This window comes from Methanomassiliicoccales archaeon (genome assembly GCA_026394395.1).
GTDB lineage: Archaea > Thermoplasmatota > Thermoplasmata > Methanomassiliicoccales > UBA472 > UBA472.
Genome location: JAPKYK010000003.1, coordinates 279,611 through 337,281, shown reverse-complemented (window position 1 = coordinate 337,281; position 57,671 = coordinate 279,611). Strand labels below are relative to the sequence as shown.

General features: G+C 57.9%; 54 protein-coding genes, 2 tRNA genes, 1 rRNA gene and 1 pseudogene (2 of these 58 running past the window's edge). 30 read left to right on the top strand and 28 right to left on the bottom strand.

Annotated features, from left to right (window positions below):
* The 7 genes from NT131_05445 to nifB form a co-directional block, all read right to left on the bottom strand.
* Positions 1–62, bottom strand: the start of a protein-coding gene (locus tag NT131_05445) for a 30S ribosomal protein S11 (protein ID MCX6651083.1). 322 nt of this gene lie to the left of the window's left edge; only the first 62 of its 384 coding nucleotides appear in the window; it begins with the start codon at positions 60–62; the stop codon falls past the left edge of the window.
* Positions 62–748 (bottom strand): 30S ribosomal protein S4, encoded by a 687-nt coding sequence (locus tag NT131_05440; GenBank protein ID MCX6651082.1) that lies wholly within the window; start codon positions 746–748, stop codon positions 62–64. Before NT131_05440 ends, NT131_05445 begins: the two co-directional genes overlap by 1 nt.
* A 2-nt stretch (positions 749–750) precedes the next feature.
* On the bottom strand, positions 751–1,260 hold the full coding sequence (locus NT131_05435; protein MCX6651081.1) for a 30S ribosomal protein S13: 510 nt from the start codon (positions 1,258–1,260) through the stop codon (positions 751–753).
* 222 nt (positions 1,261–1,482) lie between these two features.
* Entirely contained in the window at positions 1,483–4,164 is a 2,682-nt protein-coding gene (gene alaS, locus NT131_05430) for an alanine--tRNA ligase (protein MCX6651080.1), read from the bottom strand.
* A 76-nt stretch (positions 4,165–4,240) separates the two neighbouring features.
* Positions 4,241–4,717 (bottom strand): peptide-methionine (S)-S-oxide reductase MsrA, encoded by a 477-nt coding sequence (gene msrA / locus NT131_05425; GenBank protein MCX6651079.1) that lies wholly within the window; start codon positions 4,715–4,717, stop codon positions 4,241–4,243.
* Positions 4,718–4,766: 49 nt separating this feature from the next.
* Positions 4,767–6,344 carry an acetolactate synthase large subunit gene (locus tag NT131_05420; protein ID MCX6651078.1) on the bottom strand — a complete coding sequence of 526 codons (1,578 nt, stop codon included), beginning with the start codon at positions 6,342–6,344 and terminating at the stop codon, positions 4,767–4,769.
* 4 nt (positions 6,345–6,348) lie between these two features.
* Positions 6,349–7,641 carry a nitrogenase cofactor biosynthesis protein NifB gene (nifB, locus tag NT131_05415; GenBank protein MCX6651077.1) on the bottom strand — a complete coding sequence of 431 codons (1,293 nt, stop codon included), beginning with the start codon at positions 7,639–7,641 and terminating at the stop codon, positions 6,349–6,351.
* Between the two features lie 119 nt (positions 7,642–7,760).
* On the opposite strand from nifB, the gene NT131_05410 reads away from it, so the two are divergent.
* The gene (locus NT131_05410; protein MCX6651076.1) at positions 7,761–8,168 is read left to right on the top strand and encodes a DUF61 family protein; all 408 of its coding nucleotides are present in this window, start codon (positions 7,761–7,763) and stop codon (positions 8,166–8,168) included.
* A gap of 158 nt (positions 8,169–8,326) precedes the next feature.
* Here NT131_05410 and NT131_05405 read toward each other — a convergent pair.
* From NT131_05405 to NT131_05395, 3 genes are all read right to left on the bottom strand, one after another.
* Positions 8,327–11,231: ribosomal RNA gene (locus NT131_05405) — 23S ribosomal RNA — on the bottom strand.
* Between the two features lie 402 nt (positions 11,232–11,633).
* Positions 11,634–12,512, bottom strand: coding sequence for a succinate--CoA ligase subunit alpha (gene sucD, locus NT131_05400; protein MCX6651075.1), 879 nt, complete (start codon positions 12,510–12,512; stop codon positions 11,634–11,636).
* Entirely contained in the window at positions 12,509–13,636 is a 1,128-nt protein-coding gene (locus tag NT131_05395; protein ID MCX6651074.1) for a succinate--CoA ligase subunit beta, read from the bottom strand. The genes sucD and NT131_05395 overlap by 4 nt, the downstream gene beginning before the upstream one ends.
* A 119-nt stretch (positions 13,637–13,755) precedes the next feature.
* Between NT131_05395 and NT131_05390 the strand changes: the two genes are divergently transcribed.
* From NT131_05390 to NT131_05370, 5 genes are all read left to right on the top strand, one after another.
* Positions 13,756–14,397, top strand: coding sequence for an MBL fold metallo-hydrolase (locus NT131_05390; GenBank protein ID MCX6651073.1), 642 nt, complete (start codon positions 13,756–13,758; stop codon positions 14,395–14,397).
* Positions 14,398–15,039 carry an L-threonylcarbamoyladenylate synthase gene (locus tag NT131_05385; protein MCX6651072.1) on the top strand — a complete coding sequence of 214 codons (642 nt, stop codon included), beginning with the start codon at positions 14,398–14,400 and terminating at the stop codon, positions 15,037–15,039.
* The gene (gene map / locus NT131_05380) at positions 15,023–15,922 is read left to right on the top strand and encodes a type II methionyl aminopeptidase (GenBank protein ID MCX6651071.1); all 900 of its coding nucleotides are present in this window, start codon (positions 15,023–15,025) and stop codon (positions 15,920–15,922) included. The genes NT131_05385 and map overlap by 17 nt, the downstream gene beginning before the upstream one ends.
* 45 nt (positions 15,923–15,967) lie before the next feature.
* Positions 15,968–16,077, top strand: a tRNA-Leu gene (locus NT131_05375).
* 89 nt (positions 16,078–16,166) lie between these two features.
* Positions 16,167–16,982 (top strand): class I SAM-dependent methyltransferase, encoded by an 816-nt coding sequence (locus tag NT131_05370; GenBank protein MCX6651070.1) that lies wholly within the window; start codon positions 16,167–16,169, stop codon positions 16,980–16,982.
* Between the two features lie 41 nt (positions 16,983–17,023).
* Here NT131_05370 and NT131_05365 read toward each other — a convergent pair whose 3' ends face one another.
* The gene (locus NT131_05365) at positions 17,024–17,287 is read right to left on the bottom strand and encodes a hypothetical protein (protein MCX6651069.1); all 264 of its coding nucleotides are present in this window, start codon (positions 17,285–17,287) and stop codon (positions 17,024–17,026) included.
* Positions 17,288–17,671: 384 nt separating this feature from the next.
* On the opposite strand from NT131_05365, the gene NT131_05360 reads away from it, so the two are divergent.
* Both NT131_05360 and mvk read left to right on the top strand, forming a co-directional pair.
* Positions 17,672–18,613, top strand: a complete 942-nt coding sequence (locus tag NT131_05360) for a hypothetical protein (protein MCX6651068.1) — start codon at positions 17,672–17,674, stop codon at positions 18,611–18,613.
* 10 nt (positions 18,614–18,623) lie between these two features.
* Entirely contained in the window at positions 18,624–19,556 is a 933-nt protein-coding gene (gene mvk, locus NT131_05355) for a mevalonate kinase (GenBank protein MCX6651067.1), read from the top strand.
* 18 nt (positions 19,557–19,574) lie between these two features.
* Here the strand turns inward: mvk and NT131_05350 are convergent, their stop codons facing one another.
* From NT131_05350 to NT131_05340, 3 genes are read right to left on the bottom strand one after another with little or no spacing between them, the layout of a single operon-like run.
* Entirely contained in the window at positions 19,575–20,762 is a 1,188-nt protein-coding gene (locus NT131_05350; protein MCX6651066.1) for an NAD(P)/FAD-dependent oxidoreductase, read from the bottom strand.
* On the bottom strand, positions 20,759–20,932 hold the full coding sequence (locus NT131_05345; protein ID MCX6651065.1) for a 4Fe-4S binding protein: 174 nt from the start codon (positions 20,930–20,932) through the stop codon (positions 20,759–20,761). The genes NT131_05350 and NT131_05345 overlap by 4 nt, the downstream gene beginning before the upstream one ends.
* A gap of 15 nt (positions 20,933–20,947) precedes the next feature.
* Positions 20,948–22,468, bottom strand: coding sequence for a radical SAM protein (locus NT131_05340; protein ID MCX6651064.1), 1,521 nt, complete (start codon positions 22,466–22,468; stop codon positions 20,948–20,950).
* A gap of 107 nt (positions 22,469–22,575) precedes the next feature.
* Between NT131_05340 and NT131_05335 the strand changes: the two genes are divergently transcribed.
* The 3 genes from NT131_05335 to NT131_05325 all read left to right on the top strand — a co-directional run bounded on the left by NT131_05335 (position 22,576) and on the right by NT131_05325 (position 27,909).
* Complete coding sequence (locus NT131_05335) at positions 22,576–23,316, top strand: hypothetical protein (protein ID MCX6651063.1); 741 nt, start codon at positions 22,576–22,578, stop codon at positions 23,314–23,316.
* Positions 23,317–23,366: 50 nt separating this feature from the next.
* A complete protein-coding gene (locus tag NT131_05330; GenBank protein MCX6651062.1) occupies positions 23,367–27,536 on the top strand; it encodes a lamin tail domain-containing protein in 4,170 nt (1,389 codons plus the stop codon).
* A 109-nt stretch (positions 27,537–27,645) separates the two neighbouring features.
* The gene (locus NT131_05325; protein ID MCX6651061.1) at positions 27,646–27,909 is read left to right on the top strand and encodes a hypothetical protein; all 264 of its coding nucleotides are present in this window, start codon (positions 27,646–27,648) and stop codon (positions 27,907–27,909) included.
* A gap of 34 nt (positions 27,910–27,943) precedes the next feature.
* On the opposite strand, the gene serS is transcribed toward NT131_05325, so the two are convergent.
* The 5 genes from serS to NT131_05300 are packed head-to-tail and all read right to left on the bottom strand — an operon-like array spanning position 27,944 to position 30,444.
* Complete coding sequence (gene serS / locus NT131_05320) at positions 27,944–29,215, bottom strand: serine--tRNA ligase (protein MCX6651060.1); 1,272 nt, start codon at positions 29,213–29,215, stop codon at positions 27,944–27,946.
* Positions 29,212–29,508 (bottom strand): YhbY family RNA-binding protein, encoded by a 297-nt coding sequence (locus NT131_05315; protein ID MCX6651059.1) that lies wholly within the window; start codon positions 29,506–29,508, stop codon positions 29,212–29,214. Before NT131_05315 ends, serS begins: the two co-directional genes overlap by 4 nt.
* Complete coding sequence (locus NT131_05310; GenBank protein MCX6651058.1) at positions 29,490–29,834, bottom strand: ribonuclease P protein component 4; 345 nt, start codon at positions 29,832–29,834, stop codon at positions 29,490–29,492. Before NT131_05310 ends, NT131_05315 begins: the two co-directional genes overlap by 19 nt.
* Before the next feature lie 46 nt (positions 29,835–29,880).
* Complete coding sequence (locus NT131_05305) at positions 29,881–30,273, bottom strand: GNAT family N-acetyltransferase (GenBank protein MCX6651057.1); 393 nt, start codon at positions 30,271–30,273, stop codon at positions 29,881–29,883.
* A gap of 27 nt (positions 30,274–30,300) precedes the next feature.
* On the bottom strand, positions 30,301–30,444 hold the full coding sequence (locus tag NT131_05300) for a hypothetical protein (GenBank protein ID MCX6651056.1): 144 nt from the start codon (positions 30,442–30,444) through the stop codon (positions 30,301–30,303).
* 70 nt (positions 30,445–30,514) lie between these two features.
* Here NT131_05300 and NT131_05295 point away from each other — a divergent pair, with 70 nt between their 5' ends.
* The 10 genes and pseudogenes from NT131_05295 to NT131_05250 all read left to right on the top strand — a co-directional run bounded on the left by NT131_05295 (position 30,515) and on the right by NT131_05250 (position 39,535).
* Positions 30,515–31,030: a 50S ribosomal protein L16 gene (locus tag NT131_05295; GenBank protein MCX6651055.1), complete on the top strand. Its 516-nt coding sequence runs from the start codon at positions 30,515–30,517 to the stop codon at positions 31,028–31,030.
* 179 nt (positions 31,031–31,209) lie between these two features.
* A pseudogene (locus NT131_05290) lies at positions 31,210–32,069 on the top strand (diphthamide synthesis protein).
* Between the two features lie 244 nt (positions 32,070–32,313).
* On the top strand, positions 32,314–33,075 hold the full coding sequence (gene mtxX, locus NT131_05285) for a methanogenesis marker protein Mmp4/MtxX (protein ID MCX6651054.1): 762 nt from the start codon (positions 32,314–32,316) through the stop codon (positions 33,073–33,075).
* Positions 33,076–33,114: 39 nt separating this feature from the next.
* Positions 33,115–33,597 carry a 6-carboxytetrahydropterin synthase gene (locus tag NT131_05280; GenBank protein MCX6651053.1) on the top strand — a complete coding sequence of 161 codons (483 nt, stop codon included), beginning with the start codon at positions 33,115–33,117 and terminating at the stop codon, positions 33,595–33,597.
* Complete coding sequence (gene queC, locus NT131_05275; GenBank protein MCX6651052.1) at positions 33,594–34,265, top strand: 7-cyano-7-deazaguanine synthase QueC; 672 nt, start codon at positions 33,594–33,596, stop codon at positions 34,263–34,265. Before NT131_05280 ends, queC begins: the two co-directional genes overlap by 4 nt.
* A gap of 1 nt (position 34,266) precedes the next feature.
* Positions 34,267–34,896, top strand: a complete 630-nt coding sequence (locus tag NT131_05270) for a radical SAM protein (GenBank protein MCX6651051.1) — start codon at positions 34,267–34,269, stop codon at positions 34,894–34,896.
* Between the two features lie 158 nt (positions 34,897–35,054).
* Positions 35,055–36,659 carry a 2-isopropylmalate synthase gene (locus tag NT131_05265; protein ID MCX6651050.1) on the top strand — a complete coding sequence of 535 codons (1,605 nt, stop codon included), beginning with the start codon at positions 35,055–35,057 and terminating at the stop codon, positions 36,657–36,659.
* Between the two features lie 10 nt (positions 36,660–36,669).
* A complete protein-coding gene (locus NT131_05260) occupies positions 36,670–37,941 on the top strand; it encodes a 3-isopropylmalate dehydratase large subunit (GenBank protein MCX6651049.1) in 1,272 nt (423 codons plus the stop codon).
* Positions 37,938–38,432, top strand: coding sequence for a 3-isopropylmalate dehydratase small subunit (locus NT131_05255; GenBank protein MCX6651048.1), 495 nt, complete (start codon positions 37,938–37,940; stop codon positions 38,430–38,432). The genes NT131_05260 and NT131_05255 overlap by 4 nt, the downstream gene beginning before the upstream one ends.
* A complete protein-coding gene (locus NT131_05250) occupies positions 38,420–39,535 on the top strand; it encodes an isocitrate/isopropylmalate family dehydrogenase (protein MCX6651047.1) in 1,116 nt (371 codons plus the stop codon). Before NT131_05255 ends, NT131_05250 begins: the two co-directional genes overlap by 13 nt.
* Positions 39,536–39,667: 132 nt before the next feature.
* Here the strand turns inward: NT131_05250 and NT131_05245 are convergent, their stop codons facing one another.
* Positions 39,668–40,738 (bottom strand): glycosyltransferase family 4 protein, encoded by a 1,071-nt coding sequence (locus tag NT131_05245; GenBank protein MCX6651046.1) that lies wholly within the window; start codon positions 40,736–40,738, stop codon positions 39,668–39,670.
* A gap of 9 nt (positions 40,739–40,747) precedes the next feature.
* Positions 40,748–42,583 carry a threonine--tRNA ligase gene (locus NT131_05240; GenBank protein ID MCX6651045.1) on the bottom strand — a complete coding sequence of 612 codons (1,836 nt, stop codon included), beginning with the start codon at positions 42,581–42,583 and terminating at the stop codon, positions 40,748–40,750.
* Positions 42,584–42,732: 149 nt separating this feature from the next.
* Between NT131_05240 and NT131_05235 the strand changes: the two genes are divergently transcribed.
* Complete coding sequence (locus NT131_05235; GenBank protein ID MCX6651044.1) at positions 42,733–43,623, top strand: FKBP-type peptidyl-prolyl cis-trans isomerase; 891 nt, start codon at positions 42,733–42,735, stop codon at positions 43,621–43,623.
* 122 nt (positions 43,624–43,745) lie between these two features.
* Here NT131_05235 and NT131_05230 read toward each other — a convergent pair whose 3' ends face one another.
* The 3 genes from NT131_05230 to thiD are packed head-to-tail and all read right to left on the bottom strand — an operon-like array spanning position 43,746 to position 46,873.
* Entirely contained in the window at positions 43,746–44,360 is a 615-nt protein-coding gene (locus tag NT131_05230) for a hypothetical protein (protein ID MCX6651043.1), read from the bottom strand.
* Positions 44,361–44,382: 22 nt separating this feature from the next.
* Positions 44,383–45,540, bottom strand: a complete 1,158-nt coding sequence (locus NT131_05225; protein MCX6651042.1) for a glycosyltransferase — start codon at positions 45,538–45,540, stop codon at positions 44,383–44,385.
* A gap of 22 nt (positions 45,541–45,562) precedes the next feature.
* Positions 45,563–46,873 carry a bifunctional hydroxymethylpyrimidine kinase/phosphomethylpyrimidine kinase gene (gene thiD / locus NT131_05220; protein MCX6651041.1) on the bottom strand — a complete coding sequence of 437 codons (1,311 nt, stop codon included), beginning with the start codon at positions 46,871–46,873 and terminating at the stop codon, positions 45,563–45,565.
* A gap of 117 nt (positions 46,874–46,990) precedes the next feature.
* On the opposite strand from thiD, the gene NT131_05215 reads away from it, so the two are divergent.
* Positions 46,991–47,359 carry a hypothetical protein gene (locus NT131_05215; GenBank protein MCX6651040.1) on the top strand — a complete coding sequence of 123 codons (369 nt, stop codon included), beginning with the start codon at positions 46,991–46,993 and terminating at the stop codon, positions 47,357–47,359.
* A gap of 53 nt (positions 47,360–47,412) precedes the next feature.
* Here NT131_05215 and argH read toward each other — a convergent pair whose 3' ends face one another.
* The 3 genes from argH to NT131_05200 all read right to left on the bottom strand — a co-directional run bounded on the left by argH (position 47,413) and on the right by NT131_05200 (position 51,567).
* Positions 47,413–48,858 (bottom strand): argininosuccinate lyase, encoded by a 1,446-nt coding sequence (gene argH, locus NT131_05210; GenBank protein MCX6651039.1) that lies wholly within the window; start codon positions 48,856–48,858, stop codon positions 47,413–47,415.
* 5 nt (positions 48,859–48,863) lie between these two features.
* The gene (locus NT131_05205) at positions 48,864–50,087 is read right to left on the bottom strand and encodes an argininosuccinate synthase (protein MCX6651038.1); all 1,224 of its coding nucleotides are present in this window, start codon (positions 50,085–50,087) and stop codon (positions 48,864–48,866) included.
* A 76-nt stretch (positions 50,088–50,163) separates the two neighbouring features.
* Positions 50,164–51,567, bottom strand: a complete 1,404-nt coding sequence (locus tag NT131_05200) for an MFS transporter (GenBank protein MCX6651037.1) — start codon at positions 51,565–51,567, stop codon at positions 50,164–50,166.
* 235 nt (positions 51,568–51,802) lie between these two features.
* Between NT131_05200 and argC the strand changes: the two genes are divergently transcribed.
* From argC to NT131_05170, 6 genes are read left to right on the top strand one after another with little or no spacing between them, the layout of a single operon-like run.
* Positions 51,803–52,819 carry an N-acetyl-gamma-glutamyl-phosphate reductase gene (gene argC, locus NT131_05195; GenBank protein ID MCX6651036.1) on the top strand — a complete coding sequence of 339 codons (1,017 nt, stop codon included), beginning with the start codon at positions 51,803–51,805 and terminating at the stop codon, positions 52,817–52,819.
* A 2-nt stretch (positions 52,820–52,821) separates the two neighbouring features.
* Positions 52,822–54,048: a bifunctional ornithine acetyltransferase/N-acetylglutamate synthase gene (argJ, locus tag NT131_05190; protein ID MCX6651035.1), complete on the top strand. Its 1,227-nt coding sequence runs from the start codon at positions 52,822–52,824 to the stop codon at positions 54,046–54,048.
* 4 nt (positions 54,049–54,052) lie between these two features.
* Positions 54,053–54,904, top strand: a complete 852-nt coding sequence (argB, locus tag NT131_05185) for an acetylglutamate kinase (GenBank protein ID MCX6651034.1) — start codon at positions 54,053–54,055, stop codon at positions 54,902–54,904.
* Positions 54,905–54,913: 9 nt separating this feature from the next.
* Positions 54,914–56,089 (top strand): acetylornithine transaminase, encoded by a 1,176-nt coding sequence (locus NT131_05180; GenBank protein ID MCX6651033.1) that lies wholly within the window; start codon positions 54,914–54,916, stop codon positions 56,087–56,089.
* A 52-nt stretch (positions 56,090–56,141) separates the two neighbouring features.
* Positions 56,142–56,828, top strand: coding sequence for an ACT domain-containing protein (locus NT131_05175; protein MCX6651032.1), 687 nt, complete (start codon positions 56,142–56,144; stop codon positions 56,826–56,828).
* Between the two features lie 42 nt (positions 56,829–56,870).
* Positions 56,871–57,224, top strand: a complete 354-nt coding sequence (locus NT131_05170) for a cupin domain-containing protein (GenBank protein MCX6651031.1) — start codon at positions 56,871–56,873, stop codon at positions 57,222–57,224.
* A 15-nt stretch (positions 57,225–57,239) separates the two neighbouring features.
* Here NT131_05170 and NT131_05165 read toward each other — a convergent pair.
* Positions 57,240–57,315 (bottom strand) — tRNA-Thr (locus NT131_05165).
* 156 nt (positions 57,316–57,471) lie between these two features.
* On the opposite strand from NT131_05165, the gene NT131_05160 reads away from it, so the two are divergent.
* Positions 57,472–57,671: the beginning of a M42 family metallopeptidase gene (locus tag NT131_05160; protein ID MCX6651030.1), read on the top strand. The gene runs 919 nt beyond the window's last position; the window shows 200 of its 1,119 coding nt (coding positions 1–200); its start codon is at positions 57,472–57,474; its stop codon lies beyond the right edge, outside the window.

Below are 57,671 nucleotides of genomic sequence, written 5' to 3'. Positions count from 1 at the left end.
GTCAAAGTGATGATGATGTTGTTGTAGCTGGCGAATACGTTGGCGATACCCCACTTACCCATCAGTTCACCTCCTCGGTCGGCAGCTCGGCCGGGACGTCCTCAACGTCCTGGACGGCTTCCTTGACGTCCTTGGGCACGTGCTTAACGAACTTCGTCTGAGCCATGTCCTTCTTGAACTCGGCAGCCTCCTTCTTGTTCTCCCTCTCCTTGGCGGCCTCCTTCTGGGCTTGCTTAAGCGGGTGCATCTCGTCGGCTATGGGGGACCTCGGGTTCAGCATGATCTTGTCCTCGTCCTCGCGGGTGACGATGTAACCGGGAATGGTGATCTTCTGCTCATCGATGCAAACGTGTCCGTGAACGATGAACTGGCGGGCCTGGCCCACGGTGGAGGCCAGTCCCTTGGCGAAGACCATGGTCTGCAGCCGGCGTTCCAGCAAGGCCAGGTCGGAAAGGCCCAGGACATCGTCCAGCTTGGTCCCATCTGCCGGGAGCAGTCCGATCCTAGCGCACTTGTGCAGCAGGTTCTCGGCCTCCATCGTGGCCTGTTCCTCCCCGGTCCTCAGGCGGGCCTGGAGGTCACGGGACTGCTTGCGCAGGTTCCGCAGGATGGTCTTGGCCTTCCACAGCTCCTTCTTGTTCTTGAGGCCGTACTGCTTGACCAATATGGCCTCCTCCTTTATGCGCTCGCCCTGCCAGGGGTGGGAAGGAGTGTCGAAGCTCCTTCTCGGGAACTTAGGATCTCCCATCTTCAGTCCTCCTTCTTTTCAGGGGCGGCGGGGGCTTGCCTGACCTTGGAAACGCCCAGGGTCAATCCCTTCCTGCCGTTGGACCGGGTGCGCTGGCCGCGGACCTTGTGTCCGGACTCGTGGCGCACACCGCGGTAGCACCTGATCATCTTCAGACGGTTGATGTCGTCTTTGAGAACCATGTCCAGATCGGTACCGACGATGTGCTGGTCCTCTCCGGTCTCGTAGTCGTTCTGGCGGTTGATGGCCCAGGTGGGGGCGTAATCGGAATAGGTTGCGATAAGGTTGGCCAGCTCGTCAGTGGCGGCCTCGTCCAAGGAACCGATCTTAACTGAACGGTCTACCCCGGCCTTCCGGACCACGACCTCGGCCACTCTCTTTCCCACGCCTTTTATGCTCTGCAGGCCGACCACGGTGGGCTTTTTGCCGTCAATGTCCGTGTTTACTATACGGACAATGTACCGGAAGTCGTCCTTCTCTTCTGTACTGGTAGTCTTCTTCGCTTCAGCCAAAGTCAATCCCTCGCTGATGATCGCGAATCGAGTCTCGCCCTCGCGAAGTGCGCCACACGCCAAACCGCGTGTCTTGCAGTTCCCATCTCCGGATAGGGCTACCGGTCCGGGAACAGGTCCCTCTTAAGAGGGATCCCTTCAACAGTATCGATTCTGTCAAGCAAGCCAATCCTAAGCCTGTATATAAGTATTATCTCGGAAAAAGGGATGTTGGAAGGGGTTTCAGTCCTGCATGTCCCGCCGTACGAGGTCCAAGGCCTGCTCCAGGGCCTTCTGTAGAAGCTCCGGGTCCCCGCCGCCTCCCTGGGCGTAGTCGGGCTTTCCACCGCCGCCGCCCCCCATGATGGTCATTATGGTCTTCAGGGATTTGCGGCAATCCAGCCCGACATCGTTGGAACGGGCCACCAGCAGCTTGGCCTTCTCGCCCCGCACGCCGATGACCGCCACGGTCTTGGGCATGGAAGCAAGTTTCCTGGACATCTCCTCGGGGTCCTCGCCTGCCAGGGCCTCGTGCACCACCACGCGCACCTCCCCGACCTTTGGCGCGGAAGCCACCAGCTCGCGCACGCTCAGCTCGCTGATGACGGTCGAGAGCTGTTCCAGCCTCTTGCGCTGCTCCTTGAGCTCCTCCTCCAGCTTCTGGACCGCCCCGGGAAGCCTTTCTCCCGGTACGTTCAGGTGGTCTCCCAGCTCCTCGACCAGCCCCTTGTCCGCCTGCATGCCATTGATGGCGGCCATTCCCGCGGTGTACTCGATGCGCACCACTCCGTCCTGTATGCGCTTGGTGCGCGTGATGCGTACCAGACCCACCATTCCCGTGTGGGAGCAGTGCAACCCTCCGCAGGCCTCTGCGTCCAGGCCGAGCACTTCGACCACGCGGATGATCTTGCCAGGCACGGCCCCGCCCTGGTACAGGCGGTATCCGTGCAGCTTCTCCGCCTCGTCCCGCTGCTTGAACTGGATGTTGATGGGGAGGTCCTTCAGCACCACCCGGTTGACCTCCTTCTCCAGCAGGTCCCGCTGTTCGGTGGTGAGGTTCTCGAAGTGGGTGACATCCAGCCGGGCCTGGTCCACGGCCTTGTGCGCCCCGGCCTGCCACACGTGGTTGCCGAAGAGGTTCCTGGCGACGCCGTTGATCAGGTGCGCCGCGGTGTGATGGCGCATAAGCTGCTGTCTTCTTTCCAGGTCGATGCTCCCGTGGACCGTGGCCCCGATCTTGGGGTTGCCGCCCTCCACGAAGTGCACGATGGTGGTCTTGATCTTGATGACCTTGCAGACCCTCTTGCCGTTCAAGAGGCCCAGGTCCCACTCCTGCCCTCCTCCCTCGGGATAAAAGGCCGTCTGATCCAGGACGATGCCGCCGTCGATCTCCGCAATGACCTTGGCGTCGAACTCGGTGAGCTCCGCGTCCTCATAGTAGAGCATGCGCGTCTCCGGCATCCTCTCTGGCCGATCCTTCACCGCCGCGGCCGCCGTCTCCGGTTTCTCGTGGCGCGCGGCCACCTGCATATAGAAGTTGTCTGGAACGTCGATTTGCTCCGGGGCGTACTCCTTGGCTATCTCCGGGTTAAGTCCGTGGGAGTCGTAAAGCTCTATGAGCTTCTCCACCGACAGCTTATCGCCCTTCTTCAGGTCCTTGACCAGGCGTCCCACCAGCTGCTTTCCGCGTCCTAGCGTCTCGAAGTAGCGGTCCTCCTCCACCTGCACTAAGTTCAGAATGTCCTCCCGATTCTCCTTGAGCTCCAGGAAGATGTCCTGGAAGTGGTCGATCTGCCGGCTCACCGCCTCGGACAGCCTTATGTCCAGGTTCAAGGAGCGTATGGAGCGTAGCGCCCTCCGCACCAGCATGCGGGCGAAGTAGCCCTCGCGCACGTTGGACGGTACGACGCCGTCGTTGAGCATGAGCATCAGCGCCCGGGAATGGTCGCAGATGACGTAGATATCTTCAAGGGGAGCGACCGTTCGCATCAGCTCGTCATAACTGATGCCGATGCGTTCCGCCGTCGTTTCCCGGATGCGCCGCACATCGGCCGCGGTCTTCATGTTGGTGGCCCCGGCCACCTTGCTGTACTCGGTGAGCACGGTCTGGTCCGGCGTGACCGCCGCCAGCTCCTTGAGCCAATCCACCACAGGCCCGAACACCGCTTCGTATGCAGAGGAAACACCCTGGGACACCCAGGTCATGCGCTCCAGTCCGTAGCCGGTGTCCACCACGGTCATCTCCATGGGCTTGCGTCCCTCCGGGGTCTCGCGGTACATCATGAAGACGAGCGTAGCTACCTCCACCCCGTCCAGGATGACCTCCACGCAGGGACCGGCGTTACCGCCGCCCTCCCACCACTCCTCGATGTAGCGCATCTTGTTAGGGTCCGTTCCCAAGCGCTCGCTGAAGAAGCGGTGGCACAGCTCCACTGTGCGGTCCTTGAAGTAGATGAACTTGCCGTCCTTCTTGTTGAAGGCGTGGTGAGCGCACATCTCAAAGAAGGTGAAGTGCCTGCCGGTCTTCCCGACGTTGTCGATGTCGTTGAAGCGCACGCAGGTCTGGGATATGGTCAGGGGATTGAAGGGCGGTTCTATCACGCCGTTGAGCACCCAGGGCTGGAAGTCGTATATGGATGCCTGAGTGAAGAAGACGTCGTCCCTCCAGCGGGCCACGATAGGGTAGCGTTTCACGCGGCCGTGCCCGTTCTCCTCGAAGAAGCCCAAGTAGGCCTCGCGCATCTGGTGCAGGTTAAGTTTCTGGTTCATCGGGGAATGGCCGATGAAGGTGTACTCCTCGCACGGGGGCTCTCCGCAGGTCTCCCAGTCACCCAAGCTCCAGAAGTACCTTTGGCACTTGGGGCACTGTCTGCGATGGAAGCCCTTCTCCTTAAAGTAGGCTAGGTCGAACTCCGAGCCGCTCATGACTGGCGTTATTCAGAGGTCGTTATAAGAATATTGTCATTTATGAGAACGAAGGCGTATCTGGACACCTCATGGATCATAGGTGGCAGGAGCCCAGCCCCTTCTTCTGCAAATATTTCTGATGGTACTCCTCGGCCCTCCAGAACGTCCCGGCCTTCTCCAGGTTGGTGGCGATCGGCCGCTTGAAGCGACCGGAACCGTCCAGGGCGGCCTTCGAGGCCTCCGCCTCCTTCCGCTGGGCCTCATCGTGATAGAATATGGCCGTGCGGTATTGCTTACCAACGTCCGGTCCCTGGTGATTCGTTTGTGTGGGGTCATGGCTGCCCCAGAACATGTCCAATAGCTGAGCGTAGCTCACCAGCTCGTCATCGTAGGTCACTTGGACCATCTCGGCGTGCCCGGTGCTGTCCGTGCACACGTCCTGGTAGGTCGGGGCCTCAGTGTGCCCGCCCATGTACCCAACCTCGGTCTGCACTACTCCTTTAACCTTCTGGAAGGTCGCCTCCACCCCCCAGAAGCAACCGGCAGCGAACGTGGCCTTCTTGATCGGCATCTGTATCCTCGGTCCATTCAGGCAGCGCCCGATATTTAATCCATATCCGTCAGAACAGGAGACAATTGTGCGAATAATCGACCTTTACATCGATGACCGCAAGCACGTCCCGCTCCAGGCAATCCTGGAGGACCGGTTCGAAGTCCTTCTCCGCCACTGTATATCCTTCCGCCCCGAAGGAGCGGGCATAGGTGGGAATGTCTGGCGAACCGAGGTCGACGTTGGACACGCGACCCAGATTGCGCTGCATCTTCTCCCGGATGAGCCCCAGTCCGCCATCGTTGAAAATGACGGTGACGAATTTCAAGCCCAGTCTCCTGGCCGTCTCCAGTTCGGCCGAGGACATGAGGAAGCCGCCGTCCCCGACCACCGCCACCACCTTGTGGTCCGGGTGGACCAGCTTGGCAGCGATGGCCGAAGGGAGCGCCGCTCCCATGCAGATGAGCCCGTTCTGCAGTAGAAGGGTATTCTCCGCGTAGGCAGGGTAATACTTGGCCAGCCATATCAGGTGGGCGCCCACGTCGCTGACCAGGACGTCGCCCCGGCCCAGTTGGCGTCTCAAGGCTTGTACCAATCCCTTTGCCCCCTCTCCCGGCCTCTCCAGTTCGATCAACAGCTTATCGCGATGAGCCGAGGCCCAATCCTCTTTTCTAAAAGCCACATCGGTCAAAGCCTGGAGGGAGGAACGCAGATCGCCGATGACCTCGATGTCCATGAAGAAATCCTTGGCCCGTCCCGCACTGCCATCCCCCAAGTGCAGCACCCTCTTCTTCGTCCCCTTGTTCCAGAATTGAGGCTGGAACTCGGTGACGTCATATCCCACAGAGAGCACCAGGTCTGCCTCATCATAACTTTCCTTGACCAGATCGCTGTTGCGCATGCCGATGGTTCCCAGCGATAGGAGGTCGTCGAAAGGAACGGCCCCGGCTGCCATCCAGGTGCAGGCGACGGGAATGTTCCAGGCATGGCATAGCTCCTTGATCTCATGCGTAGCCTGACTACGAAGTGCCCCGTGCCCTACGATCATGAGCGGTTTTTTGGCGGTACGCAGGTTATTTACCACGACCTCTAGTTCCCGTTCCTCAGCCTTCCTCGGTTTCAGTGGTCCTGATCTACGAGGGGTTGCGTCCGTCGACATCTTCATGACGTCCTCCGGTAGCTGCACCATGACCGGTCCGGACCTCTCCTTTACCGCCGTTTTAAAGGCCCGGTCCACGACCTTAGGGACGTCGTCGGGACGGTCGATGCTGACCGACAATTTGGTCATAGGCCGGTAGATGGACAGCAGGTCAAGCACCTGCTTCTGCGGCGGATTGCGCCGTGTCTCTCCGGCCTGAGCGACCAAAGCGATAAGAGGAATATTGCTCAGGTAGGCGTCAGCCACGCCGCTCACCAGGTTTGTGGCGCCGGGCCCTAAAGTGCTCAGGCAGACCCCCGGGCGTCCGGTCAGGCGTCCCACCGTCCCGGCCATAAAGGCCGCGGCCTGCTCATGACGGGTCAGCACGAACTCCATTCCGGAGGAATGGATCTCGTCCATAACGTCCAGGTTCTCCTCTCCGGGAATTCCGAAAATACGGTCGACGCCCTCGTTCCTAAGGCAATCGATGAGCAACCTGGCCGCCTTCATGTGATCACTCGAACACCTGTGCCCTCCGCTCGAAAAGGTCGGAGACGGCACAGCGTACGGCATCCTCCAATGGACCATCCTTCAGGTAGGGCTGCATACCTCTGGCCCTGATCTCCGCTTCCGCTCTTTCCCCGAAACCGGAGGTGAGAACGATGTCCGCGCCCTTCAGGGCGGTGACCATCCGCTCGATCTTGGTGCGGTGCTTCTCGCCGAACATGGATTCCTCCAGGAATGGGTTGGTGTGCACCCTTCCCACTAGGATCATCTTTCCCTCTTCAACGTCATAGAGATGGAACTCCCGGGCCTGGCCAAAGTGCTGGTCCACGTTCTTACCGTCAGATGAGGCCACGGCCACACGGTATTTTGTCCGCCCTTCCATCTGTATGCCGATAGGTCCGCCCTCCGGAGCCTCTCGAGCACCACAAGTTATGTGGGCGAACTCGGCGGAACGGTCAATGTCCAGCATCCCGATGGCATCGGCCCTGCAGAAGCGGCAGTGGCGCATCTGGCGGATATCGCCTTCGCACATGTCCTGAAGGTTCTTCCTTTGTTCCGGTGTCGGTGCCAGCATCTTCTCGAACCTGGTGCCAGGGACCGGTATCAGCGGAATGATGTTTACGATGTACGCTCCCAGTTCTTTGACCTTCTTCGCGATCTCAGGGATGTGGTCCGCATTAATCGTCGGGACCATGACGATGTTCGCCTTCACCAGGATGCCGGCGTCGGTGCACATCTTAATGCCCTCCAGCTGATTGGTGAGCAATCTTTCCGCGGCCTCCCTTCCTCGCAAGACCTTACCGTCCCAGATGACGAAATCATACATCTTCTCGCCGACCGCTGGGTCCACGGCGTTTATGGTAACGGTCACGAACTTGACCCCCAATGCCTTCAGCCTCTCCACGGAACGCGGCAGGTTCAAGCCATTGGTGCTCAAGCAGAGCGTCAGCTCCGGGAATTCCTGCTTCACTATCTCCAGCGTGGTGAATGTCTCCTCGTTGGCCAGGGGGTCCCCCGGTCCAGCGATGCCGATCACACTCAGCTGGGGTATCTTCTTCTTCACTATGCGAATCTTGTTTATCGCGTCCTCGGGCGAGAGCAGCTCGCTGGTAACGCCAGGGCGAGATTCGTTCATGCAATCATACTTTCGGCTGCAATAGTTGCACTGGATGTTGCACCTGGGCGCGATCGGAAGGTGCATGCGGGCAAAGCTCTTGTGTGCCTTCTCATTATAGCACGGATGCGTCTCGAGCATCTGCTGGACATAGAGAGGTATCTCGTTCAGGCCAGCTCCCTCCATTCAATTGAATCGAACATCGACCGTTGAATATCCAGCACTTCGTTATTATAGATTGTCCCGTGTCGCGGCGGCCATGGGAAAGAAATATATTCAGGCCAGTGGGTGAATGTTCGTTCGAGATGAACGATATATTCAACGAAAGGACGATGCAGGGTTTGTTCTCCAACATGAACCAGCACGTGCCGACCAAAAGGCGCTCTCTCGAAGCTCTGCTCGCCGACCCATGTCCTTCCTACCAAGGCAAGGATGGAACGGTTTACAAACTTGACCACCAAGAGCTTCAGCTTCTTGCAGGCCTTCTGGATGACGAGGACATTCCAAGATTGAAGCTTCCGATCCTGATAATGACCGACACCTCCTACGGCGACGGATATTGGAAGGTCATGGGGAAGATGGAGGTCAAAGCGCTCTCAAAGCTCATTAGGCGCGAGCCGGAGAAAGATGACGAGATGCGCGTCTTCTATCCGTACTTCAAGGAGATCAGGGACAAACTGCCGACCTCCACCAACGCGGTCTTCTCTTACTGACCCTTTCCATAGCTATCGCTATTGTCAATGACATAACGATCATACGCAACTAACTTCCACCTGAACAATAGAAAATAAAAATAATGATTCTGGAAGAGGGTACATACGCAACCCGTTTAACGGTTAAGCCAAAGCCTACCATTAAGGCAAGCCTTCAGTGTTTTGCGGCAACAGACGTTAGTAACCGCGGACTGAACATCTCGGAGGACCTCGATGCTTACATCCCGGTTCTATCAAACTCATCAATTATGAGTGTCTTAAGATGCCTCTTTTTCAAGGTGGCTTCGAGCTTAGATGCTTTCAGCTCTTATCCAGTAGTGCGTGGCTGCTCAGCATGCCCTGTCGGACAACTGATTGACTAGAGGCACCGAACCCCCGTTCCTCTCGTACTCAAGGGTCCTTCTCGTCAGGCATCAATACACTTCCACCAAAAAGCAACAAACCTGTCTCACGACGGTCTAAACCCAGCTCACGATCCCTTTTAATGGGCGAACAACCCCACCCTTGGCAGCTGCTGCACCGCCAGGATAGGGAGAGCCGACAGCGAAGTAGCAAGCCGCCAGGTCGATATGAACTCTTGCTGGCGACAACTCAATTATCCCCAGGGTAACTTTTCTGTCATCAATCACCCCCATTCAGAAGGTCGATTGGTTCGCTAGGCCCTACTTTCGTATCGCCGATCCTTGTTATCCGGATCCGCGTCAAGCCAGCTTTTACCCTTACATTCACCGGCAGATTTCTGACCTGCCTGAGCTGACCATTGGGCGCGCTTGTTATCTTTTTGAGCGCGTGGCGCCCCACCCAAACTGCCTACCTATTGGTGTCCTTCTGACGAAGTTAGTGGTACGAAGTCTGAAGGGCGGTGTTTCATCGTTGGCTCGGAGAATACCTAGCGGCATTTCCTGGGTAACGCCTCCCGCCTACCCTACACATCAAAATTCATATCACAACAACAGGTTGCAGTAAAGCTCCATGGGGTCTTCGCTTTCAGGTGGAAGATACTGGACTGTGCACCAGTACTGTTAGTTTCACCGGCTTCGATGCGGGGACAGTAGAACTCTCGTTGGGCCTTCATGCAAGTCGCCAATTAAGCGACAAGGTATTACGCTACCTTAAGAGGGTCATAGTTACCCCCGCCGTTTAACGGTCCTTCGTTCGGTTGGACCCGAGTTTCAGATACCGTCACTGGGCAGGCTTCAACCGCTATACACATCCTTTCGGACTTGCAGCGATCTGTGTTTTTATTAAACAGTCGGAGTTCCCTTGCCACTGCGACCAGCCACTCTCGCGGCTGGCACCCCTTCTCCCGAAGTTACGGGGCTAATTTGCCGAGTTCCCTCGCATCGATTATGCCGACACGCCTTGGACTTCTCATCTAGGGGCACCTGTGTCGGTTCTTGGTACGATCGCATCAGGTGTAAGTCATTCAATTTTCACGGACACCAGGAATCGACAAAAGAGGACTTTCGTCCTCCTGCTCGCGCTTTCACCGAGTTCACACCATTACGGTTCTTCCTCAGCATATACGCTTGAACAACCAGACAAGATTGTTCTGTTTATCCCGATGTGTCAAGAATGACGCAAAATCTGACGCGGCACAGGAATATTAACCTGTTTCCCTTTCACTATTTCCGATTAAGTAATAATTTAGGATCGGCTAACCCTCGGCTGACGAACATTGCCGAGGAACCCTGGCCCCTACGGCGGAACGGATTCTCACCGTTCTTTGCTGCTACTCCTGCCATGATCCTTATACGAACGCGGTCCACCAGACCTCACGGCCTAGCTTCTACCCACGCCCGTCACCTCCTTACCAGATCACCTTGCGGTGCTCAATAATATCGGTGTTCGGTTTAGCCCCGTCCATTTTCGGGGCCTATAATCTCGACTGGTGAGCTGTTACGCTTTCTTTTAAGGATGGCTGCTTCTAAGCTCACCTCCCAGTTGTCTTGGACTACAGACGCCCTTTGTTATCACACTTGACCGAAACTTAGGGACCTTAATTATTGGCTGGGTTGCGTTCCCTGATGGACATCAAGCTTACCCCGGATGCCCTCACTCCCGGCTTCTACGGTGACTACATGTTCGGAGTTTGACAGGGGACCGAAAGATTTCTCTTCCTAAATCCCCGATCAGTGCTCTACCACACAATCTACCTCGACCGAGATCTAACTGCGATTAGTTTCAGGAGGAACCAGCTATTTCCAGCTTTGATTGACCTTTCATCCCTATACCCAGGTTATCCGAAAGATTTGCACATCATTACCGGTTCGGTCCTCCACCTTCCTTTCGAAAGGCTTCAACCTGCCCAGGTATAGATCAACTGGCTTCGGGTGTCCCTCCAATGACTCCAGGCGAGCACACCTCGTCCCTCACCTTGCGGTTGCGGACTTGTTGGTTTCCCTACGGCTCCGAGGATGATCCTCTTAGCCTCGCCATTGAATAGAACTCCATGGCCCGTTTTTCGAAACGGACGTATGAACACTGGTTTCCCTTTCATGCCCATACAATTTATAGCCGACTGGTTTCAGGCTCTTTGAACCTCCCGTCAAGGGTACTTTTCAGCTTTCACTCACGCTACTACTGCGCTATCGGTCTCGGGGTGTATTTAGGGTTGGAAATGAATGTTTCCCAAATTCACGCGCGATATCCAACGCACGTTACTCAGGGACACCGGAACTCATCCTCGCGATTTATCCATACGGGACTATCACCCTCTATGGTACTGCATTCCAGCAGACCTCTGGTTGGTCTTAAGGATGTAACCGGGCCCACAACTCCACATCTCCCTGTCATTACTGACCGGGATTCGGTTTGCCCTGTACCGTTTTCGATCGCCTTTACTCACGGTATCTCTAGTGATTTCTTTTCCTGCGGTTACTAGGATGTTTCGATCCACCGCGTTCCCGTTCCTTACGGAACATTCCGAAGAATACGAAGTCGCATTAGGTCATCATCGGATCATAGGCTCCTTGCACCTACCCGACGCTTATCGCAGCTTGGCACGACCTTCTTCGGCACCCGAACCGAGCCATTCCCCAGTCGGCGTAGCAACGCCGCTACGCACTGTCGGCTTAACATACGTCCAGGTTGCGAATGATTGGTATCAACGAATACGTCGGGACCTCTTCCAATTTCCCCAACGATTCTCCTCCGCTTCCCCGAAGAGGGCTACTCTACGGGTGCATGTCAATTTCACATCGTTCCAGCACATGGCCGGAACGCGTGAATCCCCCAATAATTGGGGTTATATTTAAGCATTATCCCCTCAAAGAGGCATGCTCCCACTCGCCTTCTTCGCGAGCGGAACCGGCTACCACACTTCCATTATATAACGGTTTCTTATCGCAGCCAGTAATAGGTTGCATCCGCCGCATTAGCCGGTATCTAATAACTAAGTGCTCCTTGCTCATAAGGTTTTCTCCGCCCCTATCGTTATAATATGAATATTAGGGGGAAGGGAGATCATTTGCGGATCGATGACCTCTTAGAGACCAAGTTCACAAGTTCGCTGATGGACCTTCCCACGGCCACCCCGGACTCTTCCAAGGCCTGAATCTTCTCTCCGGCACCGCCTCTCCCCCGGGAGACGATGGCCCCGGCGTGCCCCATGCGGCGCGATGGCGGAGCGGAGACGCCAGCTACGTAGGCGAAGACGTCCACCTCGCCCAGCTCCTTTATCATCAGCGAGGCCTCCTCTTCCATCTGGCCTCCGATCTCGCCTATGAGGACGATGCCGGAAAGGTTCCGTTCCAGCACCATCTCCAGCGCTTCCTTCATGTTCGTTCCCAGAAGGCGGTCCCCGCCCAGGCCCAGGACCACGTCCTGCCCCAATCCAGCCGAGCTGAGGGCCTGGACCACCTCATAGGTCAGGGTCCCACTGCGAGAGATTATGGCCAGGCCCCCTTCAAAGAAGATGCGATTGGGCATCACCCCCATCTTGCTCTCGCCCACCAGACAGAGCCCCGGGCAGTTAGGCCCAAGTATGGCCACGCCCTCCTTCCTGGCCCTGGCCATGAATTCCATGGAATCATGGACCGGAGTCCTTTCGGTGATTACGACCATGGCCTCCAGGCCGGCCTCGATCCCTTCCACCACCGCCTCCTTGACCCGAGGGGCGGGAACAAAAACGACGCTTGCCGTAGCCCCGGTCTGCGCCACCGCCTTTTCCACGGTATCGAAGACCGGGACGCCTTGCACGGAATATCCGCCCTTCCCCGGGGTGACCCCGGCGACTATGCGCGTCCCGTACTCCAGCATCAGCTCGGTATGCCGCCTGCCCTGCTGCCCCGTTATCCCCTGAACCATCACCTTGTGGCTGCGGAGCAGCGCCGGTCCGTTCAAGATCTCACCTTCACTGCCTGCAGGCAGGCCTCCTCCAGATCGAGATGGACGTTGAAACCGGCCAGGCGAAGCATGCTGGCGGCCTCCTCCTCGTTATTACCCCTCAGCCGAACCACGGTCCGAGCCTTGACGTTCCGGTCCACGACCGTCACCATGAGCGCCTCGGCTACGGTGTCGCATTTGGTTATCCCTCCGAAGATGCACACTAGCAGCGATCTCACTCTCCCCCTGGCCAGATCGTACGATAGCAATCCAAGGGCGTCCGATATCCGGTTGGGATCGTCCGTACCGCCCAGGTCCAGGAAGGTCCCGCCCTTCCCTCCCAGGCGCTGCAGCGTGTCCAGGGCGGCCATGGTCAGCCCTGCACCGTTGGCAAGGACACCGATATCCCCTGACAGCTCCACCATGTTAAACCCCCTGTCCCTGGCCAGGGTTTCCAGTTCCGTGAGCTCTCTGGTGGATAAACTGGCCATCTTAGGGTGACGGTACAAGGCCTCGTCGTCTATGATCATCTTGGCGTCCGCGGCGATGGCCTTGCCCGCCTCGGTGACCATCAGGGGATTTATCTCCACCAGTTCGCAGTCCATCTGCCGGAACAGCTTCCACATGGAGGAGATGGTGGAGCGCACATCATCCAGTCCCGGGCCGTCCCGCATCAGGAACTGCGAAGCCTGGTCCAGGACCGAGGGGGGCAGGGATTCCAGGGGGTCCAAGGTCCATCGTTTGATGGTATGGGCGGGCATGTTCTCCACGTCCATCCCTCCCGCACTGCCAGCTAATAGGACCGGGCAGCGCGTGGCCTGATTAATAGTTATGGCCAGATAGACCTCTCGACAAGCCTCCACCATCTCCTCGAGCAGCACGGCGTGCACCTTCATCCCCGCCACCCGCATCCCCAGAATGCGTTCGCTGGCCTCGAGGGCCTCCTCGCGGTGCAGGGCGGTGCGTACCCCTCCGGCCTTCCCCCTTCCTCCTCCAGTGGTCTGGGCCTTCACCATGAGGGGGAAGCGCAGGTTGTTCAAGGAACCCTCGATCCGATTAAGCTCCCTGAAGGCCAGACCTTGAGGGGTAGATATGTCGTACATCCTGAAGAGCTTCTTGGCCTCGTGTTCCAGTAGATTCATACCGACCCCTCTGGACCATTGTCCGGCGACCTAATTATTATTTGTCCAAATCGTGAAAAAAATCGAATCTGGGGGAGCAATTCAAAAGTTTATATAGGACCACATTTTATCGAAAGTCCATGGTCGTCCGAAGCCTTGCTGGGATGGACTTCGATTCCAATATCTACCTTCTGACCGGCGAGGACCCCATTTTAGTTGATGCGGGCACTGGCATGCATCACCAGGACGTCATGGATTGGCTGTCCCACACGGTGAAGAAGAGCAAGGTGCACCGCATCGTGCTCACCCACCGTCATTACGACCATACCGGGGGCGCAGCCGCTCTGGCCAAAGAACTGGGGGCCGAGGTCCTGGCCCATGTCGACGATGCCCGCCCAGTCAGGGAAGGAGACGCCAGCCAGACGCTCGCTTCCATGTTCGGTGCGCCCTCGCATCCTTTGGAGGTCACCGACCTGCACGGAGGAGAGGTGCTGAGCACTGGGGATTCGGATTTCGAGGTCATATTCACACCTGGGCACACCGCCGGAAGCCTCAGCCTCTGGGACAAGGAAAAGCGGGTGCTCGTACCAGGGGACACGGTGTTCATCGGCGGGGTCGGTCGCTGGGACCTGCCGAGCGGTAATTACGAACAGCTCGTGGGTTCCGTCAAAAAGCTTTTATCCCTGGCCCCTCAGGAGCTATATCCCGGGCATGGCGAATCATGCCAAAGCGGGGCTCAGGAAAACATCTTAGACGTGTTACACTACCTCGGGGAGTCTTGAATGGATATTATAAAATGCAAGGCCGTGAACGGCACTAACAGCCAGGTGTCCAAGCACGATATGGAACATGTGTTATCCTCGCTTCACTTCGGAAGGTTGATAGTCTATCCTACCGAGACGATTTATGGGTTAGGGGCGGACCCCTTCGATGAGACGGCGGTCAAGAGAGTTTACATAGCTAAGCGCCGGCCGTTCGACATGCCCCTTTCGATAGCGGTCCATGACATAAAGATGGCCGAATGTATCGCCGAGCTGGACGAGAACGTCTATCGTTTGGCCAAGGCATTCCTTCCCGGTCCGCTCACCCTGCTGGTCAAGAAGAAAGCGGTGCTCCCGGACATAGTCACAGCCTCATTTCCTGAGGTGGGCATCAGGGTCCCTGACCACCCCTTCGCCCTGCGCATGCTCGAGGAGTTCGGTCCCATAATCTCCACCAGCGCCAACGTGCACTCGCATCCCAATCCCACGTCCATCGAGACCGCCATCGCCGATCTCGGACAGAGCGTGTCCACCTATGTGGACTGCGGTCCATGCAAGGTCGGGATCCCTTCTACCATTGTACAGGTTATCGACGGGACCGTAGAGGTCATACGATATGGCGCTATTCCTAAAGAGAAGATCGAAAATGTACTTGTTGGATGATCACGCCCTGGACTGCATACGCAAGGCGGGGCGCCTGTCGGCCGAAGCTCGGGAGCTGGGCCGTTCCTTGGTGGGCGAAGGTGTCAAGCTTCGAGACGTCGCCGACCAGATGGAGCTCCACATCCTGGAACACGGAGGCTGCCTGGCCTTCCCGGTCAATATAAGCCTGAACGACATCGCCGCCCATTTCACCCCGAACTCCACTGACGACATCGCCTTCAGGTCCGGCGACCTTATCAAATTGGACGTGGGCGCCCAAGTTGACGGATATCTGGGAGATACTGCGACCACCGTGGAGGTATCCACCCGCAACTGGCAGCCGCTCATCCAGAGCTCGGTCCGCGCACTGGAGATGGCCCTGGAGATGGCCCAGGAAGGCATTTCCGTCGGCACTATCGGAGGCGTGATCGAACGCAGCATCAAAGAGAACGGGTTCCGTCCGGTCAGCAATCTCAGCGGGCATGAGATGAAGAGATACAACCTGCACGCCGGTCTTTCCGTCCCCAACATCGACGATGGTACGCTCACCAAGGTGCAGGGCAACATGCTCATAGCTATCGAACCTTTCGCTACTAACGGGCATGGTCAGGTGGCCAACGGCAAATCGGGAAACATCTACCGGGTGCTGCGCGACCGCCCGCTGAAGGACCAGGAAGCGCAGAAGTTCTTCGCCCGGGTCAAGGAGGAGTTCACCACCTTGCCCTTCTGCGAGCGCTGGTGCGATCGCTTCGAACCGGGATCCGCGCAGCACCTCAGGACCTTGCTGCGGCACGGGGTCATATCCACCTACCCGATCTTGGTGGAAACGCAGCACGGCATGGTTTCGCAGGCCGAGCACACCGTGCTGGCAGGAAATGGAAAGAACGAGATAACCACCATCTGACCATCGAATACATTTATTAAGGACGGCACTTTTATCCGGCCTCACGCGAGGGTAGCCAAGCTCGGTCAATGGCGCCAGAAGCGCCGACCAAAGGCGACAGACTCAAGATCTGTTCCTGCAGAGGTTCGCCGGTTCGAATCCGGTCCCTCGCACCATTCTTCTTTATGAAAAATGGCTTTGGTCCGCGCCTGATAACATTTTTAATATTGCACGGGGCATCAATCGTTGCTTCCGGGGGCTCCGCATGAAAGATGATGTTGACATGATGTTGGTCAACCTGCGCCGTTGGGACGAAAAGGCTCGATCCAATTGGAACTCCCGATATTACGATGTCAGCGTTTTCCTTCAGAAAAAGGACAGCCTGATGCCTGTAGAAAAGAGGGAGGTGGGCGAGGTCAAGGGAAAGGACCTCCTCCACTTGCAGTGCCATTTCGGCATGGATACTCTTTCTTGGGCCAGATTGGGTGCTAATGTAACTGGTATAGATTTCTCCCCAGAGGCAATAGCCTTGGCCAGGGAGCTGAGCGCAAGGGTCGGTCTGCCTGGCCGGTTCATCCAGGCCAACGTTTACGACCTGGACAAGATTCTTTCCAAGAAGTTCGACATTGTTTTCACCAGCTACGGAGTGCTGTGCTGGCTGCCGGATCTGAAGGAATGGGGCAGGCTAATCGCCGAACGATTGCGGCCGGGCGGGTTCTTCTACATCGTGGAGGGGCATCCGTTCGGTAACACCATAGACGACACCCGTTCCGACCGCTTTCAGACGGTCTATCCCTATTTCAGCGGCCCCCCGGTCAGGTTCGATGACGACCATCCCATGGACGAAGAGCACGAGTTCCAGAACAAGGAAAGGTACGAGTGGTTCCATCCCCTATCGGACATAGTCAACTCCCTGACGGCCGAAGATCTGCACATAGACTTCCTGCACGAGTTCCCCCAATGTTTCTTCCAGATGCATCCGGATATGGTGCAGAGAGAAGACGGTTACTGGTACTTTCAGAAAGGCGGGTTTGATGTTCCCATGCTCTTCTCGATCAAGGCCTCAAAACCAATAATATAAAATTAAAAAAAGGGGTTTCCGGGGTCTGACCCCAAACACGTTTACAGCAGTCCAATGATACCGACGATAATGGCGATGACACCGATTATGGTCTGGAACCTGCCTAGCCACTTGGCCAGCTTCTCCAAGCTCTTGCCCAATGCAGGGATGCTCGGGAGAATTCCCATGGCCAGGATTAAGCCCGCGATCAATGCGACGATTTCCTGCAGCCCAATTCCGTTGAGCATGAACACGATCGACACAATGATCATGACCACACCAATGATGGTCTGGAACCTTCCCAGCCACTTGGCCAGCTTTTCCAAGCTTTTACCTAATGCAGGTATACTAGTCAAAATTCCTATAGCCAGAATCAAACCCGCAATTATATTTAACAACGGTAATAACCAAGCCATTTTATTTACCTCCTGTAAAATTTGACATAAATCAATATTAGCGTTATAAATACTTGACGTATTCAACACAGGTGCTGGTCGATATAATATATAGGCGCACTTATCAGAATGTTTTTATTAAAATTGGCACGAGCTCGTAGGACCGCTTTGCACATCATGATAGATCGATGTTTTCTCAGTCACTGATTCCATCCACATTCCAACGCATTGGATTTATATCCCCGGGGCCTTGTCCCGTTAATAAGAAAAGTGCTTTGCTGATTTTGCAGGGCACCATGATATGAAGGTGCGATCGTGGCAGCGAAGAAGACCAAGGAGAGCAAGCCCAAGAGCGGCAGTAAAAGCAAAGAGTCCGAACCCGTACAGAAGGGGGAGATCATGGAACATGCCATACTGAGCAAGAACCCCATCCGCACCCTGATGTTCAAGGACCTCATGCTGCAGGAGATTGTCGACGGCCTCAAGGCCGAGCAGGTCTCCAAGGAGGACATGGAGGAGGTGCTGTTCCTTACCGTCACCAACGCGGTGCTGGAACGGATCGGGTTGAACCTGCCCGAAGAGCTGCTATTGATATTCCAGGAGAATCTGGACGACTATCTGGTCATAGCCTCGATCAACAACGAGCACCAGGTCGACCTCCTTTCCAAGTTCCGGGACGATTTCCTCGCAGCCCAGGGGGACAGCTTCGACGATGAAAGAGCCTTGATGGAGGCGCTGACGGCCTTTGAGGACAACTGGTGGAACTCGGCCAAGGACTTCCTCGGCGGCAGATCGCCCAACGACCTTATGAACGAGGCCAAGGAGAAGATGGAAGCCCCCGTCCACGAGGAGGGCTGCGACTGCGGATGCGGCGAAGACGAGGACAGCGGTTACTGGTCCGCACGCTCCTACATCATCCGGGACATGTGGTTCACTTCCATCCTCGAGAGCATGGCCAAGGAGTCCATGCCCTCGCCGCAGAAGAGGGAGCGCATATTCATGGCCCTGACCAACGCCCTGTTAGACCTGGTGGTCAACGTCATGCCCGACTTCATGAGCGACGACCTGTTCGAAGGGTTGGACCACAACCTGGAGCTGGGACTGGTCAACAAGGAGTCCAAGATCGATATCCTCGAGAAGTTCGAGGCCGCTCTGGTGGAGTTCGAGGGCAAGTGGTGGCAGACCGGCATGAAGGAGCTGGGCGACAAGAGCCCGGACGAGGCCATGCAGGCCATGGCCCGTAAGTACGGTCTCTGAAGGACGAGCGATGGCTAGCCACCTTTGGCAGACCTCGGCCCCGGCCAAGGTGATATTGCTGGGGGAGCACGCAGTGGTCTATGGGCAGCCGGCGGTCTCGGTGGCCATCGGCCTGCGTTTACGATGTAACGTCCGGCCGGCGCAATCATCCAGCCTCAACGGCATGCCCCTGGTGCCCGAGAACTACTCCTACGTGTCCGCCTGCCTGGAAAAGAGAAAGGCCGGGCCGACGGCAGTAACCACCAGCTCCGATTTTCCCTCGGGGTCCGGTCTGGGGTCATCGGCCGCGGTGACCGTGGCGCTTCTGGCCGCCCTATCCCGGCAGCAGGGCGGGTGGAAACAGGATACGGTGGCAAAGGAGGCCTTCGAGGTCGAATGTCAGGTCCAGGGGCGGGCCAGCCCTATCGACACATCCACATGCACCCACGGAAGGGCCATACTGGTCAGGCCGAAACCTGGAGACGACATGCTCTGGGAGATGTCCTTGGATACAAGGAGGTGGTGCGTGCACGACCTCAAGGTGCCGGACATGACCCTGGTGGTCGGGTTCACCGGCCGGTCCGCGCCCACCGGTCCGCTGGTGGCCAAGGTCAAGAGGTACGTGGACCACACCAACTTTGCCCGCGAGGTCGTGGAGGAAATAGGCCAGATCACCGAGGAAGGGGTCCAGTGCCTCAATAGGAACGACCTGGAGTCATTAGGGCGCATCATGACCAGGGACCACAAACTGCTGGCCATACTAGGCGTATCGTCCCCGGAGCTGGACAAGCTGGTGGCCGCCGCGCTCCCGTATTCCTACGGGGCCAAGCTGACCGGCGCTGGCGGCGGAGGCAGCATAGTGGCATTGACGGACCGGCCGGAGAAGGTCATCGAGGCCATAAAGAACAAGGGCGGCCAGCCGTTCGCCACCGTCACCAACGTTCCTGGTGTAAAAGAAGAATGAAGAGGTTTGGTGAACGGTTCAGATCATATCCTCGAACTCCTTGACCAGCTCCGGATGCTGCTCCTTGATGGCGATGAGTATGTTGTGCACCGACATCTTAGTTACGTTGGCCGTGGACAACGTGTCGATCACCCCGTCCAAGGTCTTGTCGGATATGGTCACCAATTTCTCTTTGGCCATCCAGTTGCGCCAGAGCCGGTTCTCCATAGCGTCGCGCCATTTCTTGTCGTAGGGCATGAGCGCGCTCTCACTGAAGTCGTTGGCCTGGACGCAATCGCCCAGCACCTCTCCGGCGAACTTACCGGCCAGCAGTCCATTGACGATGCCGCCGCCGGTGATGGGGTCGATTAAGCGTGCCGCATCTCCTACCAGCAGTAGTCCGTTCATCACCGATTGTTCCACTGGCGGGGAGACGGAAACGCCTCCGGCCAAGGCCTCCAGCGGCTGCCCCTGGCTGAGCCGGGGGTCGCTCTTGATCCAGGTATCCAAGTAATGCTTGACATCCCCTGGTTTCTTGAGCTTGGTGGCCAGGACGCCGATGCCCACGTTGGCCGTGTCATCGCCCTTGGGGAATATCCATATGTATCCTCCCGGGGCCACAGAACCGAGCACGAACTCGCAATAGTCCGGTTCGGTCTTTAGGTTGGCCATGCGGTACTGGTAGCAGGTGGTGATGTCCCCGACCTTCAGAGAGGTGTCTATCCCGGCCCAGCGGGCTACCTGGGACTCGAAACCGTCAGCGGCCACCACGCAGCCGGCAGTGAGCTTGAGCGGTTCGCCTTCGCGCCGGGCCTTTACTCCCACGACCTTGTCGCCCTCCTTGATGACGTTCACGGCCGAGGTCTTGAGCCAGATCTCAGCGCCAGCTCGGGCGGCGTCCGCGGCCATGGCCTTGTCGAACAGGTGTCTCTCCAAGACCATGCCCACCTCGTTCCCGGCCTGGCTCTCGTCTATGCGGAACACATGGCCACCTGGGGACACCAACTTGGCCCCGGCCATGTACGCGGAGACCCAACGATTGTCCACGGCCACTCCGGCCTTCTCCAAGCCCTTGCGGTTGACGCCCTCGGCGCAACGTAGGGACGAACCGATCTCCTGGCGCTTCTCGATTATCAGAACGCGGGCGCCCTTCTTGGCCGCGTGCTTGGCGGTCATGCTCCCGGCCGGCCCGGCGCCGACCACGATCACGTCGTAATCGGTCTTCATTTCTTTCCCTCCATCTTCAGTGCCCCGACCGGACACAATCTCACGCACCGGCCGCACTTGTTGCACTTCTCGTTGAACTCCAGCACTACCTCGTTGAGATAGATGGCGTTCTGGGGGCAAGAACCCACGCAAGCGCCGCAATGCATGCACTTCTCTATGTTGACCATCATGGATACGACACCTCTCTATGTGTACTCAGTTCCCCTGGTCCGCCTCCACTCCTCGATCGGGATGGCGAACTTCTTCTCCACCTGCTCGCGGTAGGTGGGGCCGCCATTGTAGGCGCAGAACGGTATGATCCGTCCGTCCGGCACCACATAATGGATGGCACAGCGCTTGACCCTTTCGATGTCGTAGTTGTACAGGTCCTGGAAGTGCATCCCACCGAGGAACATCATCTTCCAGGAGAACTTGGACAGGGACTGCTTGGACTGGTCGCCCATGACCGCCGAGAGCAGCTTCAGGAAGGACATAGTGTCCAAACCCTCAGGCATCTTGTCCTCATGGATGTACTTCTTCAGCAGGGAGTAAGCCTTCAGCTTGGATGGGAGCTTGACCTTGGACTTATCCGCCTTCTTGGACAGTTCGTACAGCTCCTTGAATAAAGGTTCGACGTCTACGAAGTGCGTCAAAGGCACGACGTGGTCCTTGTCCTGGACGAACAGGTAGGTGGCCAATCCGCAGTGCGGATGGGTGGTGAAAGTGACCTTCGGTTCATCCAAAATGGCCGTGGCCAGGGTGGAGATAGGCACTACGCTGGGCACAGGGAACCAATCGGACTTTACAATCTGTCCTTTGGTCTGGGCCTCAAGGTCCTTAGCCAAGTCGGGCAAGGTGTATCTCTGCTTGGCCAGATCGTCCCTGTTGATCCTTCCGGTGAAGGCCACGGGCTGGAAGTTGATCCCCCTTATCACATCGGAGTTCTCCAATGCGTAATGGTAAATAGGGCCGATCTGGTCCTCATTCAGTCCCTTTACCACGACAGGCACCAGGACGATTGAAGGCCGCTTCTCCAGCTTTCTCACGTTCTCAATGACCTTCATCTTGACATCGAGCATCTTCCTGTTCCTCGTCACCATGTAGATATCGTCCTTCATGCCGTCGAACTGCAGGTAGATGGTGTTCAAGCCAGCCTCGGCCGAAGCCTTCAGGAACTCGAAATCGTTGGCGAACATGAGACCATTGGTGGCGACCTGGATCTGGGCAAATCCCATCTCCTTTGCTTTCTTGACCACCTCGACGAACTGCGGGTAGATGGTAGGCTCTCCGCCAGCGAACTGTATAGCAGGGCAGGGGACCGGCCTGCTGTCCCGTAAGACCTGCATCATCTTCACGACCTCGTCGAAGCTCGGTTCGTAAACATAACCGGCCTGGTTGGCGTTGGCGAAGCAGATCGGGCACTTCATGTTGCAGCGGTTGGTGAGGTCCAGGTTGGCCAACGCGGTGTGGCTCAGGTGGAGGTCACAAAGGCCGCATTCATTGGGACAGACCTTGGCATGGGGTATGAGTGGATTCTCCACTCCCACGCCGTCAAAAGCGAACTGCTCTGACTTGAGATACATCTCGACGTCGGACCAGATTGTATCGACGAAATGCCCATGTTCTGGGCAGGTCTTCTCCATGACCACCTTGCCATCCTTTTCCAGCAAGGTAGCCGATATGATCTTCCTGCATTCTGGGCACAGGGATTCCGTCTTCTTCGGCAACCCTTTGGGTAATGAACTCTCTTTAGCAAACGTGATTGCACCCCAAGCCTCATACCATAAAGCGCAAATATAATATTTATGTAGCTGAAGGAGCTACATATTGTTCTATGAACATAATAGACGTTCTCCGGCTGGATATCGAGGATATCGAGAAGGAATTCAATCAGATCTCTGTCATCCTCAGCAACATCGGCCTGACGAGTTATGAATCGAGGGCTTACGTCGCTCTGATCCTTAAGAGCCACGGGACGGCCGAGGAGGTGGCCGAGCTAGCCATGATCCCCCGGACATCTGCCTACAAGGCCCTTATCTCACTGAAGGAAAAGAAGTTCGTCGAAGAGGCCGGTGGAAGGCCAGCCATGTACCACCCTGTGCCCCTGGAGGAGACCCGCACTCAGGTATTGAACGAGATCGAAGGTGTCTTCAACAAATTGAACTCGATCAAGGGGCTGCTCAGCGAGAAGGGCACGCCAGAGCTGGTCTACACCATCACCGGTAGAAAAAAGGTGCTGTTCAAGATCGGTGAGATGCTGGACTCTTCGAAGAGAACGTTCATAATATCCTCTCCCAAGATGCAAGACATCCGGTCCGAGCACGCCGACCGCTTCAAGGAGGCGGTCAAGCGCGGTGTGCTGGTCACCATCGTCACCGAACCCGCGGTCAAGGTGCCCGAGGCCACCGAAGTATACCGGCATAAAGGCCTGATCGCCACGGATGTAATCGTTGACAGCAGCCGAGCTATGATCGCCTCCGAGGACCTGAACCTGTGCGGGTTCTCCGACAATCCGCTCATCGCGGTCCATCTGGAGAACTTCCTGCATATGGTCAAAGGAATGAACGATAAGTAATCTGATTGTAGCTCTGACCCTTTTAATGCCCCCGGTCATTGGCACGATGGATGACCGGCAGAACCCTCGTCAGAAAGCTATCTGGGGACAAGAGAGGCCAGATGCCATTCTCAATCATTGCGATCGTCCTTATAATTGTCTCCAGCCTTTCGGCGGCGGTCATCGCCGACATGCGAGAAAAATCCGCTCAAGCCACATTGACGGCGGACGAACTACAGGAAATGGCCGATATTAGCCTGGAGATCGAAGAGTTCGTCGACAGTATGGCCTACCAGGCCATGGTGGGGTGTTGTATCGGCGACACGATTAACGAGAGTGGGATGGTAGCATCGTTTAAGACAACTCTGGCTACGTCGCTGAACGGAACATATCCATTGGAACGTTCCGGTCATCTCGTCGAGGTCGATGTGGATTCAGTGCGTCTATCGTTCCTACGTCTCGCTGTCTCCGATGAAAGTGGAACCGAAGGAAAATGGCAAGGGGAATTCGTTCCAGCATATGTTGGGCTCACAGGAACTTTTCAAGTGACCGTTTGGTCCGACAAAGGAAGGCTGACCAGAAATTATTCGGTCGCGGACGAGGTCAAGGTCCCCTGGCCCCTACTGAAGGATCGTCTCCAAACGTTCGATTCTGCAGTAGGGGACGGGCTGGGCGAACTGAGCGAATTGACCCGGGAAATGCTGGATACTCTATGCGCCTATCGTACCTTGCAAGGTTGGGGTTCGTCCACGGCATCGGATGGACACAGCATAAGAGATCTGATAACCGAACAAGATGCGACCAATGCCCTGTACCTCGGCTTGGTCATGCTCCAGTTCAAATCTTTCCGCAACGCCACACCCTGCCTTGGCATGTCCACAAGTTACATGGATGCACAGCACTGTTGGGATTATGTCAAAGGATTTATGAGCTTAGGGGGGTCCATCGATCCAGCGGACATCTTCCTGGGAATGTACGGTTATGGTCAGATTGATTGGAGGGAGGTATTCTCCCAGACGTTATATGCGGACATGGACCGCATCATTCTTAGGTGGATGGAGCACTGCCACATCATCGATACGATAAACTTGGCCGAAGAGGCGGTCGAGAGCATCGTATTCACTATAAACGACATAATCAATTATGCTACCGGAGAAGACCTGGCCGAAGGCCATTTCAAGAGCTGGCTCGAAAATAAATTTCAGGAAGCGGGTGTACCGGATGCCCTTTATCGCTACATGTTCGTCGATGGACCCGAAACCAAGGTCAAAGCTCCTACATACACCCTCGAACTAACGGACTCCGAAGGCGAAACCTTCCTCATCGATGTCCAGGGGACGGTGGAGATCGATTTTCCGGTAGTTGATGTGATGGAATGGGGTGGGTGGGGGGATTTCCATGAGCAATACAAGAAAGGGACCCACGAGATCCTCAACAAGCTTCAAGATTCGATCGCGATCATGGCCGAGAGCATCGGTCGCTCAATGTGCCTGCCCATAAAATCTCTTGACCTGGACCCGACCGATGGCAAATCATTCTTTGAGGAGGTACGTTCCTTGCTCAAGGAAGCCCTGAATAATAAGGAAGAATGGCTGCGACCCGCCCTTACCGCGGCTGAACGATACACATCCAACATCGACCCTCTGGTCGAAGCCACCGAGGCTGAGTTCCTGACCGAGAAGGACGATATATTGCAACGGTCCAGCTCGTTGTCTTCAGCGTTCCGCACAGCAGCGGAGCAGCTAATGGACAACGTCCAGGCATCCAATCCTGATATGGACATGCCCTGGGAGGAGAACGTATTGCGCATCGAACAGGCTTTAGCTACCGATCAGGGATGGGCACTGACGGACCGTATCGTCGAAGAGTATGATTCTCACGCATCTCAGCTGACCGCGCATTTCCTTCAGGGATTGGACTATCGGCCTACCGTTTCAGGTCATCGAGACTCCATTATTGCTGAGATAATCGCCAGGACCGGAGATCCGCTGGCCGGTCTGGGAGTGGTCATCTCCAATGATGTGGAAGATCTGTTAGATGAGATGTCCGATGGCATGGACCTTCGGGGTGGCGTCAAAGAGATAGAGATACCACAGAGCGACCATTTCATTTTGATTGGAGATGACGGACGCTCGTATCAAGAAACATTGAATGTTGAGGTGGAATACCCTTCATGTGACAGCTCTGGCCTTCAACTGTCGATCGCCGATCCATGTTCTTACAGCGGGCAGGACGGTAGGTACCCTCAATTGCATGATACTGACCTGGTAAAAATGAAATGGGCTTCATATCAGTCCGTATGGGGTCTTTACTGTTCCGGGGTTGTCGGAGTCAGTATTTCTCCGGGGGGCGAATCAGGGGCGGTCCTCCCATTGAAGCTAGATAGTGACGTCTCATTGATGATATCCCAAACAGCATCCGCAACCACCGGTCATCCCCTGGCAGGAGTGAACTACCTCAACATAAACACAATCAGCGATAATCTGGCCAAAGTAATTGATGAGGTATTTCGTCCTCTCCGGGACGGCATAGAAGCGCTTTCAGCTGGCGTACAGGACATATATCGATTGTTGGAAGGCACGGTCGAAAGATTGCTCGACATGGGCACAACGGCCATCGACCTACTAGCCGAGGCCATGCAAGTATTGGTGGAGCAGGTCCAACGGTTCATCCGGGCAGCGGTCCTGGGAGATAAAGCCAGTGCCGTTGAGACCGTGGCCAACATACTTGGCCAACAGACATACCAATTGAGCATTTTCGGTGTAGGGCTGACCATCAAACTAAAACCAAAGGACATGGCCTACAAGGAGGTTGGCGTTCCGGCATCCATTACATTATCCTTCGAGGCGGGTGATTGCTCCATATCGGTCACCTCCCGTCTAATAAAAGGATCGAACGGCTACGGCTTCCTGGCAAATGCTACATTAATAGGCAACGACTGGTCGGTCTTCATGGTCGTCGACCCGTTCATGGATGTATTCCGGCATATGGTAGAAGTTCGCGGGATCATCGACGGCTCCTGCATAGAACTTGCGATGCCGGAGGTGGTCAGCTATCAGAAGATATCATTTGCCCTATCCGACATTCCAGGGGTTGGAACGCTGCTATCCAGCATCCCTACCCCCATTCCAGGTATGAAAGGTAGCGTGGACGCAGGGATATATGTGAGGATACTAACTGGCCGCACCGATTCCGTGGTCATCAACGAATACGAGCTCAATCCAGCTGGTGAGGACTATGGGCGGGAGTGGGTGGAACTGTACAATCCCACATCCGAAGCAGTTGACCTGGCCGGATGGACGCTCGAAACGTTACACGGGATTCAGGAGATTGGTTCAATGGGAAAAGTGGTCATAATGCCTCGGGAACGGTTCACATACGTCTTCACCGGGCAGGCTCTTGACAACCAGGGGAGTAGATTCCCATCCGAAGAATGCATCGTCCTTCTCGACAGTGATGGACGTAGGGTGGACAGCACTCCTTTCGCCACCGACTATTGGAACGATGAGCGAACCTGGCAGAGAGCTCAGGACGGAGCTGATCGGTGGGAGTTCCAGAACGGGACCAGGGGGCGCAGCAACGGCCGGGACCCATTTTCAGTGCTGGACCTGACCCCCCTGCAGGATATTTTCATCACCGCGGTCATCGAATCGCTTAACCAGTTGAGCTCAGGGCCAATGACCATGCAGGCGCTTTCCGAGACGCTCACCTCCGCCCTGCTCCACACGGCGCAAAGGCTCGCGGCCAGCCTGCTCAGCAAAGAGGTCGAGGTCGGAGCGTTCGTAGAAGTGGCAGCAGCCGACTATTCCTCGGCAGCCAAGGTGGGGATGCGCATGGAGCTGTCGTTACGCTGCGGGACGCTGGGAGAAATACTTGGTAAACTGGGGCGCACAGCTGCCGCCCTGGTCATGGGGTTCGGAAACCCATTCCAGACGTCCTCCGATGACCTATTGTCCGGGGAGGAAGTATGGATAAGCATCTCCACCTTCGGTTCGATGGATTTGCCAGATATGGTATCCGTCCCTGGCGTCAATACGAAGGTCAAGTGCGTGACCTCCATGAACGCTAACCTAGCCATGCTCTCCGTGATCTTCGGGGAGAAGGGGGCAGGGTGGGGAATGGAATGCGGTGCGGCGATATGTGGTATCCCTTCCGGTGCTGTGCCATCCTTTAATGCCCCCGCGGGATCGATCATCGACGTATGGATATGCAAGGCCAGCATTAATGACGTGGGAACTTAATTGAGAGGTGAGGATCAAATTCGATACCCGCATATAGCTTCAGATCAGAACTCGACTTAACCGATATCTTATCTATTGGCAAAGGATATTGGAGAACGAGGTAATACACATGGTTAGCCTGAACGATCTGATCGAGGAGCTCGACTGCACCCTGGAGGACTTTTTAGACCAGGTAACACTGGCCATCGACCTTCTTGAGGAAGGCGAACAGGAAGAGGCCGTCGAGGTACTGAAGGGCCTGGAAGAGGATCTCTTTGACTTCCTTGGATACGAAGAGGTGGAAGAAGGAGAGGAAGGGGCGGCAGAAAAGGAAGAGAAAGAGGAAGAGAAGAAGCCCAAGAAGGCTCCGGCCAAGAAAGCGGCAAAGAAGTAAGGCGGTCCTCTTACCGTCCAAACCGTTTCCTCATTTATTCTATCAATTCCTGTCCCTGCATATAGGGCCTGATAACCTTCGGTATGCTGATACGACCCTGGCCATCTTGGTTGTTCTCGATAATGGCGACCATGGTCCTAGGCAAGGCCAACCCTGAGCCGTTCAAGGTGTGCACGAACTCGCTCTTCAGGTGCGGCTCCGGCCGGTACTTGATCCTGGCCCGGCGGGCCTGGAAGTCGGTGAAACAGCTGCAGGAGGAAACCTCAAGCCAGCTGCCGGTACCTGGGGCGTGTGCCTCCAGGTCGTAGGTCTTGGCCGAGGCGAAGCCCATGTCCCCGGTGCACAACAGCAGGGTACGGAAAGGAAGCTCCAATCCTCGCAATACGTCCTGGGCGTCGTTGGTCAGAGATTCCAGTTCTTGGAAAGATCCATCGGGCAGAACGAACTTTACCAGCTCGACCTTGTTGAACTCGTGGACGCGGATCATGCCTTTCTCCCCCACGTGCCTTCCCGCCTCGCGGCGGAATGATGGAAGGTAGGCAGTGTAGAAGATGGGAAGGTCCTCCTTGGCCAGGATATCGTCCTGATGTAGGTTCGTCACCGGCACCTCCGCGGTGGGATTTAGCCAAAGGTCGTCCCGCTCGCACCAGTACATATCGTCCTTCATCTTCGGATATTGTCCCGTGCCGATCACGGCCGATCGGTTGACAACCACTGGCGGAAAAACCTCCGTGTAACCCTGGCGATGATGAAGGTCAAGCATGTAATTGATCAGAGCCCGTTCCATGCGAGCCCCGTCCCCCTTCAAGACGTAGAATCCACTTCCAGCGATCTTGACCCCTCTCTGGAAATCGACGATGTCCAGTTCCTCGCACAGGACGATATGGTCCTTGGTCTGGAAATCGAACTTGCGCTCCTTGCCGCACTCGGACACCACGACATTCTTGTCGGGGTTGTCCCCGATTGGCACCGATCCGTCCGGGATGTTTGGAATAAGCAGTATAGTATCATCCCTCTTCTTTTCCAGATCGGCTATGACGACGTCCAGCTCGCCGATGCGGGTGGCTACTGCCTTCATCTCCTCCACTGCTTTGGCCTTCTCCGGCCCGCTGAGCTTGGAGATGCGCATGGAAGCTTCGTTCCTCTGTTTCCTCAGGCGATTCCCCTCGTCCACGCTGGACCTCCAGGCGGCGTCCATCTCCAAGAACTGGTCCAGAACCTCCTCGCTATAGGTCCGGTTCCTCAGCATGGTCCGTATGGCCTCGGGGTCATTTCTGATGATGTTGACGTCCAACAATTCGGTCACCCAACGACTTTGATGTTATCCTTACCTTCCAGATAGCGTTTTTCGCATAATAGAACAGTGAAACCAACGACCTCTATCAGGATGGAGTGGGACCTCGATGCCAGTTCCTCCGCCACAACCTTCTTGTCCTCTTCCACGCTGGGTAGGAGCCGGACCTTGACCACCTTCCGGCCCTTCAGCTGTTTGACTATCTCATCGATGAGAGCGTTGGTGATCCCTTCCTTCCCAACGTGCACCGTGGGACTTAGCTCATGTCCCACGCGCTTCACGTCCTTCATGGTCCTTTTCGGCATGTTCTCCTCTCCCTTATCTCCCGAAGGTACGGTGTGCGTTTGACCGCATCGCAATCCAGGCAGTGCTCTATCACCTTATGGTCCCTAAGGCGCACCCGGCAATCGAGGCCAGGGACCATGGGGGCCAAGCACTTTGGGCAGTACCGGGCAGAGGCCGGCATGGACACCTTGTTGCGTCCCGAGATGCGCAAGGCCAAGGACATGTAACGTTTGCTCCGTTCCATGTTGCCGCTCAAAGCCTCCTTCTCCGACGCTCTTACCAGGATGTCCATCCGCTTGCGGGCGATGCCCCGCACCTGGTTGTTCGACACCGTCTTCCTGCTCAAATGGTATCTCCTTATAAAAGGCCATAATCACTATTCATTTAATAAGTTACTCCGGGCCCATTTCCCTTCCAGCATCTTGAATGCACTCAAGGAGGACGTTCTTCGGAAGGAATCCGAAACGGGCATAGAAGTCGTGCACGCCCTCGTTACCTACGATGGCCGTCAACACCCTTGTCCTCACTCCCAGCCCGTCCATCCATCTCATGGAACCTTCCATGAGCCGGGTGCCTATCCCCATTCCCCGATGTTCCACGGTGACGAATATGGAATCGGCCTCACCTCTCAAGGACTGGTCTATCGAGGAAACGCAATAGGCGATTACCCGTCCGTCCCCATCCCTCGCCACCTCCACCCTGAGCAGGCCTCCGGACGATTTCTCCAGCAGTTCTTCCTTCCTCTCCTGGAACGTCTTCCTTCCCAAGGTGTCCTTGAAATGCACCGATTTTACCCGATGCATCTGTCGCAGCTACAGCCACAGTGGACCGATCAGGTCGAGCCCCTCCTCCCCCAAGACCTCGTACCGCACTTCCATCTTGATATCGGATACGGAAAGGTATTCAAGGAAGAAGCTTTTTCCTCCTGGTATAGGCAGGATGGGCTCACTGCGCATACATCAGCCTTATATAGGAAAATATGAATGTAGCCATCCCGTCGCATTAATTTATTACAGGTGATATGATATGGCCAGAAAGCCGGCAAGGATGTACAGGAGACTCACAGGACAGGCTTACACCCGCAGGGAGTACATGGGTGGAGTTCCCGCCCTGAGGATCAACACTTTCGACCTGGGGACGACCAACGGCGATTTCCCCATTACCGTCAGCATGAAGGTCAAGGAGACCTGTCAGATCAGGCACACCGCCATGGAGGCCGCTCGTATCGCCGCCAACAGGGAGATGTCCAAGATCCCCGGTAACAACTACCACATCAAGTTCAGGATCTATCCTCACCACGTGCTCAGGGAGAACAAGCTCGCCACCGGTGCCGGTGCCGACCGTATCTCCAGCGGCATGAGGGGCGCCTTCGGTAAGAACGTGGGCACCGCCGCCCGCGTGCACGCCGGACAAGTCATCCTGACCATCAGGGTGCCCGTCGCCGCCTTCAAGAACGCCAAACAGGCGTTGTGGAAGGCTTCGCTCAAGTTGCCCACCCCCTGCTTCATAGAAGTGGAGAAGGGCGCTGAGCTGGTTAAGTAAACCACTTTCCATCAATCCCTTTTATTTTGTTTACCCTGCAAGGATTAATTATTCCGATGGTTTTCTACACTATGATGACCACTTCGACTCCGAAGATCAGTCTCTGCCGTCCGCGTTTCAACAGATTCCGGCAGATACCAGAGACTGAACGGAAGAAGTCGTCAGCATGGTGATGCCCCATGGACATACGGTTGGAAGCAGCGATTGAAGAGATCAAGGCGCACCATGCTGACACGATCGGTCTGCAGATGCCCGAAGGCCTTAAGACCAAGGCCAGGGAGATGGCCGAACGGATAGAGGAGGCTACCGGCAGCCAAGTGGTCATCCTGGGCGATCCTTGCTACGGGGCTTGCGATCTGAGGGCCTATGATGGCCTTGACCTTCTCGTTCATTTCGGACACGCGCCTATTCCAGATCTCAAGCTCAAGATGCCTACGGTGTTCGTGGAGGTGCTTATCGACTTCGACATCCGCCAGACCTTACAGGGATGCTCCGACCGCTTGGCCCGGAGGATCGGGCTCGTAGCCACGGCCCAGCATCTGCACCTTCTGCACGCGGCCGAGGCGGCCCTGCAAGACATGGGTCGCCAGGTCAGTATTGGAAAGGGAGACGCCCGCACCTCCGCGCCTGGACAGGTGTTAGGGTGCAACGTGACCAGCGTGCTCTCCTTGAAGGGGTCGGTGGACCAGTTCATCTTCCTGGGCGGGACGTCAACGACTGGCTGGTGCTGGTGTGCGACACGCCCGGGCAGCTCCGCATGGACACGGCCAAGGGCTGTCTAAGACTTCTTCGCGAACGAGGAAAGAAAGCGAACCTGATCATGCTCAACGAGATCAGGCCAGAGGCCCTCCTCCCCTATCGGGCCGAAGCCGCCGTCAGCACCGCCTGCCCTCGTCTAGCTATCGACGACGGTCCGCACTATCCCCTACCGCTCCTCACGCCCTGGGAGCTGAAGATGGTCATGGGTATGCGGGACATGAGCGATTACCAGTTGGACCAGATATTGGAGGGAGACACCCCCGGCTTGGTTTCATATTAATGGATTATTGATGGATTCCGTGCGGACAGCTTTCAGTAACGAACCGTTACTGTAAGGAGAGATCGAATCCTTCTTGCCAAGAGGTCTTTCCGATTACGAAGGCCAGCTCAAGCCCAAGCATATTTTCCGGTACGAGGACGAGGCTAAGTTCCAGGCCCACCTTGAGCGAAAGATGAAGTGAGGCCGGCCGCCAGTGACCGGTGGGAATGAAGTAAATATATGCGTTGGGGCGAATCACCCCTCAATGCTCGCCCCCGAACAGATACTCCAGAGGGCCAAGGACAACCGGGCCCGGGTGGGGATAGGCGTCGGTGAGGATTCCCGCAAGGTCAAGGACAGCGCGCGCTCGGCCGAGCGTAAAGGTTACGCCGACGTGCTGGTGTTCGAGTCCCCGGAGGAAATGGTCTCAGCCTTGGCCAAGGGAGAGATCGATGCCGCCGTGCGGGGAGACCTCAGCGCCAACAGCACCATGGCCGCGGTGAAGCACCAGTTCTCCCTCGACCATTTGCTGCGAGCGGCGTTGATGCAGCCTAAAGGGGGGCGCATGTTCTTCCTGGCCCCGGTGGGAGTGGACGAGGGTTGGAACGTAGATGAGAGGATGGAATTAATCAGGCTGATGGCCAAGCTGTTCGCCTCGCTCGGTCAGGAGATGAAGGTCGGGGTCCTCTCCGGAGGCCGTACGGGCGACATCGGTCGGAGCCCGGAGGTGGACCGCACCATCCGCGAAGGGATGGAGGTGGAGCGTCTGGGAAAAGAGGAAGGATACTCCGTTGAGCATTGCCAGATACTCATCGAGGACGCCGTGCGCAGCAAGGACCTCATCATCGCCCCGGACGGGATCACCGGAAACATCATCTTCCGGACCATGCATCTGGTCGACGGCTGCGTGTCCATGGGCGCGCCCATACTCAATTTGGACAAGGTCTTCGTGGATACCTCCAGAGCCAAGAAATGCTACACCGACTCCATCGCCTTGGCCTCGGCCCTGGTAGTTAAGGGAAAATGATTATCTGGGAAACGGACAATAGTCAATGGAGGTACAGAGATGAGATTGGAGATCGACGGGGAGTTCGCCGGTATCAGGTTCTCTGCGTGCCATTTCATCGCCGGGCATCAGAAGTGCGGAAGGCTGCACGGCCACACCTACGTCGTCAGCCTCAAGCTGCAGGGGGAAGTGGGCAAGGACGGGATGATGATGGACTTCATCCCGCTGAAGAAGGAGCTCAGGTCCATCGCCGAGGACCTGGACCACCGCGTGCTCATTCCGGCCAATTCCAAGAAGATAACCATCGTCCTGGGGGAGGAGGTCTTCATAAAGGCCGACGGCAAGAAGTACGCCCTGCCCAAGGAGGACGTGGTCATGCTGCCTACGGAGGAGAGCAGTGCCGAGGCCCTTTGCCAGATAATATTAGACAGATTGCTGGACGCAATGGACTTCCCGCTGAACATCAAAGAAGTGGAAGTAGGGGTCCACGAGGAGCTGGGGCAGAGCGCCTGGATAAGCAAGAAGCTGGGGGCCAAGCGATGAAGGCCATCTGCCTCCTTTCCGGAGGCATGGACTCAACGGTGTCGCTGGCCTACGCGCTGCGAGAGGGGTACGAGGTCACCGCCCTGACCATCAACTACGGGCAGCGGCACATCCGGGAGCTGGAAGCAGCCAAGGCCGTCGCCGCTCATTACGGTGTCAAGCACGTGGTCATGAACTTTCCCCTTACGGATTTCAAGAGCGCTCTGACCGACATGTCCATACCCGTACCGGACCGCCACCGGGCCCAGGACATCGGTTACGACATCCCGGACACCTACGTTCCGGCCCGCAACATAATATTCCTAAGCGTGGCCGCAGGTCTGGCCGAGAGCATCGGGGCCAGCAAGGTGTTCATCGGGGCCAACGCCATCGATTACAGCGGATACCCGGACTGCCGGCCGGAGTTCTTCCAGGCCTTCGAGCGGATGATCGAGGTGGGAACCAAGGCCGGCACCTTGGGCCACCCGGTGAGGGTGGAGCATCCCATACTGCGCAAGACCAAGGCCGAGATCGTGCAGATGGGGAAAGAGATGGGCGTGCCGTTCCAGTTGACCTGGAGCTGCTACCGCGGCGGGAAGAAGGCCTGCGGCCGCTGCGACTCCTGCCTGCTCAGATTGAAAGGTTTCAAAGAAGCCGGGATGAAGGACCCCGTGCCCTACGAGGGTTAGGATGCTGGTCAACGAGATCTTCCTGTCCGTTCAGGGCGAGGGTGGGACCATGGGGCTGCCCACGGTCTTCGTTCGCCTGAGCGGATGCAACCTGGACTGCCGTTGGTGCGACACGCGCTACGCCAGCGAGGGCGGGGCGGAGCTGGAGGTCGAGGAGGTGGTGGAGAGCGTGAAAGGATATCGGGTCCGGCACGTCTGCCTGACCGGCGGCGAACCACTGCTGCAGGAAGAGAGCCGCAAGCTGATTCAGAGGCTGCTCGAGGAGGGGAAGCACATCTCCCTCGAGACCAACGGCTCGATCTCCCTGGAAGGCCTGCCGGACCATACGGACCTCCTCATCAGCATGGACTACAAGTGTCCCTCCTCCGGCGAGGAGCGGAAGATGCGGCTGGAGAACCTGGAATTACTGTCTTCCAAGGACCAGCTGAAGTTCGTGGTGGCCGACCAGGACGATCTGGAGAGGGCCGAGGAGGTCCTGCGGAAGCACCGCCCCAAATGCTCCGTCATCTTCACCCCGGTAGACGGGCTCAGCCTCGAACCTGTCGTCAAGTACGTTCTGTCCAAAAGGCTGGAGGTGCGGGTTCTGCCGCAGCTGCACAAGATTATTTGGGGCGACAGGCGTGGGGTGTGATGTGTGTCAACCCTTAGCAATGATTATATAATATGGTCCTAGTTCAGATGCCGTACATACGGGGTATGACGATGAGCATAATTATCGTGGACGGACACGGTCTTTTGCGTGCGTAAGGTAGCTCATTGCTGCGACCCTGGATGTAAGAGGTGGTTATCGTGACCGAACTTCGAACGTCATGCAGTCAGGACTATAACGCCCAAGGCGGGAGTGATGCGGACAAAATATTCACCAGTCATTTCAACCGCTTCGCTTTGGACCCCTCCACCCCGGAGAGGGTCGAGATCCTCGACACCACCCTGCGCGACGGGGAGCAGACGCCCGGTGTGGCCTTATCCATGGACGACAAGGTGCGCATAGCCCAGCTGCTGGACGATCTCGGCGTTGACGTCATAGAGGCGGGCTTCCCCCGTACATCCAAGGGAGAACAGGAGGCCATACGCAAGATATGCTCTCTCGGCCTGAAGGCCAAGGTGTGCGGCCTGGCCCGTTGCTCAAGGGAGGACATCGACTCGGCGGTGGACAGCGGGGTGAACTACGTTCACGTGTTCATCGCCACGTCCGAAGTACACATGAAGAACAAGCTGAATATGACCCGCGAGCAGGTCAAGGCCAGAGCCGTCGACGCGGTGGAGTACGCCCGTTCCCGCGGGGTCATCGTGGAGTTCTCCTGCGAGGACGGCACCCGTACCGAGCTGGACTTCCTTAAGGAGATGCACATCGCCGTGCAGGAGGCCGGGGTGCACAAGATCAACCTGCCGGACACTGTAGGCACCATGTCCCCGGCGGCCATGGAGTACCTGGTCTCCGAGGTCATGAAGGTGACCAAGGTCCCGCTCTCCACGCACTGCCACGACGATTTCGGCCTAGCGGTCGCGAACTCTCTGGCAGCGGTGCGAAAAGGCGCCCGCCAGGTGCACGTATGCGTGAACGGTCTCGGAGAGAGGGCGGGGAACGCCGCCCTCGAGGAGGTCGTCATGGGTCTCCTGGCCTTCATGAACGTACGCACCAACGTGGACACTCGAAAGCTGGGAATGATCTCCAAGACGGTCTCCAGGATGACCGGGATGCCGGTCCCCGGCAACAAAGCGATCGTAGGCAACAACGCTTTCGCCCACGAGTCCGGGATCCACGTGCACGGCGTGCTCAAGGACCCCTCGACCTACGAGGCCTTCAGCCCCGAGCTGGTGGGCATGCAGCGCAACATCGTGATGGGCAAGCACACCGGTGCCCACTCGGTCAAGGAGAAGCTGAGCCAATACGGGATCTGCTTGCCGGATGACATGCTCACCGGCGTGGTGGACAAGATCAAGAGGCTGGCCGAGAGCGGGAAGGGAGTGGACGACGCCGAGTTGGTGGCCCTAGCTATGCACGTGGCCGGCCAGATGGAGAAGGAGAGGCGCCACGTGCAGCTGAAGGAGTTCACCGTGTTCACCGGCATGAACATCACGCCCACCTCGACGGTGGTCATCGACGTCGACGGAAAGATGGTGCGCTCGTCCAACGTGGGCATCGGCCCGGTGGACGCAGCCCTTAACGCCATACGTTCGGCGGTGAGTGAGAACATTTCCCTGGTGGAGTACCGGCTCAACGCCATCACCGGAGGCAGCGACGCCCTGTGCGAAGTGACCGTCAAGCTGAAGATGAACGGCGACCAGAACGTCATGTCGGTGGGCAAGAGCATAGGCTCGGACATCGTCCTGACCAGCGTGGACGCGGCCATGGAGGCCATCGACCGCCTGCTGGCCCGGATCAAACCTTAGGAGCGATCAAATGAAAGCGAATCATCCCAAGACCATTTCGGAGAAGATACTGTCAATGAAGTCCGGGCAGGACGCCGCAGCCGGGGATATCGTTGAAGCGGACGTCGATTACGTCATGGTCAACGACGTCACCGGTCCACTGGCCTTCCAGGAGTTTGAAGCTCTGGGCTGCGAGCCCTTCCGGGACAAGATCGTGCTGGTGCCCGACCACTTCGTGCCCAACAAGGACGTGGCCTCGGCTAAGCAGGCCAAGGAGATGCGCGATTTCGCCAAACGCTGGAACATCACCAACTATTTCGAGGTGGGTCGCGGAGGTGTATGCCATCAGGTCATGCTGGACCACGGCTTTGCTTATCCTGGTGCCCTCGTCGTGGGAGCCGATTCGCATACATGCACCTATGGCGGGGTGAACGCCTTCTCCACCGGCGTCGGCAGCTCGGAGGCGGCGGCGGTCTTCGCCACCGGTCGTCTGTGGTTCAAGGTGCCCGGCTCTATGCAAATAAAGCTCAAGGGAAGGCTGTCCAAGTACGTGGGCGGAAAGGACCTGGTGCTCAAGATCATCAGCGACATCGGGGTGGACGGAGCGACCTACAAGGCCCTGGAGTTCGGGGGGACCGGCGTGGCCGCGCTCACCGTCTCCGACCGTCTGTCCGTATCCAACATGGTCATCGAGGCCGGGGCCAAGGCCGGGGTGTTCCCCTGCGACGCCGCCACGGTCGCCTACATGAAGACGGTGCGCAAGGGCGCGTTCAAGGCCACCAGCCCGGACCACGGGGTGACGTACGAACGTACCCTGGAATACGACCTGTCAGAACTTGAGAGCATGGTGGCCATGCCGCACCTTCCGTCGAACGGAAGGAAGGCCAGCGAGGTGGACGTGGAGATCGACCAGGCGTACCTCGGCTCATGCACCAACGGGCGCATCGAGGACCTGCGCATGGCCGCCGAGGTCATGCGCGGACGGAAGGTCCACCCGAACGTGCGCATGGTGGTCGTGCCCGCTTCCGTCAAGGTGTTCGAGCAAGCCATGGCCGAAGGGCTACTGGCCGAGCTCTCCCGCACCGGAGCCTTCATCTCCGGTCCGACCTGTGGAGCATGCCTGGGAGGGCACATGGGCGTACTCGCTCCTGGAGAGAGATGCATAAGCAGCACCAATCGGAACTTCATCGGTCGCATGGGCCATCGTGATTCCGAGGTGTACCTGGCTGGACCGGCGGTGGTGGCCGCTTCGGCCGTCACCGGCCGCATAACCGACCCGCGCGACCTGGAGGGAGCACCATGAAGAACGTGAAAGGCCAGGTATGGCGGTTCGGGGACCACGTGGACACGGACCAGATCATCCCCGCCGAGCGCCTTACCAGCGACAACAACGACAAGCTGGGCACCTTCGCCTTCGAAAAGGTACGGCCGGAGATGGCCAAGCAGGTGAAGAAGGGCGACCTGATCGTGGCCGGCCGCAACTTCGGCTGCGGGTCCAGCCGAGAGCACGCCCCGCGGGCGCTGCTCCAGGTGGGAATATCGTGCGTGGTGGCAGAGAGCTACGCAAGGATATTCTACCGCAACTGCATTAACACCGGACTGCTGCCAGTGGAGTGCCAGGTGGAGGCTGACGATGGAGACGTTCTCTCCGTGGACTTCGCCAAGGGCGCAATTGTCAACGAAACGAAGGGAAAGGAGTGGAAGTTCGCCCCCTTCCCCCGTTTCGTACAGGACCTGATAGACAAGGGTGGCCTCATGGCCAAGATCAAGGAGGAAAAGAGATGCTCAAGGTAGCGGTACTGCCTGGCGACGGCATTGGCCCGGAAGTGGTGGCCGAAGGGGTAAAGGTTCTGAACGCCCTGTCCGAGAACTACTCGGTCAAGTTCGACTTCCAGAAGTTCGGCATAAACGCCGAGAGGTACCTGCGCACCGGCGAGCTGGTGACCGAAAACGACATGGACCAACTGAGGAAGTTCGACACTATATTCCTGGGTGCCATCGGCGACGACCGCGTGAAGCCCGGCGTATTGGAGAAGGGCATACTGCTGGCGCTGCGCTTCGGCTTCGACCAGTACATCAACCACCGTCCGGCGCCGTTATGGAAACCGTTCGGCCGCCTGAAGAGGGACATGGACTTCAACATCGACGTGTTCCGCGAGAACACCGAGGACTATTATGTGGGTGCGGGAGGTCGCGTCTCCAACGGCAAGGGCGTGCTGGACCTGCGCGTGAAGCGCGAACTGTACGATATGAAGATCCGTTTGGAGGTCAACGCGGACGCTGCTGACGACTACGCCTTCGAGATCGGCATGATGTCCCGCAAGAACATCGAGCGCTTCGCCGACTTTGTCATCGAGAATACCAACGTCATCGGCGAGAAGTACATCACCGTCATCGACAAGGCCAACGTGTGCAGCAACATCTACAGCCTGTGGCGGGAGATCTGGGTTGATAAGTGCCGTCGCGCCGGGATCGAATTAGGCTTCATGTACGTGGACGCCATGACCATGGCCCTGGTCAAGAACCCGGACAAGTTCCGGGTGATCGCCACGCCCAATATGTTCGGGGACATAATCACCGACCTGCTGGCCGAGGTTACCGGCGGGCTCGGACTGGCTCCGGGCGGCAACATTAACCCCCGCGGGATATCCATGTTCGAGCCGGTGCACGGCTCCGCGCCCAAGTACAAGGGCATGGACCGCATCAACCCCGTGGCCACCATACTGGCGGCCAAGATGATGCTGGACAATCTGGGACGGCGCGATCTAGGTCAGGTGGTCTTCGACGGAGTGCGCGCCGCCTTCAACAAGGGCGTGTGCACCCAGGACCTGGGCGGTAAAGCCAAGACGCACGAGATGGGCGACGCGGTCGTAGCGGCCATCCAAGGGTCGAAGTAGACCTAAATCAAAACAAACCATTTCCAGATCTTACTTTAAAGAATGACATAAGCATATCATGGGTCTGGATGGAGCGAGCGCGCATCCAAATTCCATTATGGCCTATGTAGTCAAGGTTTCCCGATGCGGTGATCACTTGGACCTTACAATATCCTCGTAGGTCTCCAAGGTCCGCTTGGCGATCTCATCCCAGGTGAAGGACCTCATCCGCTCACGGGCGGCCTCGCCGAGCTGCCGCCGGCGGTCCGGGTCCGCGTTCAAGGCGTTCATGGCCTGGGCCAAGGCCTTCTCGTCCTGCACTGGCACCAGCACCCCCGCGTCCCCCACGACCTCCGGCAGCCCTCCGGTGTTCGAGGCTATAACCGGTTTCCCATAGGACATGGCCTCCGCCGCCACCATCCCGTAGGCCTCCTTCACCGAGGGGATGACGAACATGCGGCAGGAGGACAGCATCTGCACTTTCTCCTCCTCGCTCACCCTGCCCATGAAATCGATGCGGTCGCTGAGCTTCAGGCGATGACACAGGCGCTCCAGGTTCCTTCGTTCCGGCCCCTCGCCGCAGATCTTCAATTGTCCGTCCACCTCGGCCATGGCCTTGATGAGATATTCCAGCCCCTTCAGGTCCACCAACCTTCCAAGGGAAAGTATGAAGTCGCCGTCGTTCGACGCCGTCTCCGGAAGGTCGACGCCGTTGTATATCGTGACCAGCTTGTCATCGGTGAACCCCCGCGCGGCCACGTCCTTGCGCATGAAGTCCGAGACGCACACCACCCGGTCGAACTTGTCCAGTTTCCGCAGGAATATGCGGTCGTTGACCTCGCTCAGGTAATGGACGAAGCCCAGCCCCTCCCCGATGGTGTTGTGGCAGGTGTAGACCTTTGATGCGGGGCATTCGAGCACCGCCTTGGTCAGCGATCCTGCCCAACGGTAATGCAGGTCGACCAAGTCCGGTCCCAATTCTCGCAAAGCTTCCCTCACGCCGGAGATGCGCACGAACGGGGGGTTATAGATGTCGAAGAAACGGGATGGGAGGCGGATGACGGTGTATCCGTCCATTTCCTCCCGCTCCAAGGTGCCTGGCAGACGACTGGTGAGGACAAAGACCTCATGCTTTTTGTCTAGGCGGCTGCATACGTGGTGCAAACGGTTCTCAATTCCCCCCATAAAGGGGTAGTGGAAGGCGTTCACCTCGACTATGCGCACGATACGACCTCACATGTCCACACGGCAGCTGAGCTCGCTGGGCATGTACATGGGCCGGAAGGGCATGTCGCCAATCTCCCCACGCACGCGAGCGATCAGCTGGTCCATGGTCATCTTCACGTTCTTGTTCTGCGCCCTGTCGTAGACGGTCAGAACGTCCGTTTGCAGCTCCTTGTCGCCGATCACTACGGCGTAGGCTACCCAGTCCTGCTTGGCTTCCCTTACTTTCTTACCGACCGTCTCCGAACGGTCGTCCAGGCCCACGCGGACCTGGGCCTTGCGCACCTTATCGGCCAGTTCCGTGGCCTTTTCCAAATGCGCCTCGGAGACGTTCATGAACCGTACCTGCTCCGGCAGTACCCAGGTGGGCAACGTGCCCAGCTTCCCCTGGGTCTCCATCTGCACCGCGGTGTCGAAGAGCATGTAGAGATAGCGTTCGACGGTCCCGATGACCGCGGAGTGCAGTATCACCGGGCTGACCTTCTTTCCGGTCTCGTCCGTATACGCTATGCCGAAGCGCTGGGCGTTCCCTATGTCGATCTGTACCGTACCGATCTCCCGAGCGCGCTTCATATCGTCCAGGATGTGGTACTCTATGTTGACCGTCCAGTAATAGTTGATGCCCTCTGGGTAGAAGTGCAGCAGGGCCGGCTTGTCGTGCTTGCGCACGATCTCCATGAGCATTTCCTTGTGTTGCTGGTAGGCGTTCCATGATGAGAAGTTGACCAGCATCTCGTAGTCCCGGTCCAGGTTGTTCGCTTCCTTGTAAATCCGCTCGTCCAGGCGGCTGAACCAGTCCTCCGATTGCGGTATGTCGGTGCACACCACGTGCAGGTCCGGCATGTTCATGCGCCTTGTTCGGAAGCACAGCATGGTCTCCCCCGACTGCTCCAGACGGTACGAATCGGCCACTTCGAACGCACCGAAGGGCAGGGTCTTGTAGCTGATGTTCCACAGGCGCATCATGGCGAACTGCTGGTGACAGGCGGCGTAGCGCAGGACGAAATCGTGCTTCTCCCCCTTTATGGTATAGAGGCGGTCACCGAAGAGCTTGGCATGCTCGGCCACCGGCCCCTCGTCCATGCTGAACATGTTCGTGCCACGCACGGTGTATACGGGCAGGCCCATGGAGTTGACGATGCGGGACGAGTAGTCGGCCACCAGGTCGAACATCAAAGCGCCCTTGGGCTGGAAACACATGTGCCCGGCGTCGCTCATGCTCTCCCAATTTATACCGAACTTCTTGCACAAACGGGTGTACTTTACCTCGCCTGTGGAGGGCCAGTCCTTCTTAAGGGCTTCCTTGTTCATCATGATCTGGAAGCATTCCGTTCCGCCTTTGAACTTCAGGGGGTCGACCTCTGTGCCGTCAGGAAGCAGCACGATGAACTTCTCCTCGCCCTTGGGAGCCTCGGCCGTCTCCTCGCCGACGATCTCCCTGGAGAGCTCGGACAATGGATGCCCTTTGCAGCTTATCTTGAAAGCCTTGTACCAACCGAAAGGTGTGCGGTGCACCTGCCAGCCGGACCCGGAGACCAACCTCTCCATCTCCCGCAGCATCTTCTTGCCAGTTTCCGCATCGGAAAGCTCCGGGCTGAGGTGGGCGTAGGGATAGAGCATGATGCGCTCGGCCCCTACCTTCTTGGCCGTCTCCATGATGTCTTTGGATGCCTGAGAGGCCACCGCCTCCAATCGGTCACGGTCGTCCTTCTCCACGGTGATGAAGGCCACCAGGACCTCGTCCATTCGGCCAGTCTTTTCCTGGTCGGTTATGGGCTCGGCCATAGGGGTGGGCTTCTTGACCTCGAACTCCATGAAATCGGCGTGTATGTAAAGCGTCCTCATCTTATCGCCTGATAGGGTGTTTGCAGTAATGGCCAACGCATATAAATAAGCGATTCCGACCCAATATCGTCAGTTGCAACATCTGGACCACGTCATCAATGTAAGCAAGGTTTAAATTCAAAGAAAGGATTTGCCTGAACCGCATGGTTATGAGGTTCAAAAGAATGTCCAGGGACGTCACCGCGGTGAACGTCCTGCTCATAGTTCTGATCGTTATCCTGATGGTCAGCGCCAGCTCAGTGGTCATCCTGGTCTATCAGAGCGGTCAGGCCGAAGAGGACAAAAGCACCATCGTCGAGGTCGGGATGACCATCAACGTCGACTACACTGGCAAGCTGACCGACGGACGGATCTTCGATACCTCTAACTATACCATTGCTAGCAATGACGCTCTGTACCCGAAGAGCCTTTCATTCACCCTAAAAAGCGAGAGCAAGTACGATCCTCTATCCTTCACGGTCGGGGGCGGAACGCTCATCAAGGGCTTTGATAGCGCCGTAGTGGGGATGAGGATAGGCGAGACCAAGACGGTCACCCTTACCCCCGACCAGGCCTACGGAAGTATGGACGAGTCCAAGCTAGTGACCTTCAATCTGACAGAAGAAGTGTCCCTGCTGGTAACCTTAACCTCTTCCGAGTTCGAGGACGAGTACGGCAGCAGCCCCGTCGAGGGAATGACCGTGACCGACCCCTACTACGGTTGGGCGGCCACAGTATTGGAGTTCAACACCGGCGCCGACCGGGTGACGGTTAAGAACGTGCCCACGATGAACGCCGTGTACCGTATCTACGGGGACAGCCCCTCCGGCTGGAACGTTATGGTCACCAACATCGACAGTTCATCCAACGCCATCACTATCAAGCACCAGCTGACCGATTCCGATAACGACTATGTCATGGGCACCGACGACGTGGGCGACTTCATCGTCACCCAGATCGACACCGTCGATGGCACCGCGGTGAAGAACTACAACTCCGAGCTGCTGGGCAAGACCCTGGTGTTCACAATCACCATCGTCTCCATCGACGAGTTAACTTAATGGCGGAACACCCCGCCCCTTCCCATCTATTCTTACTGTCATCCAAGTGGGTTGCTCTATGGCGACCGCCCTCTCGAGCAAATCAGGTTACGATGCTTTTCAAATCTCGGACATAGGAAAGATCAAGGAGCGCCGGCCACGCCGGGACCGTTATTCCCGGCCTTGCGCTTGCGGTAGACCGAGACGACGAAGCTGATGGCTATTATTATCAGGACCATGACCACGGTCACGTCGGTGGCCATCCCCCGTTCGAAGTAGGCCAGGAAATAGCTGCTCATGGTCAGGATGAACCCGTACTTCAGGACGCCTCCCATGACCAGGTAGAGGACCGAACGCTTGTAGTCCCAGTTGCAGATGGCCACGAAAGCCCCGGTGAACGGCAGCAGGGGCGCTACCCGGTTGAGCAAGATCATGCGCTCGTCCGGCCATATCAGGAAGCGACGATAGCGGTCCACGGCGTTGGCTATCTTGGGAGGGACACGTAGTCGGCGTACCACGAGGTATAAAGTGGTCAACCCGGCCACCTCGGCCAAGGCGATCACGGCGACGAAAAGGGCCCAAAGCGTTTCATCAGGGAGCGAGCCATATCCGGCCACGAAAAATAGGACCACGAACAGCTCAGGTAGGGTGGGGAAGACTATGGCGTCTATGTAGAAGAGCAGAAAGACGCATATGAGCACACCTAGCAGACCCAGGGGCGAGAGCGTGTTGTAGAATATCTCGCCTACAGAGAACATCCTATCTGGTAGGCCAATGGTTCTAAAAAGCTTTTCCTTTGACCCGGGCGGACTTGCTCTCTATGGCATAGTTGTAGATGTCCAGTAGCCGGGTGGCCCATTGTCCGGCCGAGAACTCCTTGGCCTTGGCCAGGGCGCCCTTGCGGTACCTTTCCGGGTCCTGCAGCAGGCGCATGGTGGCCTGGGACCAGCTCTCCGGGGTCTCCTCGAAGAGGGAGCCATTCACGCCTTCGCGTATCAGCTCGGCCACCGCCCGATAACGGATGCCGGAGACCGGCTTGCCCTCGGCCATGGCCTCCAAGATGACCAACCCCTGGGTCTCGAACTTACTGGCCAATGTCAGTACATCGCAGGCAGCGTAATGCTGGGGAAGCTCCTCGTCCGGGACGAAACCGGTGAAGATGACCTTATCCTCCACACCCAGCTCCTTGGCCAGCTTCTGCAGGTGCTCCTTGGCCGGCCCGTCACCCACTATCACAAGTACGGTGTCCTTCTCCTGATAGCTCAGGCGGGCGAATCCTCTCAGCACCAGGTCGATGTTCTTCTCCCAGGCGATGCGACCCAGGTGCATGATGACCTTCTTACCCTCCAAGTGGTGGCGCTTCCGCACCTCGCTCCCGTCAATCCCTGGGTGGAAACGGTCCAGGTCCACCCCGGTAGGGATGACCTCGAACCTCCTTATGTGCGGTGCGTAACGCTTGATCTCGGTCTTGATGGTCTGCGTGGGGACCACGACCACCTCCGGTCTCTGGAGGATGATACGCAGGTAGCTCCACATCCCCAACTGGACGACCCACTCCGGGAAGGGGGTGGCGTTGTAGAACTTGGCCGCCTCGGTGACCATGGTGTGGAAGGTCAGGACCGCCGGCTTCTTCAAGGCCCGGCCGGCTAGGAGGCCGCGGACGGCCTGGAACATTACCCCGTGAATGTGTATCACGTCCACGTCCAGATGCTGCAGGAGCTCGCACTTGTTTGTAGGGAAAATCGGAATGCGATAACCGGAATACTGCGGGAAACCGATGGACCTGAAGTATTGCACACCAGGCTCTTCTGGATCTCCCTTGGCCGGCTGGGGGGCGAAGACGAACACCTCATGTCCCATCCTCTCCAGCTCCCTCTTGGTGAGCAGCAGCGAGGTGACCACGCCATCCCGGGTGGGAAGGTAGGAATCGGTGAACATAGCTATCTTCAGGTTACCAGCCTCACTTGATCAGATGTTCGAGTTTGAATAGAACTTCCTCCGGGTTCCGTCCCAAGAGCCTGATCATCGGCTCTTTCCCACGGCCCCCGCGATCGAAGATCACGTCCGGCACATGCCCAGTCACCTTTATGGCCTCTGCGGTCCCCCATTCCATGGAGGACACCATGTCCGGTTCCTCGGCCCGGTCGAAGGACCCCACGCTCAATCCCGCCTCTCGCAGCTCGGCGACCCTTTCCTCGCTGAAACGGACGTTCATGGCGCAGCGCATCTCTGGATCTACCGCCAAAGCGGACATCACCACCCGGGCGATATGCCGACTGCCTCCAAAACGAACCTCTCCGGCTCGGCTCACCCTATCCCCGATCCTGACGATACGACCCTCCACCCCGCAGACCTCGAGATAGCCCTGTGGGTAGGGAAGGGCGCAGGCCAAGTTCATACCCACCTCCGGGACCAGCTCCGGGGGCAGTCTTTCCTCGATGCTGCGGACCGCCGAGCGCACGGACTCCAGCACCATGACCTTCATGGCCTCCTTGTACAGCGAGGCCATGGGGTTGATGCAGTCCAGGCCCTGTCCGACGGGCAGGGACATGGCGATGGCGTCGTATATGCGACGCTTGGCCTCCTTGACCGCCTCGTCCGGGCCCATGCCGAGGGCCAGGCCGCAGGCGATGTAGGACGAGAGCGTGCAGCCAGCCCCGTGCACCTTGCGGTCCAGACGGGGCGAGGCCATTTCGATGGCCCCGTCCGCCGTGAACAACGTGTCCACGGCCATAGTGCCTCCCAGGTGACCTCCCTTGATTAGTACCGCCTGCGGACCAAGCTCTAGCAGACGGTGACCGACCTGGTCGAGGGTATCGTCATCCGAGATGGTCATGCCCGACAAGGCCTCGGCCTCTCCTTTATTGGGGGTGATCACAGTCGCAAAAAGGAACAAATCCTTGATCAGGGCCTTGACCAGTCCTTCCCGGTGCAGGGCCGCCCCAACGCCAGCGAAGAGCACGGGGTCGACCACCAAAGGCACCTTCAGCTCGCCCAGCAACGGGGCCACGGCCTTCACCGTACGGGACGAATACAGCATGCCAGTCTTGATGGCCGACGGCTTGGCGTCCTCGACCACCGCGTTGATCTGGGCGATGACCTGCTCGGGCGGAAGCGGAAATATCTCCCGCACCCTGGAGGTGTTCTGGGCGGTGACAGCGGTCAGGGCCACGGACCCATGCCCGCCCATGGAGGCGATGGCCTTAAGGTCGGCCTCGATGCCCGCCCCGCCCACGGAATCGGACCCGGCTACGGTCAGGACGACGACCATGAAGGGGACAAATGAATGCACACCTAATAATGTTGGCAGGTGACCATACGATAACAACGGGAATGACGCGTGTGGACTGGGAAATTATAAATAATCCACGTCTCATCGAAAAAATCGATGAAAGCGAGCAGCGGGCATTTCGTGTTAAAGGACCAAACCGAGTATCGTGATATAGCGGAGGTCTTTCCCGATGTGCTCAAACTATTCTTGGAAGAGACCGCCCAGATGCCCGAGGACCCCGAGATCATGCAGATGTTCGTCCACCTGAACCAGGTGGAATTGGAGAACAACCGCAAGCCCGAGGGATACAACCGCAAGGGGCGCATGCGGCTCATCTTCCCCACCACCCGTATGGAGTTCTATATCAAGGGGTCGTCCAAGAGCGGCGAAGTGGTCCGGGTGACGGAGAAGATCAGCAAGCTCCTGACCCGCAACGGCGTGGACCACGAACTCGAATGGAACACGCTGTCCTGCACCGAACAATAGGGTTCCGCGTTCCGATACATTTTTTACCACGGGCACGGGAAAAGGTTACGTGCTCATGCCCGCAAACTCTCCCAGACCTTCTCCAACCGGTCGATCTCACCGTAACATTCGGCCCGGTGGCCTTCGACCTTCTGCCTAGCCGCCGCGATCTGAACCCTGACCTGTTCCGGGGACGTCCCTCCAAGGGAATTGCGACGTTCCAGGCAGGCTTCCATGGCGATGTACTCTGTCGATGAACCGTCCAGCAGTTCGGAGAACTTCTTCAGCTCCTTGACGCTGAGCGATTCCAGCGTCCTGCCCTTGCTCACGCAGTAGCGCACCGCCGCCCCCACCGTCTCGTGGGCTTGTCGGAAGGACATGCCCCGCTGCACCAGGTGGTCGGCAAGGTCGGTGGCGTTCAGGAACCCCCTGGCGCAGGCCTCGGACATCCTCTCCTTGTTGAATATCAGTGCGTGATACATGGGGCCGATGACGAAGAGACAGGAGGTTAGCGTCTCATAGCTGGAGAAGACCGCGCCCTTGTCCTCCTGCATGTCGCGGTTGTAGCTGAGCGGCAACCCTTTCATCAAGACCAGCAGCTGCGTCAGGTTCCCCACGGCCAACGAGCTCCTCCCTCGTATGAGCTCGGCCACGTCCGGGTTCTTCTTCTGCGGCATGATGGAACTGCCGGTGGCGAAGGCGTCCGACATCTCCGCAAATCCGAACTCCGGGGAGGTCCAGAGCGCCAGCTCCTCGCCCATGGAGCTCAGGTGCACCATGGTCTGGGCGCAGACGTAGGCGAACTCCAGGGCGAAGTCGCGGTCGCTGACGGTGTCCATGCCGTTGTCCGTTGGCCTATCGAACCCCAGCGCCTCGGCCGTCATGTTCCGGTCTATGGCGTGGCCGGTCCCGGCCAGGGCTCCGGCGCCCAGCGGGCACTGGTTCACCCTCTTGTAAGCGTCCAGGAACCTCTCGGCGTCCCGCTGCAGGCGGAACACATGGGCCATGAGATGGAAACCTAAGCTGACCGGCTGGGCGTGCTGCAGGTGAGTGAAACCGGGCATCATGGTGCCCTTCTCCTCCTCGGCGCGGTCCAACAGGATGCCCTGGACGTCCATGAGCAAGGCCACGATCTCCAGTATGGCGTCGCGGACGAACATTCGAAGGTCCGTAGAGACCTGGTCGTTGCGGCTGCGGGCGGTGTGCAGGCGCTTACCGGCCTCGCCCACCAGTTCGGTCAATAGCGCTTCGACGTTGGTGTGCACATCCTCCAGTTCGTCCGAGAGGTCCAGCTGGTCTGCCTCCAGGTCGTCCAGCAGCCTCTTCAGGCCGTCCACGATCTTTTCGGACTCCTCCGGAGCGACGATCCCTTGGGCCCCCAGCATCCGGGCGTGGGCCACGGAGCCGGCAATGTCGTACCAGGCCAGCTTCATGTCCACGGATAGGGACGAAGTGAACGAAAGGGTCATCTGGCTAGGCCCTTCGGCGAAACGACCGGACCACAACTGTTTCTCGACCATAATGATCACTTTTTCTTCTTCTGGGCCTTGGCCACGCTGCGCAACGGCAGGCCCCACACGTAGATGAAGCCCTCGGCCGAGCGATGGTCGAACTCGTCGCCCTCGGCGTAGGTCGCCAGCCCCGTATCGTACAGGGAGTATGGCGAGGAACGGCCCACTATGGTGGCATTGCCCTTGTACAGCTTCACCCTTACGGTGCCGTCGATGAACTCCTGGGTCTTGTCAACGAAGGCGTCAAGGGCCTCCTTCAGAGGGGAGAACCACAGGCCGTCGTAGCACAGCTCGGAGTAGCGCTGCTCCACGGAACGCTTGAAGTTGAAGACGTCCTTGGTCAGAACCATCTTCTCCAGGTCCTTGTGCGCGGCGATGAGCATCATGGCCGCCGGGGACTCGTAGGTCTCACGAGACTTTATCCCAACCAGCCGGTCCTCGATATGATCGATCCGGCCGTAGCCATGCTTACCACCGAGCTTGTTCAACTGCTTGATGATCTCGGTCATGGGCATCTTCTTGGTCTTGTTCAATCCTACAGGCAAACCCTTCTTGAAGTGTATCTCGACGTACTCCGGCTTGTCCGGGGCTTCGGACGGGTCCACGGTCCACTCGAAGGAGTCCCGCGGCGGCTCGGTCATGGCGTTCTCCAGGACCCCGCATTCGCAGCTCCGGCCCCAGATGTTCTCGTCGGTGCTGTAGGGACATTCCTTCTTGACCTTGATGGGCACGTCGTTCTGGCGAGCGTACTCGATTTCCTGTTCCCGGGTCATGACCCACTCCCTCATTGGAGCGATGATCTTTATCTCGGGGGCCAGGGCACCGATGCTCACGTCGAAGCGCACCTGGTCGTTTCCCTTGGCGGTGCAGCCGTGGGCGATATACTTGGCGCCCTCCTTCTTGGCGATGTCCACCATGATCCGGGCGATGAGCGGCCGGGCGATGGAGGTGGCCAGGGGGTAGGTGCCCATATAAAGGGCGTTGGCCTTCAGCGACGGCCCGATGTAATCGTTGACGAACTCCTCGGTGGCGTCTATGGCATAGGCCTGCACCGCCCCGATCTTCAGCGCCCGGTCCACCGCTTCCTGCAGGTCCCCGGGCTGTCCCACATTGATGCTGACAGCTATGACGTCCAGATCATAATTCGCTTGCAGCCAGCGTATGGCCACGGAGGTGTCCAGACCGCCAGAGTATGCCAGCACTACCTTGTCACGAACCTTCTTCGCGCGAGCTACCATGTGAATCTGGGCCGAGGAAGCGACCTACTATATTAATTAAAAGCGCCGACCAAGAGACATTGTCCGGAACAAGAGTTCAGTATCGGACAGTGCGCGGGACCATTAAGACCAGCACTGCACTCAAAACCAGCAGCCCGGTGGTCAGGAGGATCGCCGCCACCCATCCCCCGGTCAGGTCCCTGAGATAACCGCAGATGACCGGAGAGAGCAACGCACCCACCTCGGCCACCAGGTTCCACATGCCGAAGGACTGCCCCATCATATCCGGCGGGGACAGGTCGGCGGTCAGGGTCATGTGCGCGGTCTGCATGGCCGAGAAGGTGACCCCGATGAGGAACAGCAGCACCGCCAGCCCCAGGAGGTCCATGTTCTCGATGGCGGGGACGAGCATGAGGACCAGGGCCGAGACCATCAAGCAGAAGAGGGCGTACAGTCGTTTCCGGCGAACTATCCCCGGATAGCGGTCGCAGATGATCCCTCCCAAAGGGTAACCGAGAACGTTGGCCGCACCGAAAAGACCGGCATAGATCGCTGCCCCGCTCAGCCCCAGGTCGGAGGATTCCGACACCACCAGAAGGGCCCAGAAGCCAAAGAACCAGAGGGTGAAGAGTATGGGGATGGCCGAGAGGTACATAAGCTGTAACGAACGGTCGCGCAGGACCGGGGCGCTCACCGTTCCCAGCCGGGCGTAGATGAGAACTACAAGCAAGAGCGCGGCCACCAGGACGAAGAGGGTCTGCCACAGCGCTCCTAAGTGCAGGGCAAGTGACAATTGGTAGAAGCCCAGGATGACCGCCAAGAATAATGCCGAAAAAAGGAGCAAACGCGGGAACGCGCCCTTGTAAGATTCGGTCTCCCCCGCCGGTAGGCGCCGGTGCAGGATGATGCCCACTAAAACAGTGGGTGGTCCGAACAACAGGAAGGGGAAGGCCCAGGCCTCTGTTCCCATGAACCCTTGGGCCCAATCCATGAGCCACGGAGCAGTTACCGTGGCCGAGGTCATTCCTATGGCCAGGCCCACGAAGACCACGCCCATGCCAGTTCCGACCTTCTCCGGTGGGGTCACCCGGACCACCAAGGCTCGGTCGTTGGAGTAGTAGGCGCCCTCTCCCAGGCCGGTAAAGACCCTGGTGGCAACGAATGTGCTCAAGCTCCGAGACAATCCGCTGAGAACGGTGGACACCCCGGCCCAAACCGTGCTCACAACTAGCATTGTGCGTCTGCCATAACGGTCGCCGAGGTAGCCTGCTGGAAATTGCGTCAGCATGTACCCGGCGAAGAACATGGAGCCGATCACTCCACCCACTGCATGCGGTGAATTCAACCCCGCGAACATGAAGGAATCGTTAGCTATCATCCAGGAGACCACCGGGCCGGTCAATGTCCGGTCAAGATAGCAAACTGCCCAGGCTGTGAATAGCAGGAGCCAAACCGTGTGGTGTCCTTTCCATCCCCTAAAGTTGCTTCCCCTTCCGACCATGCCGCGCTCCGTCGCTTTCCTGGTTGGTCGGGCTGGAAAGTTATAACAATGCCCGTTCGGTAAACGGCGTCGGAGTATTTTCGAGTTTCCAAAGGGGTAAATGCTTGGAATCTATCACCGTGACCGGACCGGAGGTTCAATTTCCTCTTCATTTCGTAAAAATGTCTCGTTTGCGTCGCAATGCTTAATAAACAAACTCTTAATTCGGCAAATTCTCATATTAATGAGGTAAAACATGAAAAAAGCAGCGGTGGTCGGGGGGTCCGGTTATATCGGCGGGGAACTAGCCCGCTTGCTGAGCCGCCATCCCCATATTTCCTTGGAGGCGATCACCTCCCGCCAGCTGGCCGGTCAGAAGGTCGCAGACACCCACCCGTTCCTGCGCGGCTACGTGGACCTCAATTTCTCCGAATCAATAACCGGTGAGGGCTTGGACATGGTGTTCCTAGCCACCCCGCACGGCGCCTCCATGAAGCTGGCGCCGGACATCGCCCGTAGCGGGGCCAAGATCATCGACCTCAGCGGTGACTACCGCCTCAAGGACCCTCTGGTCTATAAGCAATGGTACGGTCACGAGCACACCGACCTGGAGAACCTGAGCAAGGCGGTGTACGGGCTCAGCGAACTCTATTGGGACGATATCGCCAAGGCGGACTTCGTGGCCAACCCTGGCTGCTATCCGACATGTTCCGCGTTGGGCCTGGCCCCGCTGTTCGCCAACCACTTAGTGGAAGGCGGGGTCATCATTGACGCTAAGAGCGGCACCTCCGGCGCCGGAGCCGAGCCGACCAAGGCCACTCATCACCCCAACTGCGGGGCGAGCGTCAACCCTTACAAGATAGGCACTCACCGCCACACCCCCGAGATAGCTCAAACGCTAACTCGACTGCAGGGGCACCTGGCGGAGGTCGTCTTCACCCCTCACCTGATACCAGTGGTGCGCGGCATGCTGTGCACCATGTACCTCAAGCTCAACGATGACCTTACCAAACAGGAATTGCTGGGTATGTACACGGAGTTCTTCCGTAGGAAGCGCTTCGTGCGCATGACCGACGTTCCTTGGATGCAGGCCGTGATCGGCTCCAACCATTGCGAGATAGGATTGGAAGTAGTAGGAGGCAGGAACGTGGTGGTCATGAGCGTGATCGACAATTTGGTGAAGGGAGGGGCCGGACAGGCGATACAGAACTGCAACGCCATGTTCGGATGGCCTGAAGAGACGGGACTGGATTTCCCGGGATTGGGGGTTTGAAGATGGATGTTTTTGAAGGGGGCATCACCTCGCCGAAGGGTTATAAGGCGGCTGGGGTACACTGTGGGATAAAGAAGGAGAAACTGGACCTGGCCGTAATATTCTCGGAGGTCCCGGCCCGCTGTGCCATGGCCTACACCCAGAACAAGGTGAGGGCCGCGCCCATCGAGGTCATGATGAAGAAGGACCCCAAGACCCTGCAGGCCCTGGTCATAAACAGCGGCAACGCCAACGCTATCACCGGCATGCAGGGCGTGTACGACGCCAAGCAGATGATATTCCTCACCGCCCAGACCCTGGGCATAAAGGACAATCTGGTGGGCGTGGCGTCCACCGGGGTCATCTCCCGCTACCTGCCTATGGAGAAGATCTCCGAAGGCATTCCCAAAGCGGTGCTGTCGCTCGGCAAAGGGCCGGAGGCGGACGACATGGCCGCCCGGGCCATCATGACCACGGACACGGTCAAGAAGGAGGCCGCCTGTAAAGTGACGCTGAAGGACGGCACCATGATAACCATCGCTGGCATAACCAAAGGGAGCGGCATGATCTCCCCGGCCATGAAGGTGCTGCACGCCACCACCCTCACCTTCATGGTGACGGACGCCCAGCTGGCCAAGAACTTCAATCGCCACTGGCAGGACATGATGGACGTCAGCTTCAACGTCATCAGCGTGGACGGGGACCAGAGCACCAACGACATATCGGTTTTCATGGCCAACGGGGCCGCCGGTGGAAAGCCGGCCGACGACGACCCGGCCTTCTGGGAGGGCGTCAAGTTCGTCGCCCAGCAGCTGGCCAAGAAGATCGTCTTCGACGGCGAAGGGGCCACCAAGCTAATCGAGGTCCTGGTCCACGGGGCCAAGAACCCGGTGCAGGCCCGTTCCGCGGCCAGGGCCATCATCGCCTCCTCACTGGTCAAGACGGCCATATTCGGGACCGACCCCAACTTCGGGCGCATACTGGCGGCCTTGGGCAACTCCGATGCGGAGTTCAACCTGGAAAAGGTGAAGCTGGTCCTGCGCAGCAATGGTGATTCCGTCACCCTGTTCGAGGATGGGGCGCCCACGCTCATCGGCGGCAGCGAGGTGGAGACAGCGGCGAAGAAGGTCCTCTCGCACAGGACCATCATCGTGGACCTGGACCTGAACGCTGGCTATTCCTCGGGTGAGGCCTGGGGCTGTGACCTGAGCTATGAATACGTGAAGATCAACGCCATGTACACCACGTGATGAGATGAAGCAGAGCAGTCGTGCGGCATCTTCCTCCCCGCGGAAGGTGGTGGTGAAGTTCGGTGGGTCCTCCATCGGCGGCATGGAACAGATCGACCTTTTCTCGGCCCAGATCGCCGAACTTATGAAGCGTGGGCTCACCCCGGTCATTCTGCATGGCGGGGGCCCGGAGATAACCGAAGAGATGAAGCGCTGCGGGCTGCCTGTGAAGAAGGTGGCCGGGCTGCGCATAACCGACGACGCCACGCTGCAGATCGCCAAGTCCGTGCTCTCCCGCATCAACGACCGGGTGGTGGTCTCACTGCGCAAGGCCGGGTTGAAGAGCATCGGAATTGCCGGCAGCGAGATGAACACCCTCACGGCCAAGAAGATGGAGAACATCAGCGTCAACGGTCCGAATGGGGTGGAGTCCGTGGACCTCGGTTACGTTGGCGAGGTGGTCAAGGTCGACCCCAAGGCGGTCGATCTGCTCTGTCGGAACGGCTACGTCCCGGTGGTCTACTCCATCTGCGCCGATAAGAACGGGCAGCTCATGAACGTGAACGCCGATACCGCCGCGGCCGCCCTGGCCGCCGGCGTTGGCGCCACGGACATGGTGCTGGTGACAGAAGTGCCTGGAGTTCTCCGCGTGTTCGAGGACCTCTCGTCCACCATACCGGAGATCCGGGAGGAGGACCTGGGACCGTTGACCTCCTCGGGCGTTCTGAAGAACGGGATGATTCCCAAGGTGGACGCCTGCTTCCTGGCCTTGCACGGGGGAGTGGGGACGGCCCACATAATCTGCGGCACCACGCCGAACGCCATTGTGGACCAGCTCTTCAGCAGCAGGAACCTGGGCACCAGGTTGACCTTATGAGGTTTTGATATGGACAGCAAACAGGTGGCAGAACTTAGCGGTTATTACCTATTCCAGAACTACGGACGCGAGACGATCTGTTTCTCCCACGGAGAACGGGAGTTCCTGTGGGACCTGGAAGGCAAACGGTACATCGATTTCGTGGCCGGCATCGCCGTCAATTGCCTGGGGCACGCCCACCCCGAGCTGGTCAAGGCCATCTCGGAGCAGGCCTCCAGGCTCATACATGTCTCCAATCTCTACCAGGTGAAGGAGCAGGCCGAACTGGGGGAGGCCATCGCCTCCATCGTCCCCGCCCCGCTGGGTCGGTCGCTGTTCTGCAACAGCGGCGCCGAGGCCAACGAGGCCGCGCTCAAGCTGGCCGTGAAGCACACCGGCCGGGATAAGATGGTGACTTGCCGCAACTCCTTTCACGGCCGTACGGCCGCCTCGCTCTCGATCACCGGCCAGCAAAAGTACCAGAAGGGGTTCGAGGCCCTGCTGACCCGGAACGTGGACTTCGTGGGATACAACTCGATAGAGGAGGTCAAGTCAGCGGTGGGAAAGAACACCGCCGCGGTCATCGTGGAACCGGTCCAGGGCGAGGGCGGCGTGCTTCCTGCCACCCGGGAATACTTCCGCACCGTTCGCGACCTTTGCACGGACAGCGGCGCCCTCATGATCGTGGACGAGGTGCAGACCGGAATGGGGCGCACCGGCAAATGGTTCGGGTTCCAGCACTTCGGGGTCGTTCCTGACATAATCTCCCTGGCCAAGGCCTTAGGGGGAGGGGTGCCGATCGGGGCCATCGTGGCCCCTCCCGATATCGCTAAAACATTCACCCCGGGATCGCACGGGACCACCTTCGGAGGGAACCCTCTGGCCTGCGCCGCGGCCAACGCCGTCATACGCACCATGAAGAAGGAAAGGCTGGTGGAGCGCGCGGCCACCCTGGGCGATAAGTGGAGGTCGGAGCTGAAGGTCATCGCCTCCGCACACCAGGAGATAGCGGAGGTCCGGGGGCTAGGCCTGATGACCGGGGTGGAGATGGGGGACATGGCCAAGGAGTTCCAGAAGTACGCCCTGCAGAAAGGGTTGCTGGTGAACGTCTGCGCCGGCAAGGTGGTCCGTTTGATACCTCCGCTGATAATCTCCCAGAGCTCCATCGACGAGCTGAACGGGACGCTGCGGGAATTCATGACCTGAAAAGTGTCTGAAATAAAACATTAAAATATTGCCGCAGAGCTAACGGGAAGCGATGAAAGAATCGCCCCAGAAGGAGAGCGTGGCCGAGCGGACCCGAAGCTATATCGACGCCCACCCCTCGGTCAAGGACTGCATGGCCAAGGACCTGATCAACTATTCTTCGCTGGCCAGGCTGATCATGAAGGACCTGGGGATCAAGAACGAGGAGGCGGTCATGATCGCCTGCCGTCGCTATGCCCAGAAGCTCTCCAAGAAGGACCACGAAGGGGACATACTAGCGATCCTGGCCGACAGCCGCCTGGAGGTCAAGACGAAGATCTGCATCGTCACCGCCAGCAACGATTGGACGGTGATGCAGCGCCTTGAGCGCACCTTCGCCAAACTGATCAACCAGAAGGCCCTGATGCAGGTCATACAAGGAGCTCAGGCCATAACCATCATCGCCGACGAAAAGCTGCGCAGCGAGGTGGTGAACGAGGTGGGCGAGACCAACGTCCTGAAGGTCAGGGAGGACCTGGTGGAGATAACGGTGAAGAGCCCGCAGAAGATCGGCGAGACCAGCGGCGTTTTCTCGTACATTGCGTCGAACCTCTCCGAACAGGGAGTGAACGTGGTGGAGACCGTGTCCTGCTACACTGACACCATCTTCATCGTGCACGAGAAGGACATGATTCAGGCGTATTCCCTGCTCTCAAACCTTCTCGAGAGCGCGGAGAAGGCCATCGAGGCCCGCCACTGATCCACCAAAGCCATTTATGCGGTGACGCCGTATGCGTAGACGATGAAGTCATTCCCTAGGTCAGGCTACAAGGAAGTGTCCGGGGACGGTTACTTAAAGCGCATAGTGCTGGACGGGGCGGACCTCGGCGTCAAGGGGGCGTTGCTGCAGGAAGTGCAGTTCAACGCCGGGGACAAGGTGGCCTTCCATTTTCACAAGGCGACCCGGGAGATATTCTATTGCCTGAAAGGTCCGGCGCCCTTCGTCATCAACGGGCTACCGACGGTTATGGAGGAAGGGGACTGCATAGTATGCGAGCCCGGGGACGTACACGGCAACCCGGTGATCGAGCGCGATTTCCGCATACTGGTGCTCAAGGTGGGGTACAAGGAAGACGACACGGTCTGGCTGGAATGATCTGAAACTATAGAATGGAGCCACCAGGGAGATTTGAACTCCCGGCCTGCTGATTACAAGTCAGCCGCTCTACCAGCTGAGCTATGGTGGCCTTGCATCTGGAACGGCGTTCTGGATTTAACCGTTTTTACCGAACGAGATCTCTATTAACAGTACGTTTTCTCAGGGCCTGTGAGATAACGCCATTTTCCTTTTATATCCTCAGCAGACATACGCGTCTCTATTCATTGAAAAATAGGTGTCATTCATGGACAAGGAATCTTTGAAATTCTTGCAGGAACTGTGCGACATACCCGGAGCGCCTGGCTACGAGGCCGATGCTTCCAAGCTGGTCAAGAGGTACGTCGAAGGGTATTGCGACAAGGTCTACAACGACAACATGGGCAACATGATGTTCGAGAAGGTGGGGGCCAAGGACGGACCCATCGTCTTGGTCGCCGGCCACAT

Excerpts from the sequence above, each read along its gene's own strand:
- NT131_05440 (MCX6651082.1), bottom strand. The coding sequence starts at position 748 with ATGGGAGATCCTAAGTTCCCGAGAAGGAGCTTCGACACTCCTTCCCAC.
- alaS (MCX6651080.1), bottom strand. The coding sequence starts at position 4,164 with ATGAGCGGCTCGGAGTTCGACCTAGCCTACTTTAAGGAGAAGGGCTTC.
- msrA (MCX6651079.1), bottom strand. The coding sequence starts at position 4,717 with ATGCCGATCAAGAAGGCCACGTTCGCTGCCGGTTGCTTCTGGGGGGTG.
- NT131_05420 (MCX6651078.1), bottom strand. The coding sequence starts at position 6,344 with ATGAAGGCGGCCAGGTTGCTCATCGATTGCCTTAGGAACGAGGGCGTC.
- nifB (MCX6651077.1), bottom strand. The coding sequence starts at position 7,641 with ATGGAGGGAGCTGGCCTGAACGAGATACCTCTCTATGTCCAGCAGATG.
- NT131_05410 (MCX6651076.1), top strand. The coding sequence starts at position 7,761 with ATGAACGATATATTCAACGAAAGGACGATGCAGGGTTTGTTCTCCAAC.
- NT131_05395 (MCX6651074.1), bottom strand. The coding sequence starts at position 13,636 with ATGAATCTACTGGAACACGAGGCCAAGAAGCTCTTCAGGATGTACGAC.
- NT131_05390 (MCX6651073.1), top strand. The coding sequence starts at position 13,756 with ATGGTCGTCCGAAGCCTTGCTGGGATGGACTTCGATTCCAATATCTAC.
- NT131_05385 (MCX6651072.1), top strand. The coding sequence starts at position 14,398 with ATGGATATTATAAAATGCAAGGCCGTGAACGGCACTAACAGCCAGGTG.
- map (MCX6651071.1), top strand. The coding sequence starts at position 15,023 with ATGTACTTGTTGGATGATCACGCCCTGGACTGCATACGCAAGGCGGGG.
- NT131_05370 (MCX6651070.1), top strand. The coding sequence starts at position 16,167 with ATGAAAGATGATGTTGACATGATGTTGGTCAACCTGCGCCGTTGGGAC.
- mvk (MCX6651067.1), top strand. The coding sequence starts at position 18,624 with ATGGCTAGCCACCTTTGGCAGACCTCGGCCCCGGCCAAGGTGATATTG.
- NT131_05350 (MCX6651066.1), bottom strand. The coding sequence starts at position 20,762 with ATGAAGACCGATTACGACGTGATCGTGGTCGGCGCCGGGCCGGCCGGG.
- NT131_05345 (MCX6651065.1), bottom strand. The coding sequence starts at position 20,932 with ATGATGGTCAACATAGAGAAGTGCATGCATTGCGGCGCTTGCGTGGGT.
- NT131_05335 (MCX6651063.1), top strand. The coding sequence starts at position 22,576 with ATGAACATAATAGACGTTCTCCGGCTGGATATCGAGGATATCGAGAAG.
- NT131_05330 (MCX6651062.1), top strand. The coding sequence starts at position 23,367 with ATGACCGGCAGAACCCTCGTCAGAAAGCTATCTGGGGACAAGAGAGGC.
- NT131_05325 (MCX6651061.1), top strand. The coding sequence starts at position 27,646 with ATGGTTAGCCTGAACGATCTGATCGAGGAGCTCGACTGCACCCTGGAG.
- NT131_05315 (MCX6651059.1), bottom strand. The coding sequence starts at position 29,508 with ATGCCGAAAAGGACCATGAAGGACGTGAAGCGCGTGGGACATGAGCTA.
- NT131_05300 (MCX6651056.1), bottom strand. The coding sequence starts at position 30,444 with ATGCGCAGTGAGCCCATCCTGCCTATACCAGGAGGAAAAAGCTTCTTC.
- NT131_05295 (MCX6651055.1), top strand. The coding sequence starts at position 30,515 with ATGGCCAGAAAGCCGGCAAGGATGTACAGGAGACTCACAGGACAGGCT.
- mtxX (MCX6651054.1), top strand. The coding sequence starts at position 32,314 with ATGCTCGCCCCCGAACAGATACTCCAGAGGGCCAAGGACAACCGGGCC.
- NT131_05280 (MCX6651053.1), top strand. The coding sequence starts at position 33,115 with ATGAGATTGGAGATCGACGGGGAGTTCGCCGGTATCAGGTTCTCTGCG.
- queC (MCX6651052.1), top strand. The coding sequence starts at position 33,594 with ATGAAGGCCATCTGCCTCCTTTCCGGAGGCATGGACTCAACGGTGTCG.
- NT131_05270 (MCX6651051.1), top strand. The coding sequence starts at position 34,267 with ATGCTGGTCAACGAGATCTTCCTGTCCGTTCAGGGCGAGGGTGGGACC.
- NT131_05260 (MCX6651049.1), top strand. The coding sequence starts at position 36,670 with ATGAAAGCGAATCATCCCAAGACCATTTCGGAGAAGATACTGTCAATG.
- NT131_05255 (MCX6651048.1), top strand. The coding sequence starts at position 37,938 with ATGAAGAACGTGAAAGGCCAGGTATGGCGGTTCGGGGACCACGTGGAC.
- NT131_05250 (MCX6651047.1), top strand. The coding sequence starts at position 38,420 with ATGCTCAAGGTAGCGGTACTGCCTGGCGACGGCATTGGCCCGGAAGTG.
- NT131_05240 (MCX6651045.1), bottom strand. The coding sequence starts at position 42,583 with ATGAGGACGCTTTACATACACGCCGATTTCATGGAGTTCGAGGTCAAG.
- NT131_05235 (MCX6651044.1), top strand. The coding sequence starts at position 42,733 with ATGAGGTTCAAAAGAATGTCCAGGGACGTCACCGCGGTGAACGTCCTG.
- NT131_05230 (MCX6651043.1), bottom strand. The coding sequence starts at position 44,360 with ATGTTCTCTGTAGGCGAGATATTCTACAACACGCTCTCGCCCCTGGGT.
- NT131_05225 (MCX6651042.1), bottom strand. The coding sequence starts at position 45,540 with ATGTTCACCGATTCCTACCTTCCCACCCGGGATGGCGTGGTCACCTCG.
- thiD (MCX6651041.1), bottom strand. The coding sequence starts at position 46,873 with ATGGTCGTCGTCCTGACCGTAGCCGGGTCCGATTCCGTGGGCGGGGCG.
- NT131_05215 (MCX6651040.1), top strand. The coding sequence starts at position 46,991 with ATGAAAGCGAGCAGCGGGCATTTCGTGTTAAAGGACCAAACCGAGTAT.
- argH (MCX6651039.1), bottom strand. The coding sequence starts at position 48,858 with ATGGTCGAGAAACAGTTGTGGTCCGGTCGTTTCGCCGAAGGGCCTAGC.
- NT131_05205 (MCX6651038.1), bottom strand. The coding sequence starts at position 50,087 with ATGGTAGCTCGCGCGAAGAAGGTTCGTGACAAGGTAGTGCTGGCATAC.
- NT131_05200 (MCX6651037.1), bottom strand. The coding sequence starts at position 51,567 with ATGGTCGGAAGGGGAAGCAACTTTAGGGGATGGAAAGGACACCACACG.
- argC (MCX6651036.1), top strand. The coding sequence starts at position 51,803 with ATGAAAAAAGCAGCGGTGGTCGGGGGGTCCGGTTATATCGGCGGGGAA.
- argJ (MCX6651035.1), top strand. The coding sequence starts at position 52,822 with ATGGATGTTTTTGAAGGGGGCATCACCTCGCCGAAGGGTTATAAGGCG.
- argB (MCX6651034.1), top strand. The coding sequence starts at position 54,053 with ATGAAGCAGAGCAGTCGTGCGGCATCTTCCTCCCCGCGGAAGGTGGTG.
- NT131_05180 (MCX6651033.1), top strand. The coding sequence starts at position 54,914 with ATGGACAGCAAACAGGTGGCAGAACTTAGCGGTTATTACCTATTCCAG.
- NT131_05175 (MCX6651032.1), top strand. The coding sequence starts at position 56,142 with ATGAAAGAATCGCCCCAGAAGGAGAGCGTGGCCGAGCGGACCCGAAGC.
- NT131_05170 (MCX6651031.1), top strand. The coding sequence starts at position 56,871 with ATGAAGTCATTCCCTAGGTCAGGCTACAAGGAAGTGTCCGGGGACGGT.